Origin of the sequence: Mesorhizobium sp. CA6, from assembly GCF_020165035.1 — a bacterium.
In the GTDB taxonomy this organism is placed as follows: Bacteria; Pseudomonadota; Alphaproteobacteria; order Rhizobiales; family Rhizobiaceae; genus Mesorhizobium.
On the sequence record NZ_JAIUHI010000018.1, the window covers coordinates 55216 to 110549 of the forward strand.

Consider the following 55334-nt stretch of genomic DNA (forward strand, 5'->3'; position numbering starts at 1 on the left):
AACGACCCAGCCTGGGTGCGCAACAGCCCGGAAAAGATCTTCGTCACCGAATTCCCAGACCTGATGCCGGAGACGCTGATCACCAAGGACCCCCAGGAAGTGGCGACCTTCCGCAAGGAATTCGGCGACATCATCGTCAAGCCGCTCTACGGCAATGGCGGCGCCGGCATCTTTCATCTGCACGAGGCCGACCGCAATCTCGCCTCGCTGCTCGAAATGTTCGGCCAGTTGTTCCGCGAGCCCTATATCGTGCAGCGCTATCTCAAGGACGTGCGCAAGGGCGACAAGCGCATCATCCTTATCGACGGCGAGCCGGTGGGCGCCATCAACCGCGTGCCGGCCGAGCACGATTCCCGCTCCAACATGCATGTCGGCGGCCGCGCCGAGAAGACCGAGCTGACCGAGCGCGAGCGCGAGATCTGCGCCCGCATCGGACCGGCGCTCAGGGAGCGCGGCTTCATCCTGGTCGGGATCGACGTGATAGGCGACTACATGACCGAGATCAACGTCACCTCGCCGACCGGCGTGCGCGAAGTGCAGCGTTTTGGTGGCGCGGATATCGCCAGCCTGTTCTGGGATTGCGTTGAGGGGAAGCGGGGTAGTTTCCAGTCTAAGGCGGGTCCGATTGCGGATGAAACAAAAACATAAACTAGCAGACTGGATAGACCAGCGAGGGGGACAAGATGGCTACGGACAACGGGTACGAACTGGGTTCTGATCAGTTCGCTTTCTACTTCTTGGGAGAGAAGGGCATTGAAGCGAGCGAACTGGGAACGTTCCTGCAGCGTGCTGCTACAGTTGCTCGCAGAGGAGGCGCAGAACTTCGAGTCACAGCAATCGAACCCGGTAGTCTTGCCGTCATCATACGGGCAATAAGGCTTGCAAGTGCAGCATATGCGATACGGGAAGAGTTCAGTGCAACGCCAATCAAGACGACAGCCGCTACCGGTGCTTTAGTTACGCTCGTGATCGGTGCGCTTGTTAGGGCAATGTCGCCTGAGGCCTCTCAACCGCTCGCTAGAGTGGGCGCTGAGTTGGTGGAAAAGCAGCAAGTTGAAAGAATTGAGATCAGAACTCGGGACAAGACAATTGTTGTTATGGATCTGGACACCGCCATCCGTGTTCGAGAAATCGAGCGGGCATCAAAAGGCCCACGCCTGCTGCAAGCGACTGAGGTCCGCAGGCTTATGGAAGACGGTCGCGAGGGCAAGCTCACTGGCCGCGCGGTCGAAGTAGAAGGCGAGCTTCACTTTCGACCAGACGGGTACCGCTATCTGGTGCCAGTAAACATTGCAAGCGAAGCATTGGCAGCATTACTACCCGGCACGCATTTCAAAATCAGCGCTGATCTCCTGACGCGTAACGGACAGCCCGATACCATTATGATCCACAAAGCAACTCCCTTGGGCTGAGCTTTCTTCTGGTTTTGGATGCCAGTATAGATTTCGTAGCGGCTATTCTGGGTTGCGCAAGCCAAATGAAAATCTGGTTGGTCACGATTGCTGAGATATCGGCGAAAATTCGTCCGTCAGCTATCCTCCATAGTAGGACCTTCTAGGTCTTTCCGGGTGTCGAGCTGCCGATCTCGCGCTGCATTCCTACTCCACAATCGCCTTCTACGCCCCAACTTGTAGCGCTCTCCAAGATAGTTGGTAATCATCCTAAGGCGCTCAGCGGCTGGCGTAAGTTCAGCCAACTCCGGGTGCGCTTGAGAGACATCACCAACCTCCAACGCGCATTCGAAGAGATCGTCCCACACCTTATGGTTTCGGTCCGGCAAGCCTCTGCCATCGGCTAACACCCGCTCCAGATAGGCGCTCGGTAGGAGCTCCTCCGGTTTGGAAAGCAACTTGCTTTGGTTTCGGTTCAAGACGAGCAGTTCTTGCAGGATTGCATCGAATACCTCTAGGCTGCCGGCCGACCCTTTAACTGCAGGTGCTTTATTTATCTCCTCCAAACCTCCCTTCAGCTCCTGCTCAATTTTCGGCCAGAGGCCATCTACGGATTTCTCCACGCGCTCAACTGGGACAGCGTCATTGCCAACGCGCGCATTGATGTCTCTTAGCAATCTTTTGAAATCGCCTATCTCGGCCGCCACAGCATTGAATTGCGTGAGAGGTGGTGGGAGTTCGGATGGTTTGACGCCCACCAGGAAGGGTGCAACCTGCGCATCTCCCACTGACTTAGATAGCGCTCCAGCTTCAAACAAAATCCACGGTGCTAATAGATTCGATGGTGTCAGACAAAGTATGCCAAAACTATCTTTAGCTAGCTCCTCGGTAAGATCGGCTTGCCAACGTCCACCCTTCTTCAAATCCTCCGACGACATAAATGGTCGGACGCTCTGCAGAACGACCGGGAGCCACGTATAGAGCGTATTTGCGATGACATGGCTCTTTGCACCTGACCAACTAATAAAACGCTTGGCATTGATTCCCCCCTGATCGTTAATCAGCTTATATGATTCGAAGAGACTGAAAAGATTTCTCGATCCAAAATCTATCTCGTTAGCCGCGCCGGATTTGAATTCCATCGGACTCAGGTTCAGCCGACGTTGGTTCGCCAACGCTGCGACGCTCGCGCACCCATGTTCCCGTAATGTTCTTGCCTAAGCCGCAAATCTGTGGTTGTCTGGCGTGAGGTCTTGCGCGGCCTGATCGCAGCGCCGCGCGGGAGCCGACATCCGGGGGCTTGAAAGATGGTGGCGCGGGTTCGCACGGTGGCTTTCCAGGGCATCGAGGCTTTGCCGGTCGATGTCCAGGTGATGGTCGGGCCAGGTAAGGTCGGCATGCAGATCGTCGGTCTGCCGGACAAGGCGGTGGCCGAAAGCCGCGAGCGCGTGCAGGCCGCACTCCACGCGTCGGGCCTGTCGATGCCGTCGAAGAAGGTGACGGTGAACCTCGCGCCGGCCGATCTTCCCAAGGAAGGCAGCCATTACGACCTGCCGATCGCACTCGGGCTGATGGCGGCGCTTGGCGCCATTCCGGGCGACATGCTGGCCGGTTATGTCGTTCTTGGCGAATTGTCGCTCGACGGCACCATCGCTGGCGTGGCCGGCGCACTGCCGGCGGCCATCGGCGCCAATGCCGAAAGCAAGGGCCTGATCTGTCCCTTCGCCTGCGGGCCGGAGGCGGCCTGGGCGGGCAAGGATTTCGACATATTGGCGCCGCGCAGCCTGATCGCCATCGCCAACCATTTTCGCGGCACGCAGGTGCTATCACGGCCCGAGGCCGGCATCCAGCTTGCCGCGCGCGACCTGCCGGACCTCGCCGACATCAAGGGCCAGGAGAGCGCCAAGCGGGCGGTCGAAGTGGCTGCCGCCGGCGGCCACAACCTTCTCATGGTCGGGCCGCCCGGCTCGGGCAAGTCGATGCTGGCGCAGCGCCTGCCCTCGATCCTGCCGCCGCTGGCGCCGAAGGAGCTGCTCGAAGTGTCGATGATCGCTTCCGTCGCCGGCGAGCTCGGCGAAGGCAAGCTGACCGACCGGCGGCCGTTCCGCGCCCCGCATCATTCGGCCTCGATGGCGGCGATGGTGGGCGGCGGGCTGCGCGCACGTCCGGGCGAGGTCTCGCTCGCCCATCACGGCGTGCTGTTCCTCGACGAGTTACCGGAATTCACGCCGCAGACATTGGATGCGCTGCGCCAGCCGCTGGAAACCGGCGACTGCATGATCGCGCGCGCCAACCACCGCGTCACCTATCCGGCGCGCATCCAGCTGGTGGCGGCGATGAATCCGTGCCGCTGCGGCATGTCGGGCGAGCCCGGCTATCGCTGCCTGCGCGGCGACCGCTGCCGCACCGAGTACCAGGCGCGCATTTCCGGCCCGCTGCTCGACCGCATCGACCTCAGGATCGAGGTGCCGGCGGTCTCGGCAAGCGACTTGATCCGGCCGGACAAGGCCGAGACGAGCGCTTCGGTGGGGCAGCGCGTGGCGCGTGCGCGCGCCATGCAGCGCGAAAGGCTGGAAAGATTGGGTGCGGGCGCCACCACCAACGCGCACTGCCCGCCCTCGATCATCGAGGAGATCGCCAAGCCCGATAGCGCCGGGCTGACGCTGCTCAAGGACGCCAGCGAAAAGCTCGGCTTTTCGGCGCGGGCCTATCACCGCGTGCTGAAGGTGGCGCGCACGCTGGCCGACCTCGACGCCAGCGAAACCGTCGGCCGCATCCATCTCGCCGAGGCGATCTCCTATAGGATGAGCGCGGAGCGCATGGCGCAGGCGGCGTGAAGCGGGCGTATCGGGCTTTCATCCCTCTTCAATCTTGCGCCGGGATCAGCTTCTGCAGCGTCGGTGCCAGGATCATGGCGAAGCTCGATCCATCGCCATAGGCCCGCGCGGAAATCATCGCCCCGTGCACAGTCGCCATGAAGGCTTCCGCCTCCACGCGCGGCGCGGCGGCGATCGTCAATGTGCTTTGCGCGGCGCCGCGCTCGATAACGCCGGTCAGCCACCCCGAGAGAAACCGGAAATAGGCCCGGACCTCCGCGGCCACCTCAGGCGGAAGGGCCGGAAGCTCGCTGGCAAGCAGCGCGCAGACGCAGATCGGCCTGCTCGCATCCTCGATGCACTGCGCCCAGAAGTCGGCATAGGTGCGCAGCAACTGAGGCGGCGCAGGCACACTGCGCTCTAGCTCCGTCATGCCCGTCACGGCATCCTCGAGGTAGCGCCTGACCAGGCTTTGCACCAGGTCGACCTTGCTCGGGAAATGATGATGGATGCTGGCTTTGCGGATACCGACCACGTCGGCGATATCGGCGTAGCTGAACCCGTTATAGCCGCCGGCGACGATGAAGCTTCGCGCGGCGGCCAGTATGTCATCGGCGGTGTTCGAGGGCTTGTCCATGGACATGCCTAACCTCCGGCGGAGGAAATCTCAACGCACGGCCTGCGGCGACTTGCGAAGGATATCGCTGACCGACAGCCACACGGCGGACACGAGGAAGTAGAAGGCACCGAAAGCTGCATAGGGCGCGACATTGGCGATGCCGATGGCCTCGGCGCCGCCCGCCATCTTGACAAAAAAGAGGCCGGCCAGCGCTGATTGCGCGCCACTCAGGATCATCGCCCATTGGGCGCCGTTACTCTTCCAGCGACGCGCCGCGGTGAGAAGCTGAAACGCGCCGGAGACGACCGCCCAGACCCCATAGACCGCGAGCACCGCGTTCATGCTGCGGCCAAGCGCGATAGCGACCGCGATTGCGGTGACGATGCTGACGGCGAAATTGAGGAGCTGCGACTTGTTGCGGCCCAAGCCGCCACTGCGCTGCGCGTCGACATAGTTCGCGAGCGCGTCCCAGGCGGGGTAGGCCACCAGCATTACGGCGGCGAGCGGCGGAACCGACTTCGCGACGGTGACGGCTATCGCGACCCAGGCCGCCGACACGGCAAACCGCAGAAAATAGTAGCTTTTGAGCCAGCCGTTTGAGGACTGGGCATGGTTCATTCGTGCAGGCATGACGGTTCCTTTCATTCATTGCCTACCAACTAGTAGGTAGATTGAAAATCGTCAATCCCTTGCCGGCCGGTCGCCGATCACCTCGATATCTCGTTTACGTGATCGGCGCCCGCTTGCGCCGCGCTACTGCTCGCGCGCCTTCAGCTCCAGTCGCCGCTTATGCAGCACCGGCTCCGTATAGCCGTTGGGCTGGACGGTCCCCTTGAACACCAGATCACAGGCTGCCTGGAAGGCGATGGAATTGTCGAAGTCCGGCGCCATCGGCCGGTAGAGCGGGTCGCCGACATTCTGGCGGTCGACGATCGCCGCCATGCGCTGCAGCGAGTCCCGCACCTGGATTTCCGAGCACACCTTGTGGCGCAGCCAGTTGGCGATGTGCTGCGAGGAGATGCGCAGCGTGGCGCGGTCCTCCATCAGGCCGACATCGTTGATATCGGGCGCTTTCGAGCAGCCGACACCCTGGTCGATCCAGCGCACGACATAGCCCAGAATCCCTTGCGCATTGTTGTCGAGCTCACGCTGGATCTCGTCCGGCGTCCAGTTCGGCCGCGTTGCTACCGGCACCGACAGGATGTCGTCGAGCTTCGCCTTCGGCCGGCTCTTCAGCGCCGCCTGCACGGCGTGCACGTCGACCTTGTGATAGTGCGTGGCGTGCAGCGTCGCCGCTGTCGGCGACGGCACCCAGGCGGTGTTGGCGCCGGCCTTGGGATGCGCGATCTTCTCAACCAGCATCGCCGCCATCAGATCCGGCATTGCCCACATGCCCTTGCCGATCTGGGCGTGGCCGGCGAGCCCGCATTCCAGCCCCGTATCGACGTTCCAGGCCTCATAGGCGGAAATCCAGGCGGCCTGCTTCATGTCGCCCTTGCGGATCATCGGGCCGGCTTCCATCGAGGTGTGAATCTCGTCGCCGGTGCGGTCGAGGAAGCCGGTGTTGATGAACACCACGCGCTCCTTCGCCGCGCGGATCGCTTCCTTGAGGTTGACGGTGGTGCGCCGCTCCTCATCCATGATGCCCATTTTGATGGTGTTCTTCGCCATGCCGAGCAGCGCTTCGACACGGTCGAAAATCTCGACGGCGAAGGCGACCTCTTCCGGCCCGTGCATCTTGGGCTTCACCACATACATCGAGCCCGCGCGGGAATTCATCCGCCGTCCGTTCGGGCCGACATCGTGCAATGCGATCAGCGCGGTGAGCGCCGCATCCATGATGCCTTCCGGCACCTCGTTGCCGTCGCGGTCGAGGATCGCCGGATTGGTCATCAGGTGGCCGACATTGCGCACCAGCATCAGCGAGCGGCCGGGCAGCGTAAGCGTGCCGCCGCCCCGCGAGGTGTAGGTGCGGTCCGGGTTGAGCTTGCGGACGAAGGTCTTGCCGCCCTTGGCGATCTCTTCCGTGAGATCGCCCTTCATCAGGCCGAGCCAGTTGCGGTAGACGACGACCTTATCCTCGGCATCGACGGCGGCGACCGAATCCTCGCAGTCCTGGATGGTGGTCAACGCGGCTTCTAGGAGGACGTCGGCGATGCCGGCCGGATCGGTCCTGCCGATCTGGTTGGCGCGATCGATCACGATCTCGATATGCAAACCGTTCTTGACCAGGAGCACGGCTTCCGGTGTGGCGGCATCGCCGCGATAGCCGACGAACTGCCTTGGATCGGCAAGCGTCGTGGCGCCGGCGCCCTCGCCCGCTTTCAGCGCGCCATTCGCCACCGACAGCCCGTTGACACCGGCCCATTTGCCGGTGGTCAGCGGTACCGACTGGTCGAGGAAATCCTTCGCCCAGGCGATCACCTTGGCGCCGCGCGCCGGATTGAAGCCCTTGCCCTTCTCGGCGCCGCCGGTCTCGGCAATGGCATCGGTGCCGTAGAGCGCGTCATAGAGCGAGCCCCAGCGCGCATTGGCGGCGTTGAGCGCATAGCGCGCATTCATCACCGGCACGACGAGCTGCGGCCCGGCAACGACGGCGATCTCGGGGTCGACATGCTCGGTCGAGACGCTGAAGTCCGGCCCTTCCGGCACCAGATAGCCGATCTCCTTGAGGAAATTCTTGTAGGCCTCCATGTCGATCGGCGCGCCGTTTTCGCGATACCAGCCATCGAGCTTCTCCTGCATGGCGTCGCGTTTGGCCAGCAGCGCGCGGTTCTTCGGCGCGAGGTCGTGGACGATGGCCGAAAAGCCGGTCCAGAATTTTTCCGGGTCGATGCCGGTGCCGACTACCGCCTCCTCGGCGACGAAATCATGGAGCTCCCGGGCAATCTGCAACCCGGCGATCTCGATGCGGTCGGTCATCTGCACGTCTCCAGATAGGTGGCTTGTCGGGCGTTTGGCATGTTTGGGGTTGCGGGGTCAATTCAGCTTAGGGTGTAGAGGGGCGCGGCCTTTTCCTTCTCCCCTTGTGGGAGAAGGTGGATCGGCGCGCAGCGCCGAGACGGATGAGGGGTGTTCCAGCGGAGTGAGACGGCGGCTTTCCCTGGAGCACCCCTCATCCGTCGCCTTCGGCGACACCTTCCCCCACAAGGGGGGGGGAAGGGGAAGCCGCACTCACACCGCAATCCGCGGCCGTCCCGACGCCACGGCCACCACATGCGCCTCGATGAACATGCGCTGGCCCTCGATGGTCGAGACCTTGAACTCGGTGGAAACGTGGATCTCGGCGCTGTCGGTGCCCGCGTCCTTGGCGCGATCGGCGGCGAGCGCCCGCACATCGGCTTGCGCTGCCTCGATCGCCTTGCCCTCCTCGGTGAAGTCGCGCACCGTCTGCCCTGACGCCAGCCGGAAAAGGCCCTCCTTGGGCTGGCTGACGCGGGCTTCGGCCGAGACGCGCACCTGGCCGACCACGGCGCCGAGCGCGTTGGCGACATCGGTGTCTTCCGGCACGATGCAGCCATTGCCGACCAGCGGCGGCAGGCCGGCATAATGCAGCGGCGCCGATGCGCCGAGGCCGATGACCGGGCGGTCGAGCGCGACGGTGAAGCGGGCGATGCCGGGATGCGCGTCGACGGCGCGCTGCACCAGCGCATGCGCGACGGTGGCGGCGCCGTCCAGCCCGTCCTCGGCAAAGGCGGTTTCCAAAATATATTCGGCCGACCAGCGGGTCAGCGTGACGAGCACGCGATCGGAAATCTCCTCCGGCGTCGCCGCGATGGTCTGGCCGCGGCCGTCGCGGCGGCGGGCGAACAACTCGGCGCCGAGCCGAGCGGTGGCGGCGTGCCAATTGGCCTGTTTTCCCAGCACATGGGCGGCGTCGGAGGGCGTGAAGCCCGAGATATGCACCAGCCCGCGCGCGACCAGCCGGTTCAGCGTGGCGTTCTGCGCGTTGGAAGCGAGCAGCCGGTCGAGCGCCAGCGGGGTGGCGCCGATCGTCTCGTAAAGCTTCGCCTCCGGCCCGGTGAGACCGGCGGCGAGCCGGTCCGGCACGCCTGTGCGCAGGGCAAAGCGCCCGTCCATGCGGCCGGGGTTCGGCGCGCGGAGCTGTCTTTCCAGTTCGACAGTCACGGCCTCGCCATGCACCATGCCGGACAGCGCCAGCGGCACCAGGCGGCGCGGCCCAAGCAGGATTTTTGGGTCGAGCGCGCCGTCTTCCAGCGTCACTTCGGAGTCGCCGCCAAGGCCGAAGGTGCGCATGGCGACGGCCTCGACCATGGTGCGGAAGCCGCCGACAGTGGCGCCTTCCGGATCAAGCCGTGGCCGGCCGCCATCGAGCACGGCGACATCGGTGGTGGTGCCGCCGATATCCGAGACCATGGCGTCGTCCAGTCCGGTCATGTGGCGCGCGCCGACCAGGCTGGCGGCCGGGCCGGACAATATGGTCTCGATCGGCCGCTGGCGGGCAAACGCCGCCGACACCAGCGCGCCGTCGCCGCGCACCACCATCAGCGGCGCTGCGATGCCGCGCTTGGCGAGAAAGCCTTCGGTCGCCGCCACCAGCCGGTCGATCATCGAGATCAGGCGCGCGTTGAGCAAGGTGGTGAGCGCGCGGCGCGGGCCGCCGAGCTTGGCGGAAAGCTCGTGGCTGGCTGTGACCGGCAGGCCGGTGATGTCGCGGATGAGGTCGCGGGCCGCCAGCTCATGCGCCGGATTGCGGGTGGCGAAATAGGCGCAGACGGCAAAGCCCGATACCGAACGCCCAAGCTCCGGCAGCGCCGCCTCGAGCCCGGAAAGGTCGAGTTTGGCCGCATTGCCGTGCACGTCATGGCCGCCGGGGCAGAACACCACCGGGTCGGTGCCAAGCGCCGTCTTCAGCCCGTCGCGGGCGAGGTCCGCCTCGGAAAAGCCGATCATCACCAGCGCCACGCGCCCGCCCTGGCCCTCGACCAGCGCGTTGGTGGCCAAGGTCGTCGACATCGAGACCAGTTTTATCGAAGCAGGATCGGTCCTGGATTGTTCCAGCACCGCGTCGACCGCGCCGGAAATACCGACCGCGAGGTCATGGCGCGTGGTCAGCGACTTCGCCTTGGCCAACACCTTACCCTTCGGGCCGCCTTCCTCCGACCACAGCACCGCATCGGTGTAGGTGCCGCCGGTGTCGATGCCGAGGAAGAGAGGGGGAGGCTTGGCGGTCATTTTGCAGGCGGTCCGGGCGAGAGGGCTTTGTTGCGAAGCCCTTAGCCGATACGGACTGGAGGATAAAGGCGGGAGAGGTGGGCCAGGGGGGAGGCGCCGGGGTTTATTGGAAACGTCGACGCGAGGCCCCCCTCTCTGGCCTGCCGGCCATCTCCCCCTCAAGGGGGGAGATCAGATGTCGCCGGCGCTTTCGCCAATCGCCAACGTCGCAAAGGGGCGCCGGCGTCCAAGCTGCCAATCTCCCCCCTTGAGGGGGAGATGCCCGGCAGGGCAGAGAGGGGGGGCCTCGCGCCGGCCTGCGCAGCAGTCTTTCAAGCGCCGGCGTTTCCTATTTCGCCGTGACGGTGCCCGTCATCGAGCTGTGGATCGCGCAATGGAACGGATGCGCGCCGGCGGCCGATATCTTGACCTTGGCGCGCTTGCCCTTGGCGAGTTGGCCGGTGTCGAAGGAACCGTCATCCGCGGTGGCGGTGTGCGTCTTGGAATCGGCGTTGGTGAAGGTCACGGTGTCGCCGGCGGCGACACTGATCTTGGCCGGGTGAAATTTCATGTCCTTGATCTCAACCGCGTGGTTTGCGGCGAAGGCGGGCATTGCGACGGCAAGCAAGGCAAGGGTGAGCATGGTGCGCATGGTGGGTTCCTCCTGAGAGTCCTCCCCCTAAGCTAACGCCGGCGCGGCGTTTGTCATGCCACGAAGCCCACTCTTTTATGCGACCCGTCGCAAAACGGCTTGTTGGCCGAATGCCCGCAGCGGCAGAGGAACACCTTGGTGGTCCGCGCGATGGTATGCCCGGTGCCGGTGACGATCTCCGCATTACCTTCGACCTTGAGTGGGCCGTTGACGGTAGGCGTGACCGTCAGTGGGCCGTCCCGCGCCTCCAGCACCTGCGCTTCCTTCAGCGGCGGCTCGCCTGTGGCGGTGAAGCCGGCCTTGATGTGACTGTTGTCGCAGAACGGCTTGTTCTGCGACAGGCCGCAGCGGCAGAGCGTGGCGCGGAACAAGGTTTCCTCGCCGAGCACGATCTCGGCATGCACGGCCAGCGGCCCGTTCTCGCGCAACCGCACGGTGTTGACCAGCGGCGGCTTCTCCTGCGGCCCGCCATCTTTTCTGGTGTAGGTGATGGCGCCCGACGGGCAGTTTTCCGCCAGCGCCACGACCTGCTCGACGCTTGCCGCGTCAGGGTGGATCCACTCGCCCGGCGCGTTGGGCACGAAGACATGCGGGTTGCCGAGCACACAATTGCGCGAATGGATGCAGCGCTTGCCGCTGAAGGAAACGTCGATCTTCTCGCCTTCGACCGTGCCTGCCATGTGGGTGGGTCTCCTGTTGGGTTGAGGCGAGGCTAGGGCGGCGGTGAGAGGGGCGTCAAGAATGAACTCCCCTTCTCCCCTTGTGGGAGAAGGTGGCTCGGCGCGCAGCGCCGAGACGGATGAGGGGTGTTCCAGCTTGGCGAAGACGCCCGGTGGCATCACCGCCAGGGCTGCAAACTCTTATCTTTCACATACGCAATAATGGTATCGCAGACCGCATCCAGCTCTTTCAGCACATCATCGTTCCAGAACCGCAGCACGCGAAAGCCCCTTGCCTTTAGTTCGGCGTCGCGCTCCTGGTCGCGATCCGATTCCGCGTGCTGGCTGCCGTCGATTTCGACGATGAGTCTGGCCTTGGCGCAGACGAAATCCGCCACGAAGCGGCCAATCGGCACTTGCCGCCTAAATTTGATGTTGTCCAGCCTCCGACCGCGCAATTCCTGCCATAGACGGTCCTCCGCGTCGGTCGACTCACGGCGCATCGACCGAGCGAAATTCCTTTTGGCCGGGGTTACGGGTTGGTGGGGGCATGGCAGAAGACTGGCCGATGTAGGTGACCGCTCAAATATCCGGCGTCTCACTCCGCTGGAGCACCCCTCATCCGTCTCGGCGCTGCGCGCCGATCCACCTTCTCCCACAAGGGGAGAAGGAGAGGGCGCCCCGCTCACTCCTCCAGGTCGATCTCCTCGGTCTGGCCGCCGCTGCAGGTGTAGCAGCAGTCCTCGCAGGTTTCCTTGTTGTTGGGGCCGACGCCCCAATAGGTCTGCTCGTCGCCGTCGACCCAGGCGCCGTAGCAGATCTTCTCGCCCTCGTTGCAGGAGATCGGCAATTGCTTGGTCTCGCCGTCGTCAAGATAGAAATCCTTGCCCTCGCCCGGCCAGACATAGTCGCGGTCCTGGCTGTAGAGCTCGACACGCATGGCATTGGGATGATTGTTCTTGATCTGGAAGGTGACGTCGCCGGCACGAGCGGCGGGCGCGATGAGGACGGCAAGCGAAAGCGCGACGGCGGCGCGGCGCGCGAAGGTGAAAGACATGAAAACCCCCGGGTCGAATCGGCCCCCACGGCCGATGGTTGGATGATGACATGGCGGGCGCGTATGCCAAGGGGCGGCGGCGAAAAATGGCTGACAGAATTTGGGGGAATGGCGCGACTTCCCCTTCTCCCCTTGTGGGAGAAGGTGGCTCGGCGCGCAGCGCCGAGACGGATGAGGGGTGCTCCAGCTTGGCAAGGTCGCGTGCGCCCCGCTACCGCCAGGGCTGCAGACTCTCGTCCCGCACATACGCAATAATGGTATCGCAGACCGCATCCAGCTCTTTCAGCACATCATCGTTCCAGAACCGCAGCACGCGAAAGCCTCTCGCCTTCAATGCGGCGTCGCGCTCCGGATCACGGAGCGACTCCGCATGCTGGCTGCCGTCGATCTCGACGATGAGCTTGGCCTCGGCGCAGAGGAAATCCGCGACGAACCTGCTTATCGGCACCTGCCGCTTGAACTTGATATTGTCGAGTCGCCGGCCGCGCAATTCGTGCCACAAGCGGTCTTCCGCCTCTGTCGGCTCGCGGCGCATCGACCGGGCGAAATTGCGTTTGGCCGGGGTTACGGGTTGGTGCGGCATGGCGCGAGACTAGCCAATCCTGGCGCCAACTCAATCATCGGGCGCCTCACTCCGCTGGAGCACCCCTCATCCGTCTCGGCGCTGCGCGCCGAGCCACCTTCTCCCACAGGGGGAGAAGGGGAAGGCGCCCCGCTACTCCGCCAGATCCACCGTCTCGGTGGAATGTTCGGTGCAGATGAAGCAGCAGGTGTCGCAGGGCTGGTCGTTGTCGGGGCCGACGCCCGCGGTGACGGAATCGTCGCCGTTCACCCAGGCGCCCCAGCAGATGTGCTCGCCCGGCTCGCAGGAGATCGGCACGGACTTTCGCGCCTTCGGGCGGATGAGGAACACCTTGTCGTCGCCCGGCCAGACTTTTTGGCTGTCGCGGCTGAACAGCTCGACCGCGACCCCGTCCGAGCGCTGGTTGCGCACGAAGACCGACATGTCGGCGGCCAAGGCCGGGGTGCTGAGGAGAAGGAAGGCGAGCAGAGCGCGAATCATGGCGAGGTCCCCGAGAGGGAGTAGAGCACGGGTTGAGACGGGGCGCGACCTCCCCTTCCCCCCTTGTGGGGGAAGGTGGCTCGGCGCGCAGCGCCGAGACGGATGAGGGGTGCTCCAGGGAAAGCCGACGTCTCACTCCGCTGGAACACCCCTCATCCGGCCGCTTCGCGGCCACCTTGTCCCACAAGGGGAGAAGGGGGAGCCCTACCTCCTCACCACCACATGCGGCGCGAATGTCTTCACCGCATCCACCATCTCCTCTCCCCGCACGTCGAGCGAGGAGATCTCCATATGCACGATGTTCCGGCCGAAGGGCATGATCCCGAAGGCGTTGGCGGAGGAATAGCGGATTGCGTCGGGCGGCTCCTCGGTGAGCTCGAAATTGAGCATCGCCGCGCCCTTACCGCCGGCGGCGAGCCGCACGCTCCGCACCTTGCTCCATGGCACCAGCACGTCGCCGGCGCGAGCATCGCGGAAACCTTGGCTGTCCAGCGTCACCTTGACCGAACTGTCGAAAACGCCGCGCGCGATGAATATGCCGAGCCCCAGGCAAGCAGAAGCGAGCAGCGCGATCCACAGCACATGCCCGCTATTCGCCCCCCAAGTCACGCCCTGCAGCGCGCCGAAACCGAAAATGCCGCCAAGCAGGAACGGTCCGACGGCGGGCAAGATCTTTCCCGACGGGCTGTTGCGGATTTCGAGCGGCGCGGCCATCGCCTTCGCGCTCAACGCTCCGGCTTCAGCAAAGTCCAGATCCAGCCGATGAAGGTCAGCACCAGGAACGGATAGCCGAGCGCCGGCAGCGGCGCCGAAGTGGGCAAGAGCGGCGCGCCCCACAGGATCATGAGAACCGAGACGGAGAACAGCACGGCGGCGATGGACGCCGTGAGCCGCATCCACAGCGCAAAAGTGGCTTGCGCGCTGACCATGACCAGCCCCGCCGCCCACAGCGCAATGCCGCCGGCATAGGAAGGCACGCTGGCCTGCAGGCCCGCCGCATTGCCGGCCAGGAGCAGGCTCTCGCCGGCGAGGAAAGTCAGGAAGCCCGCCGCGACGAGATCATTGCCGAGCCGCTGGTATTTCATCGTGAGCAGCGCGGTGGCGACGACGATGCCGACGCCGTCGATGGTCCAGACCGTTTCGCGCAGCGCGTCGCTGGCAACGAACGTGCCCGCTAACCCAAAAGCGCCGCCGATGGCGAGGCCGATCGCCGCGACGAGATCGAGAGTGGAGCGCATGTGATGTCTCCCCAAGCTGGGGAGAGGATACGCTAGCGTGCGGAGTTGTTGAAGAGTGAGATCAATTGCAGCAAGATGGCAAATGATCGACGGACCTGTTCCGGCGAGGGCCAAGCCTCAATTCGGATTTTAGGCAAATGGATTTAGGTTCGTCCGCCTGCCTTCTCATATGCGTTTGTTAACTGACGAGCCAACATACCTGATAGCAACTCTTCCATCTGAGAAAGGTCTATCCGACCGTCTTTAAAAGCTGCATCTGCGGCATCCAATGCGTCAAAATAAGGGTTCCTATTTTCTACAATTTGTTCCGGAATGGTTGGTGTCCCCGGAAAAACACTTTCAGCCTTTATGCACAAAACGACATAAGACAGTATACGTGACGTTCGACCGTTTCCGTCGGCAAAAGGGTGAACCCAATTGAGCCTCCACATAATGTAAGCGGCTAAGTGTATGGCTGTTGCTGCCTGCCAGTTCGCATTGACGTAATCGCAAAGTTCCTCGATTAACTCTGGGACAAGGTGAGCATCCGCCGGCTTGTGCTTACTCCCAACTATCTCTACACCCGCGGGGCGAAAATTGCCTGCGTATGCACTTATTCCTGCTAATGCCTCCCGTTGCAGGGCGAGGATCAAAGACGGCCGAAGCTTAAAGCTGCCGCGCTCCAGGGCTTGATGAACCGTTTGGATGCCATAGTCATATTGCCTGAGGCCATTCCTGGCCTCCGCCTCTGCTTTCAACTGCGGGTCTGATATCAACTCCGCTTCGAATGCTTTGCTATGACGTTGGGTCGAGTCAGCCACCACCAACAACCTGCAAACTTACCTAAGACTTCACGGTTTTGTCCAAAATCTCGGCTTGCCTATCCACCATTTCCCGAGTTATTCTATCGTTTTCGAACTTTGTGTTTCCATAGGCAAAGCTTCGCCGTTGTTGTTCCTTTTCGATTTTGGATTGGTCGAGCGTCTTAGTAGCCTCAATAAGCTTTTTCAGGGCCTCAGTCATAATTACCTCCTGCGTTCGTCGTCCGCTTCGCAAACGCAAATCAACCATAGCAAGCATGCGCGAAGCTCGCCTGATTTGCCAATGAATTGTTATGAGCGTCGCGTATCGCTGCGATCAGGCTCCGAAACTCGGTTCTGCGCTTTTAAGCGATAGCCCGGCAATCATTCCGAGAAAGTAGCGGCTCACCGAGCGGAACATACCAGGAACCGGTAATCCCCTCAATCCCCCATCTTCAGCGCCTGGATAAACGCCTCCTGCGGGATATCCACTTTCCCGAACTGCCTCATCCGCTTCTTGCCTTCTTTCTGCTTGTCGAGCAGCTTGCGCTTGCGGGTCACGTCGCCGCCGTAGCATTTGGCGGTGACGTCCTTGCGCAGCGCCGAGATGGTCTCGCGGGCGATGACCTTGCCGCCTATTGCCGCCTGGATCGGGATCTTGAACAGATGGTGCGGGATCAGCTCCTTCAGCTTCTCGCACATGGCGCGGCCACGCTTTTCCGCCGCCGTGCGATGCACCAGCATCGACAGCGCGTCGACCGGCTCCTCATTGACCAGGATCGACATCTTGACCAGGTCGCCCTCGCGATAGTCGGTCAGGTGATAGTCGAAGGAAGCGTAGCCCTTGGAGATTGACTTCAGCCGGTCGTAGAAATCGAACACCACCTCGTTGAGCGGCAGGTCGTACGTGAGCATGGCGCGTTTGCCGACATAGGAAAGATCGGCCTGGATGCCGCGCCTGTCCTGGCAGAGTTTCAGGATGCCGCCGAGATAATCATCGGGGGTGAGGATGGTGGCGCGGATCCACGGCTCCTCGATCGAGGCGATCTTGACCACGTCGGGCATGTCGGCCGGGTTGTGCAGTTCCTTCACCGAGCCGTCATTGAGATTCAGGCGGTAGACGACGGAGGGCGCCGTGGCGATGAGGTCGAGGTTGAACTCGCGCTCCAGCCGCTCCTGGATGATCTCCAGATGCAGCAGGCCGAGGAAGCCGCAGCGATAGCCGAAGCCGAGCGCGGCGCTGGTTTCCATCTCATAGGAGAAGCTTGCGTCATTGAGGCGCAATTTGCCGACGGCGGCGCGCAGGTCCTCGAAATCGGCGGCGTCGACCGGGAACAGGCCGCAGAACACCACCGGCTGCGCCGGCTTGAAGCCCGGCAGCGCCTTTTGCGTCGGGCGGCGGTCCTCGGTGATGGTGTCGCCGACGCGGGTGTCGGCCACTTCCTTGATCGAGCCGGTGAAGAAGCCGAACTCGCCGGGGCCGAGCTCGTCGACATTGACGCGGGCCGGCTTGAACACGCCCGTCCTCTCGACGAGGTATTTCGCGCCGGTGCCCATCATGCGGATGGTCTGGCCCTTCTTCATCACGCCGTCGATGATGCGCACCAGAACGATGACGCCGAGATAGGCGTCGTACCAGCTGTCGACCAGCATGGCCTTGAGTGGTGCCGCGATATCGCCCTCGCGCGGCGGCGGCAGCTGATGGACGATCGCCTCCAGCACGTCGGGCACGCCCAGCCCGGTCTTGGCCGAGATCAGCACGGCGTTGGAAGCGTCGAGGCCGATCACCTCCTCGACCTGCTCGCGGATGCGCTCGGGCTCGGCCGCCGGCAGGTCGACCTTGTTCAGCACCACGACGATCTCGTGATTGTTGTCGATGGCCTGGTAGACATTGGCCAAAGTCTGCGCCTCGACGCCCTGGGAGGCGTCCACCACCAGCAGCGAGCCCTCGCAGGCGGCCAAGGAGCGCGATACCTCATAGGCGAAGTCGACATGTCCGGGCGTGTCGATGAGGTTCAGCACATAATCCTCGCCGTTCTTGGCGCGGTAGTTCAGCCGAACGGTCTGGGCCTTGATGGTGATGCCGCGCTCGCGCTCGATATCCATCGAGTCCAGCACCTGCTCCTTCATGTCGCGCTCCTCCAGCGTGCCGGTGAGCTGGATCAGCCGGTCGGCAAGCGTGGATTTGCCATGGTCGATATGGGCGACGATGGAGAAATTGCGGATGTGGTCGAGGGGCGTCGTCATGCGGCGGGCTTTAGCAGGGGCAGGGTTGAGGGGCAAGCGGAACGCCTTTTTCCCTTCGCCCCTTGTGGGGTGAGAAGCGGTCCACGTCAGTGGGCGAAAAGCCAATTGCTTGGCTTTTCGAGCCTCGAACGCCCTGAGCCTGCGAAGGGCCGGGTGGTGGATCGGCGCGCAGCGCCGAGACGGCTTCCAGCGTCGCGATCCTTCACACCCCCCTCTGGCCTGCCGGCCATCTCCCCCGCAAGGGGGGAGATCAGATGTCGCGATCGCTTTCGCCAATCGCCGACGTTGCAGGAAGAGCGTCAACGACGAAGCTGCCAATCTCCCCCCTTGCGGGGGAGATGCCCGGCAGGGCAGAGGGGGGTGCTGTCCCGCCGACGTTCCCCACTGAAGCGCCCCAATCACAAACCGGTGAAGCTGTAACGAACCTCTCCACCCCGGCGAAATGAAGCATGACCCCGCAACGGAGACTGCTTCCCATGATCGGACCGACAACAAGGATGGCCCTGCTCGCCGGCGCGATGCTCGCGGCCACGATGGACGCGGCGACCGCGCAGCCGCTCACCGTGGTCGAGCTGTTCACCAGCCAAGGCTGCTCGTCCTGCCCGCCGGCCAACGCCAACCTGATCAAGGTCAAGGACCAGCCGGGCGTGCTGGCGCTGTCGTTCAACGTCACCTATTGGGATTATCTCGGCTGGAAGGACACGTTCGGCCGCAAGGAATTCACGGAACGCCAGGTGACCTACGAGCCGTCGCTAGGCCGTGACGGGCCGTTCACGCCGCAAGTGGTGGTGAACGGCAGAAGCGACGGCGTGGGCGCCGCGCCGGGCGAGATCCAGAGCCTGATCGCCAAAGGCGGCCGCACGCAGGGCCCGGAGCTTTCGCTTGGGCAGGGCAAGGTCAGCATCGGAGCCGGCAAGGCGCCGGGCGGCGGCGCCGACATCTGGCTGGTGCGCTACACAAGAGGCGTCGTCGAAGTGCCGGTGGCGCGCGGCGAGAACACCGGCCGCACGCTGCCGCACGCCAATGTCGTGCATTCGCTGACAAGGCTCGGCAGCTGGAACGGTACGGCGACGACGCTGCCGCTGCCGGCAGCCACCGGCGGCTTGAGCACCGTGGTGCTGGTGCAGGCGCCGCGCGGCGGACCGATCCTGGCCGCGGCCGCCAACTGACCTTTTTCCCCTTCGCGCGGGGCCGCATGCGCGGCAACGCTTCACCAGGGCCCGCATGCGCGCGCCAAACCCAAGGAGACTACCATGACCAAGTTCCTCACGCTGCCGGCGCTGGCCTTCGCGCTTTCCGCGTCCGTCTTCGTCGCCGGCGCCCGCGCCGACGACACGGCCAATGCGATGAAGCCCGCCAACGCGATGGCGACCGACGCCATGAAGCCGGCGACGGACGCCATGAAGCCCGCCGATGCCATGAAACCCGACGCGATGAGCACCGAGGCGATGAAGCCGGCCACGGATGCGATGAAGCCGGCGGATGCGATGAAGCCCGCCACCGACGCAATGAAGCCTTCGACGGATGCCATGAAGCCAGCGGACACCACCGCTCAGTAAGGTGAGCTGGCGATCCGCCTGCGTCGCCGGCCTGCGAGGCAATCGCACAGGGCAGCGCAGCCCCCGCTCCGTCTCGGCGCTACGCGCCGATCCACCTCTCCCCCGCTTTGCGGGGGCGAGGAAATGCCAGCTGCCGAAGGCGAGGAAACGCCAATCACCGAGGGCGCGGCTTTTGCAAGCCTGGGTTCCTCGCCCCCGCCAAAGGCGGGGGAGAGGTGGCTCGGCAAAGCCGAGACGGAGAGGGGGAGCGCCGTCGGCGGTTACACACCGCCGCACATCAAAGTGAGAACCGCTTCGCGGCTGTGTTCGTATATAATGGAACAACAACAAGGAGACCCAACATGACCGGCATTGAAAAGAAAGCCGCGCAGCGGCCATTCCTTGCCAAAGGTGCGCTGGCGGCGCTGGTGCTCAGCGCGGCCGCGGCCGTATTCTGGCAGACACCGGCCCGCTCGGCCGAGGACGCGGTGGTGATCCCGCCGCCAGCGATTGACGAGAAGGCGGCGAGCGGCACCGAGAAGGCGATCTTCGCCGGCGGCTGCTTCTGGGGCGTGCAGGGCGTGTTCCAGCACGTCAAGGGCGTCAGCAAGGCGGTGTCCGGCTATACCGGCGGCAGCGCCGAAAACGCCGTCTATGAAGTCGTCGGCACCGGCCGCACGGGGCACGCCGAATCCGTCGAGATCACCTACGACCCGTCGAAGGTCACCTACGGCCAGCTGCTGCAGGTCTATTTCTCGGTCGCGCACAATCCGACGCAGCTCAACTACCAGGGGCCGGACCGGGGCACGCAATACCGCTCGACGATCTTCGCAGAGAACGACGAGCAGAAGAAGGTCGCGGAGAGCTACATCGCCCAGCTCGACAAGGCCAAGGTGTTCGGCAAGCCGATCGTCACCACGCTGGAGACCGGCAAGACCTTCTACCCGGCCGAGGATTACCATCAGGACTTCCTGACGCTGAACCCGACCTATCCCTATATCGTCTACAACGACCTGCCCAAGATCGAGAATCTGAAGGCGCTGTTCCCCAAGCTCTACAGCGAGAAGCCGGTGCTGGTGCTGGCCTCCAGCAAGAGCTGAGCGACACCCGCTCGTCGGCTTCCACGGGCGGAGCAAGGAGCGAAGCGACGCAGCGCAGACCCGAGGATCCATTCCGTGACCTATGAGCGCCGCAACGGTGCGGAATTCTGCACCGCTGCATCCTTCGATTAAGATCACGGAATGGATTCCAGGGTCTGCGCGACGCCGCTTCGCGGCTGCTCCGCCCTGGAATGACGAAGCTGGGATTTTCGATCGTCAGGTATGTCCGCGTGGGCAGGCGGCATGCCTTGGCGATTGGCCGAAACGCCCATCGCGATCGTCATCCACGGGCGGAGCAAGGAGCGCAGCGACGCGCGCAGACCCGAGGATCCATTCCGTGACTTCCGAGCGCCGCTCACGGTGCCGAATTCTGCCCGGCTGCATCCTTCGATCAAGGTCACGGCATGGATTCCAGGGTCTGCGCGACGCCGCTTCGCGGCTGCTCCGCCCTGGAATGACGAGGTTGCGGCGGATGGTTCGCAAAACCGTCCGCCCTTTGTTTTGCTGGCAAACAGAACACAATGTGAAGCAGTTCATAGAATTATACTTGACGCTGCAAAACATTGACATCCGATCTTCTGCCGCCACATAATCATCGTCGTCACTCTTTCGAAAATTCTGTTTGAGCTGATCCGGGGCCGTGCTTCCGGGGCGGATTCTTGTTGGCTGCGTTGATGGACCGGACATGCCGGCCGCGCTTCGGGAACGACGACGGATGGGGAGGAACGACAGATGGCCATCGACATAAAAGTCTCCGTCTACACCAATGGCGACGACGCCTTCGTCGCCTGGGCGCCGAGCGACTTCATCGCGGGATGCCGGGGTTTTCTGCTCGAGCGCGGCCGCAAGGCCGGCGCGAGCGAGAGGATCGAGCCGGTGGAGAACCGCGTCGGCTTCACCAAGGACAAGCCGAAATCGGGCGACCACAGGCCGTCGGACGTCTGGCCGTTCCAGCGCTTCAACTGGACCGACCATGCGGCCGATGTCGGCAATGTCGTGCGCTACCGGGTGACAGCGATGATGAGCGCCGGGCCCGGCAAGCCGCTGACCAAGGGCGTGTCGAGCGACTGGACGGACTGGGCGACACTCGCCACCGACGCCGGCGGCGGCTTTTCCTGCTACTTCAACCGCGGCCTGGTGCTGTCGCAATTCGTCGCCCGCTACATGGCCAAGAACAAGCTGTCGCCCGCGGCCTTCAAGAAGAGCCTGCAGACCAATGGCGACGCAAAATTCCGGGCTTTCCTCGAAGGCGATCTCGGACTGCGCATGGTCGGGCTGACGCAGGTCGCCGGCGACGAGCTGCATGCCGCACTCTACGAGCTCGGCGACGCGACGCTGGAGACAGCGCTGATCGGGCTCGGGCCGCGGCTCCATCTCATCCTCGCCAACGGCTCCGACAAAAGCGGCGACGGCAACAAGGAGGCGCGCAAGAACCTCAACGACCACGGCATCGCGACCGTCGACCGAATGTTGAAATCGAAAGGCCTGGGCCACAACAAATTCGTCGTCGTGTCCAAGGACGGCGAGCCGAAGATGGCGTGGACGGGCAGCACCAACTGGAGCACCACCGGCCTGTGCACGCAGGTCAACAACGGCTTGCTGATCGAGGACGCGGCGGTCGCGGCGCATTTCCGCAAGCATTGGGACCTGTTGAAGGACGCCTCGCCGCCGAAGACCGACCCGGCCAATTTCACGCCGGCGCTGATGGCGGACAACGATGCGCCCAAGACCTTCACGATCGGGACCGCCAAGGCGACGGTGTGGTTCACCCGCACCTCCGACGGGGCCGACATGGCGGCGCTGCGCGACGTCATCGCCTCGGCCAAACAGGCGGTGCTTTTCCTGATGTTCACGCCGGGCAAGCAGGGGCTGCACACGCTGGCCGGCCAGCGCGCCAGGGAAAAGGGCATGTATGTGCGCGGCGTGGTCTCGACGCTGAGCGCGGAGGAGGGCGGCACCGATCAGAACTTCCTCGACATCGACCTGGTGAGCAGCGACCGGAAATTCACGCCCGACCGCTATGCGGTGGCGCAGCCGCAGGGCCTCGACGCGCCGCTCGGGCCATGGATCGCCGAGGTCAACCGGCGGAGCTTCCTGTCGCAGATCGGCCACGCCATCGTGCACTCGAAGATCCTGGTGACCGACCCGCATTCGAACGACTGCGTGGTGGTGACCGGCAGCCACAATTTCTCGGCGCCGGCCAGCGAGAAGAACGACGAGAACCTGGTGATCGTGCGCGGCCACAGGAAGCTCGCCGCCGCCTATGCCACCTACGCGATGTCGGTCTACAGCCACTACCGCTATCGCTCCTACATCCGCGAGATGCGGGCCCAAGGCAGGACGCCGTGGAGCTATCTCGCCGACGACGATCAGTGGCTGAAGACCGAGCTCAGGACCAAGGCGCAGGAGATCGCGTTCTGGACGCAGGGTTAGTTGTCGACGCAGGGCAACCGCTGGAGATTGGCTGAAGCCGCCCGAACCTCGTCATTCCAGGGCGGAGCAGCCGCGAAGCGGCGTCGCGCAGACCCTGGAATCCATTCCGTAACCTTGATCAAACGTGCAGCGGAGCAGAATTCTGCACCGCAGCAGCGCTCATGCGTCACGGAATGGATCCTCGGGTCTGCGCTGCGTCGCTTCGCTCCTTGCTCCGCCCGTGGATGACGACGAGTGGGCGTTTTAGCCAATCTCAAAGCGCTCCCTGTCCAGAACTGTCAGCAACGGCGTCGATTCACCGTTGCACCGGGCGGCATCCGACCTATATGAGATCACCTTTTCCAGCCGGCCGTATTTCAGCATGTCATCCATCATCTCGATCTCCGGTGTCACGAAAACCTATGCCACCGGCTTCAAGGCGCTGAAGGAAATCAATCTCGACATCGAGCGCGGCGAGATCTTCGCGCTGCTCGGGCCGAACGGCGCCGGCAAGACGACGCTGATCTCGATCGTCTGCGGCATCGTCAACCGCTCTTCAGGCACCGTCACGGTGGACGGCCACGACATCGGCCGGGACTACCGCGCCGCGCGCAGCCTGATCGGGCTGGTGCCGCAGGAGCTCACCATCGACGCCTTCGAGACGGTCTGGGCGACGGTGAACTACAGCCGCGGCCTGTTCGGCAAGGCGCCCAACGCGGCCTTCGTCGAAAAGGTGCTGCGCGACCTTTCGCTGTGGGACAAGAAGGATTCCAAAGCGATCACGCTGTCCGGCGGCATGAAGCGCCGGCTGATGATCGCCAAGGCGCTGTCGCACGAACCGCGTGTGCTGTTCCTCGACGAGCCGACGGCAGGCGTCGACGTCGAGTTGCGTCAGGACATGTGGGCGATGGTGCGGCGCCTGCGCGAGGACGGCGTCACCATCATCCTCACCACGCATTACATCGAAGAGGCCGAGGCGATGGCCGACCGCGTCGGCGTCATCAACAAGGGCGAGATTATCCTGGTCGAGGGCAAGGCCGAGCTGATGCGCAAGCTTGGCCGCAAGCAGATGAATCTGGAGCTGCGCGCGCCGCTTGCCGCCGTTCCGGACGGCCTGTCGCACTATTCACTGGAGCTGTCGGACGACGGCAACCAGCTCACCTACACCTACGACAACCAGAGCGACCGTCCGGGCGTCGCCTCGCTGATCCGCGATCTCGAGGCGGCCGGCGTCCAGTTCCGCGACCTCGACACCAAGAACAGCTCGCTCGAGGAGATCTTCGTCAATCTTCTGAGGCAAGAGCCATGAACCTGCGCGCGGCCCCCAATTTTCGTGCGGTATGGGCGATCTACCGGGTGGAGATGGCGCGCGCCTTCCGCACGGTTCTGCAGAGCATCATCTCGCCGGTCATCTCGACATCGCTCTATTTCGTCGTTTTCGGCTCGGCCATCGGCTCGCGCATCACCGAGATCGACGGCATCGCCTACGGCGCCTTCATCGTGCCGGGGTTGATGATGCTGTCGCTCTTGACGCAGTCGATCTCCAACGCCTCCTTCGCCATCTATTTCCCGAAATTCGTCGGCTCGATCTACGAGCTCCTGTCGGCGCCGGTCTCCTATCTGGAGATCATCATCGCTTATGTCGGGGGTGCTGCGACCAAGTCGGTCATGCTCGGCCTGATCATCCTGGCCACCGCAGCGCTTTTCGTGCCGCTCAGGATCGAGCATCCGTTCTGGATGATCGCCTTCCTGGTGCTGACCGCGGTGACCTTCAGCCTGTTCGGCTTCATCATCGGCATCTGGGCAAAGACCTTCGAGCAGCTGCAGCTGGTGCCGCTTTTGATCGTCACGCCGCTCACCTTCCTCGGCGGCAGCTTCTATTCGATCCACATGCTGCCCGGCATCTGGAAGACGATCACGCTGTTCAATCCGGTCGTCTATCTGATCAGCGGGTTCCGCTGGAGTTTTTATGGCAAGGCCGACGTCTCGGTCGGCGTCAGCCTCGGCATGACGGTGATGTTCCTGGCCATCTGCATCGCGATCGTGGCGTGGATTTTTAAAACCGGCTACCGGCTGCGGAACTGACGGAACTTGTTCCTTGCCCCACGAAGTGGCACACATTTCCAAGCGACTGGTCTTGGCGATAGCGTGCATGGCAGCTTGGCGCATGCATTGTCTCATGTAGCGCTGGTCGACCCCCACTCCGTCTCGGCTTCGCCGAGCCACCTCTCCCCCGATCGACGGGGTAGAGGAAAGGCGCCAAACTTTTTGCCGTCAATGCTCGTCCAGCAACGCTCCCTTCCTTTCCCTCCGGAGGGAAGGAAAGATGGCGCTGCGAAGCAGCGACGGATTGGGGGAACCACCTGGCAGTCAAGCCTCAGGTCGATCAGTCACGCAGTCACAGAAGATGTGTGCATAGCGTAGACCAAGCGGGGAGAGGAAGCGCCTGCTCTAAACCGCCTTGATCAGCCGCAGCAGGCCCAGCATTTCCACGAAAGTCCCTTTGCGGAACGCGATATAGGTCGGCTCCTCGATGCCATGGAAGCGGCGCTTGAAGGCCGCCTGGCCCTGCAGGTTGAAGCGCGAGCGGTTGACCCAGGGCGAGTTGTAGGCGCGCTGGAAGGTGCCGCGCCAGAAGCTCGATTCGGCGAAGCCGCTCGGCTCGATGTCGAGCAGCGGCGAGAGGCCGAGCGTCACCTGTGAGACGCCCTCCTCGCGAAAGCGGTCGACGGCGAATTTGGTCAGGCCGATCTCGGCATGTGGCGTCGCATCGACCTGTTTGCGCTTGAAGGAGGTGGTGTAGCCGATGACCTTGCCGTCGCGAAACAACGGGTCGAAATCGAGGATGGCGAGAAGCCGGCCTTCAGGTCCGTGCAGGAGGAAGCGCCGCATGTCGGAGCCGATCTCTTCGGAAAAACGGCGGTTGAGAAAACCCATTTCCCAGCGCTTGATGATGCGCTCTTTGCGCCAGTCGGCGGAAAGCTGCTTGATCTCGTCCTGCAGCCCGTCGCCCTTGTCCTCGGTGAGGGTAAAGCCCTTCTTCGTCAGCCAGCGCTCGGAATAGCGCACGGTCTCGTTGCGCTTGCCGGAAAAATCATGCGCAGGCAGCGGCAGCCTGGTGTCGATGCCGAGGCGATTGACCTGGTAGCCGAGGCCGGCGAGCACCTTGGCCGTGTCGGCGCCGACCTGGACGAACCAGGGGCTGCCTGCGGTCTCGACGAAGCGCTTGATATAGGCCGGACGGTCGGCCGGGTCTGCCACCGGATCGCCAAGCGCGAAATGATGGCTCATCTTGGTGCCAAAGGCGATGTAGCCGTCGCCATCGCTGAAATAGGACAGTTTCTGCTGCACCGCCGTCGAATAGGCGAGCGAGAAATCGCCGTAACGGCGCACCAGCGCCAGGCGTTCGTCGTCCGTCAGGTCGCGTCGCGGGACCTTGGGCGCCACGGCATCGAGAAGCCTGTCGAAATAGATGCGCAGGGGCGCCATGAGCTCCGCGTGCCAAGAATGGATGACCTGCCGCCCTCAGGTCGCGAATCGCTGGCGACCGCTGCGGGCCGCGTGCGTCAACGCGATATAGGATGCAATTGACCGCGAATGAAGGGCAAACGTCCGAAGGCGGTGCTGTCGCTCATCGGCTGCCGCAACGGACATGCGAAAGATCGGCTTGATATTTTCCATACATTGTTATATATCAAGTTATCAATATGCGACGAGGCTGCTATGGAAGACGTTCTCCGATCCCTCGGCTTTCTGTGCCTCGGCAGCCGGATGAAGCGTATAGGCGAGCAGTTGCAGGCCGACACGCAGCGCGTGCTCGACCGCCTGGACATGCGCATCCAGTCGAGCCAGTACCCGCTGCTCGCCGCGCTCGACAGGCTGGGCCCGCTGCCGGTCGGCGAGCTGGCCCAATCCTTGGGCATCGCCCAGCCCGGCGTGACGCGCAGTGTGGCGCTGCTTGCCGAACTGGGGCTGGTCGAGGTCAACCCTTCGCAAGACGACCAGCGGCGCAGGATCGTTTCGCTGAGCCGCAACGGCCGGCGGCTGGTCGACCAGGCGAAGCGGGAGATCTGGCCGAGCATCGAGAATGCCGTGGCGGATTTGTGCGCCGATCTTTCCGGGCCGCTGCTCGGCCAGCTTGCGGCGATCGAGGATCGTCTTGCCGCAACACCGCTCCATCGCCGCGTCGAAAACGCCAAGCTGGCCGCATCATGAAACATGTTCTCGACCGCCCCATCTGGAGCGCGCTTGCCACGCGGCACCAGGCTTTCGCCGAAGGCGGCGACCTTGCCAGGCGATATCGTCCGTCGATCGTGCCTTTCGCTGCCACTGCCGCCAACGATGCGGACAGCCTGCAAGCTCTGGCCGGGCTTCTCCCGTCGGGCGAAACAGCCATCCTGGTTCAGGCGGATGAGATCGCCCTGCCGCCGGAAATCTCCGTGATCTCGGCAGCGCCGCTGGTGCAGATGATCGCCGAAGCGCCGATGCCATCGGCGTCCGATGAGCGCATCCGGCAGCTGACAAAAAGGGACGCGGCGGAAATGCTGGCGCTCGCGTCTCTTACCAGGCCCGGCCCTTTCACGCTGGAGGCGCTGAGCCTCGGCGATTTCTGGGGCATCAGGATCGACGGCCGGCTGGCGGCGATGGCCGGCGAGCGCATGAAGCAGCCCGGCTACAGCGAGCTCAGCGGCGTGTGCACACATCCGGATTTCCGCGGCGGCGGCCTTGCCCGCCTGCTGTCGGTGTTCGTCGCCGGCCGGATCGCGGCACGCGGCGAGGTTCCATACCTGCACGCCTATGACAGCAACGCTGCGGCGATCAGGCTTTACGAGTCCATCGGCTTCCGCTTGAGAAGCAAGATGAACATGGCCATGGTCCAACGCGCGGAGTGACGAAAGGGAGGATTTGATCGAAATCCTCCCTCTCGACGTCTCAGCTACAAGAGGTCACACCGCGATCTTGCCGCCGCCCTGCTTCGTAATCGCAACGACGGACGGCCGCACCGGCATGTCCGGCTTGAAGTCCGGCCAGCGGGTCGACGGGTCCTCGTAATAGGACGGGCGGCCGAACCCTTCCCAGTCCTCGCCACCGTCGCCCGGGTGCTGGACGGCGACGAAAGCCGTCTGGTCGTCGGGCGCGAACAGCGGACCGCACATTTCGGCGCCGATCGGCACGCGGAAGAACAGTTTCGACGTTGCCCGCGCGGCACCCTCGGTATCGACGGCCCAGAGGCCGTCGGTGCGGCCGGTGGCCTTCGGGCCCTGGCCGTCGGTGGCGACCCACAGGCGCCCGGCGGAATCGACGGCGCAATTGTCCGGCATGCCGAACCAGCCATGGGCGGTGGTCGCGGTCGAGAAAGTGGCGCCGACATCGGCAACGGACGGATCGCCGCATTTCAACAGCACTTCCCATTTGCCCTTGGTGGCGGCGAAATCGCCGCCGTCCTCGACGATCTCGATGATGTGGCCGAAAGCGTTCTCGGCGCGCGGATTGGCGGCGTCGACCTGCTCGGCCTTGCGCTTGGAATTGTTGGTCAGCATGACATAGACCTTGCCGTTGCCGGCATTGGGCTGGATGTCCTCCGGCCGGTCCATCTTGGTGGCGCCGAGCAGGTCGGCGGCGCGGCGCGTCTCGATGAGAACGTCGGCCTGGGAAGCAAAACCGTTCTCCGCCGTCAGCGGGCCTTGACCGAAAACGATCGGCATCCATTCGACCGAGCCGTCCTCGGCGAATTTGGCGACATGCAGCGTGCCGTCGTCGAGCAGGTTCATGTTGGCGGCGCGGTCATTGGGGTTGAACGTGCCGGCGGTGACGAATTTGTAGATATAGTCGAAGCGCTCGTCGTCGCCGAGATAGAAAACGACGCGGCCGTCCTTGGCGACGATCGACTCGGCACCCTCATGCTTGAAGCGGCCCATGGCGGTGCGCTTTCTAGGCACCGAGTTCGGATCGTTGACGTCGACCTCGACGATCCAGCCGAAGCGATTGGGCTCGTTCGGCTCCTTGGCAAGGTTGAAGCGGTCGTAATGCGCGCCCCACTCATAAGCGCCTTCCGGAATGCCGAGGCGCTTGTAATTAGCGGCTTCCTTGTGACCCTCCGGCAATTCGCCCGAGAAATAGCCGTGGATGTTCTCCTCGGCCATCACATAGGTGCCCCAGGGCGTGACGCCGCCGGCGCAATTGTTGAGCGTGCCGAAGACCTTGGTGCCGGACGGGTCCGCATTGGTCCTGACGCGGTCATGGCCGGCGACCGGGCCGGACAGCGCCATCTCGGTGGTCGACATGATGCGGCGGTTGAGCTTGCCGTCGCGCACCACTTGCCATTTGCCGCCTTGCTTGCGGATCTCGACGATGGTGCCGCCATGCGCGGCCATCTCGACATCGACCTGCTCCTTCGAGAGCGGCGCCACCTCGGCCTTCTTCTTGCCGTCCTTCTCGACGACCGAGACGATGCCGGGGAACATCAGATGCGGGTTGGTGTATTCGTGGTTGACGACCAAAAGGCCGTGCTCGGCCGAGCCGTCGATCGGAATATAGCCGACATAGTCGTTGTTGTAGCCGAACTGTCTTGCCTGGGCTTCGGCCGACTGCTTCAGCGGATCGAAGTCGGGGGAATCGGCAAACAGCGGATCGCCCCAGCGCAACAGCACGTCGGCGTCATAGCCGGGCGCGACATGGTGCTTGTCGTCGATGCCGGCTTCGAGCTCGTCGAACTTGAAGGCCGAAGCCTCAGCGGCGCGCGCCTCGTCGGCCGCAATCAGCGCCAGCGGGCTGACGGTGGCGGCGATGGCCGACACGGCCAGCGAACCCATGAGAAAGCCGCGGCGCGAGAAACGCGCGGCGATGATCTCGCCCATGGTGCTGTTGTCGGTCGGGTTGACCGGCGGGCCGTCATTTTCCTCGAGCTGGCTGGTCCGGAAACGGGTCTCAGGGGTCACGGTCATGAGTTTGTCCTCTGGCTTCTGAGTGGCTGGGGATTTTGACCTTTCGACCCCTAAAGCGCGCCCATCACATTTTCGTGACACTGCCGTGATAGAACCGCAATAGTTGTTTGCCGGCTCGCGGCGGCTTTTGCGACACCCGGCTTCAGTCCCTTGAGCGCCCGCGCTTCGCTGCGGTCAGCTTGACGGCATCGCCCGCTTCGGAAACAAGGGCTGGCCGGCGTGGCGACGGCGCTTCAAAAAAGGGACGGCAAGGTGAGTTTCTGGGGACTGGCGCAGCTCGGCATTTCGACCGTGATATTCCTGCTGGCGGCGACGGCGGCCAAGCAATGGGGGATGGCGCCGAGCTTGGCCAAGCTCCTTTTGACGCTGGCGCTCTACTCGGCCGGCAATCTGATCATGCTGAGACTGGTGCGCGAGTTCGGCATGTCGGTATCGTTCAGCCTATCGGCGGTGATCCAGCTCGTCGCGGTCAATGTCGTGGCGCTCGCCTTCTTCGGCGAACGGCTCAATGCCTTGCAGGCGATCGGCATGGTGCTGGCGATCGCCGCGGTCGCGCTGATCACGCTCGGGCCCTATATGCAGCGGCTGTAGCTGGACCTGAGGGCTCGAATGAAATCGACCGCCAACGCGCTCCTCAACAGGTTGGAATTCCCGGTGCTGCTGGCTGGGCTGGTGATCGCCGGCGGGCTGTGGGGCCTGGTGGAACTCATGGAGGTGGCGCGCGCCACGACGCCGCATACCTTCGATACGGAGATCCTGCTCGCCTTCCGCCGCGCCGGGCAGCCGGATAGCCCGATCGGCCCGCTTTGGCTGGAGGGCGCGGTGCGCGACATCACCGCGCTGGGCAGCACGGCCGTGCTGGCGCTGATCACGACGGCGACGATCGCCTATCTGCTCCTGATCCGCAGGCCCTCGACAGCCCTGTTCATGTTCGCGGCCGTCGCCGGCGGGCAAGCGCTCTCCAGCCTGCTCAAGCTCGAGGTCGACCGGCCGCGGCCCGATCTCGTCTCGCATCTCGTCACCGAGACCTCGCTCTCATTCCCCAGCGGGCATGCCATGCTGTCGGCCGTGACCTATCTGACGCTAGGCTCGCTGGCGGCCCGCTTCCTGCCGGACCGGACGACCAAGGTCTTCGTGCTCGGCTTTGCTGTGCTCACCACCGTGCTGGTCGGCGCCAGCCGCGTCTATCTCGGAGTGCATTGGCCCTCCGACGTGCTTGCAGGCTGGTGCGCAGGTTTTGCCTGGGCCATGCTGTGCTGGCTTGCGGCGCGGCTGCTGCAGCGACGCAAAGTCGTCAAGGATAGCGAATAACCGATGTCCCATCTACATAAATGACGCTTGAAACATCACTATGCTTGTATTATCCATTGATATCGCAGACTCAGACAAAGGTTCTGGCCGATGATCACTGCTGCGCAGATGCGCGCCGCAAGGGCGTTGGCCGGTATCGACCAGCGAACGCTTGCCGAGCGCGCCGGCGTTTCGCTTCCGACGATACAGCGTATGGAAGCGAGCGAGGGCGTCGTGCGAGGCGTCGTTGACACGCTGATGAAGGTCATCCATGCCCTCGATGAGGTCGGGGTGGAATTGATCGGCGAGAACCAGACCAGCGAACGCGGCGGCAGGGGCGTGCGCCTCAAGGCCACCGTGGCGCAGAACCCGCAGGGCTGAGCCGCAACCGTGTCCGTCTCGGGAACCGTTGCCGGTTTTCGGGCAGCGATGCGGCGTCGCAACGGTTTTATCGCGACGGCGACCGCCGACGTCCAGCCGACGATCCCGCCGCCCTGTGGAGCGGAAGCAGTTCATGGATCAGGCGCGGCGGGCAATTCACCACCAAGCACGGCCGACCTTCGCCGAGCTGTTCACACCAAAGCTGGTGACGGTGCTGCGCGAGGGCTACCACCTCAAGCAGCTGAGGGCGGATGTGATCGCCGGCCTGACAGTCGCCATCGTGGCGTTGCCGCTGTCGATGGCGATCGCGATCGCCTCGCATGTGGAGCCCGAGCGCGGACTGTTTACGGCGATCATCGGCGGTTTCATCGTCGGCACGCTTGGCGGCAGCCGTTTCCAGATCGGCGGGCCCGCCGGCGCCTTCATCGTGGTCGTGGCCTCGACGGTCGACCGGCACGGTGTCGACGGACTGATCCTGGCAATGCTCATGGCCGGCGTCTTCCTGCTCGCGGCCGGCTATCTCAGGCTCGGCGCCTATGTGAAGTTCATTCCCTATCCGGTGACGGTGGGTTTCACTGCGGGCATCGCCATCATCATCCTGTCCAGCCAGTTGCACGACCTGTTCGGCCTGACGCTGCCAGGCAAGGAGCCAGGCGACCTGCTGCCGCGGCTTATCGCGCTCGGCAAGGCGGCCCGAACGGCAAATCCGGCGGCCATTGCGCTCGCCGCGCTGACGATAGGGATCATCGTGGCCATGAAGCGCTGGCGCCCTTCGTGGCCGGGCCTCCTGATCGCGGTGACTGCGGCCTCGCTGGCGACGACGCTTCTCGGTCTTCCCGTAGAGACGATCGGAACGCAATTCGGCGGCATTCCGCGGATGTTACCGGATCCGGCTCTTCCGGCGCTGGATGCGCAGAAGCTCGTCTCCGTGGTGCCCGACGCAATTTCCTTCGCTCTGCTCGGAGCAATCGAATCGCTGCTTTCCGCCGTGGTCGCGGACGGTATGACCGGACGACGGCACCGCTCCAACTGCGAACTGGTGGCACAGGGCATCGCCAATATCGGCTCGGCGCTGTTCGGCGGGATCTGCGTGACTGGACTGATCGCGCGCACGGCGACCAACATCCGCGCGGGCGCGCATGGACCGTTGTCGGGAATATTCCATTCCGCCTTCCTGCTGCTGTTCATGCTGGTGGCTGCGCCGCTTGCCAGCTACATCCCGCTGGCGGCGCTCGCCGGGGTGCTGGCCACGGTGGCCTGGAACATGGTGGAGAAGCCCGCCTTCCTGGCGCTGATCCGATCGTCCTGGGGCGACGCCCTGGTGCTTCTGGTCACTTTCGGACTTGTCATCTTCCGCGACCTCACCACCGGCATCGTGATCGGCTTTGCGCTGGGCGCTCTGCTGTTCATCGGGCGGATGGCGCGTTCGGTCGAGGTGGAGGCGCATGTCCCGCCGGTGATGGAGGACCGCGCCGACGACGCAAATGGCGGGCGCGTTGCCTATGACCTCGCCGCCGCCACCGATCCTGATACTGTCATCTATCGCATATCGGGGGCGTTCTTCTTCGGCGCTGCGGCAACGATCGCGACCGTGCTGGACCGTATCGCCGACCAGCGCAGGAACTTCATCCTCGATTGCTCGGCGGTGCCCTTCCTCGATTCGACCGCGGCAAACGTCATCGAAAGCACCGCGAACAACGCAAGGCGCGCCGGAGGACGCTTCATCATCGCGGGCGCCTCGTCGCAAGTCAGGCGCACCCTGATAAGCCATGGCGTCAAGCGGCCGCTGGTGACCTATGCAGCCTCGATCCGTGACGCGCGGGCGCAACTGGGCGGAAAAGCGGAGACGGCGTAGGCGCCCTGCTCAAACCGTCGCTTCGATCGGCTCGGCAAGCTTGGGGCTGGCTCGTGCGGCGATCAGGCAGCCGGCGACGATGAGACATGCGCCCGCCAGCGTGGTCCAGGCCACCTTCTCACCGAAGAAGAACCAGCCAAGCGCGATCGCCCAGATGAAGGCCGAGTATTCTGTCGGGATGAGATATTGCGCTTCGGCACGGGCGTAGGACCAACTCATCAGGAATTGGCCGGCGAGCGACAGCATTGTCACGCCTGCCAAGGGGAGCCAAAGTTCTCTCGGCAGAGCGACGGCAAGCCAAGGCGCTGCGCAACCAAGGATGATCCCGACGAAGATATTCTGGAACAGCATGATCTCGACCGGCTTGGCCAGAAGCGCCTGTCGCCGGGCGAGGATCAGATTGTAGCCGTAGAAGACCGTCGATACGAGCACGGCGACCGTGCCCAAAAGCGCATCCTGCGAATGGCCTGCCTGCCCGAACTGGCCGGCCAGTATGATCAAGACGCCCGCGATGCCGGCCAGCGACGCCCACACCGCCTGCCGCCTTATGCGCTCGCCCAGCAGCAATGCGGCGAGGAAAAGCGCAAACAACGGCGCGACGAAGCTCAGGCCTATGGCCTCGGCGAGCGGCAGCCTGGCGAGACCCCAGAAGAACGAGACTAGGACGATGCCGACAATGACCGCGCGCAGCGCATGCAGACCGAGCACCGGGAGGGTCGGTTTCGAGCGTGGCCCCGTCGACCAGGCCGCGCCCGCGACCACGATCGCGACCATGCTGCGCCATAGCACCGTATTGTAGACGCCGACCGCGATGACCAGCGACTTCATCGCCGCATCCATGCCCGACAGCAGGAAGATCGCCAGCGCGCAGGCGAGCACCGGGATCGTCGGTGAAACGGCGCCGTTCAGGCTGGATGTGTTCACGGCTTTGCTCACATGAGGGTTGCCGCCGAATAGTCCGGAGCGGGTGGCGAAACCAGATGGCAGCCGCACCGACATGGCGGTCCAATATCGAGCGGCGAGGCGAAAAGCTCGCCTCATCGCTGAGTGCCGAGATGCGAAACGCTGTCCCGCCGGCGTTGCAATGCTTCTCCGCCGCGACATGCTCAATCCAGGGACAGCGCCGCGACCTTGCCCTCGCCCATCAACGGCACATAGATGGCCGCCTTGCCGTCCGTGCCGATATCGGCGCTGCCCGGCTTGAACTGCGCTACCACCGTCGGCGCGCCGCCGGGCTTGTAGCTGTAGAGCGTGCCGGTCATGTAGGCGGTGGCGTAGATGGTGTCGCCAATGGCGATGACGCCGTCGAGATCGGCGAATTTTTGGGCCCCGGGCAGCGGCGTGATCTTCTTCGTGGCAAGGTCGACCGACAGCAGGCCGCCGGGCTCGGCGGTGCTGAAATCGGTCCTGTTGATGCCCTTGCCCCAGGACGCGGCGATCAGCCTGCCGCCATCGGCGAACACGCCATTCGGCGAGGCGAGCAGCGCATCCTTGACGAACAGCTCCGGCCTGTCGCCGTCGATGCGGTAGATCGTGTCGGCCAGCATGTCGCTGACATAGACCTTGCCGGCACTGTCGGCGGTCATGTCGTTGAGAAAAACGGCGCCGGGCACATCGATGGTCTCGACCAGTCTGCCGCTGGCGAGATCGACGACGCGCACCTTGGTGATGTCGGCGGCGTAGAGCTTGCCGCCGGCGATCGCCATGCCCTTGGGCGCGTCCATGCCGTCCACCCAGCGGCGAGAGATGACCTTGCCGTCCATCGACAAGAGCGACAAATAGCCATTGCCGTCCGCCGCGCCCGGATTGCCGACGATGTTGGAGACGATGATCCGGTTGTGGGCGGCATCGACCAGCGCGGATTCCGGCTGCTCGAAGCCGGTGGCCCGCCAGAGCTCGCCGGCCTGCACGGCGGACACAGCGCCGATGGCGGCGAAGACGGTTGAAGCGATGAGGTGTTTCATGGGTGCTCTCCGGTGATGACGGCAGAGAGCTAGGCTTTCCGATACTTTCCGGGAAGCCGGAACAGGACTAGTATCGCAATTCAATACCAATTCGCACGAATGAGGCGCAGTCCATGAACGGTCCGATCTTCGAGGCGCTGAAACGGACGCTGAAGGCCAAGGGCCTGACCTACCGGACGCTGGCCGAGCGCATGGGCGTTTCCGAGCCGACGGTGAAGCGCATCTTCCATGAGAAGAACTGCAAGCTCGACCGGCTGATGGAGATCTGCGCCGCGGCCGATGTCGAGCTGGAGAACGTTCTCGGCGCGATGAACCGCGGGCCGGGTCCGGCCAACCGCATCGCGCCGGAGATCGAGCGCCGGCTGGCGGCGCGGCCGGCCCTGCTCTTCGTCTTCGTCATGCTGTCGGAGAAGTTCACGCCCGAAGGCATCATGCGCTCGCAAGGCCTGAGCGAAGCTTCGATGTTCCTCTACCTGCGCGACCTCGAGGAGCTCGGGCTGGTGGCGCTGGGGCGCGGCCTGTCGGCAAGGCTGCTGGTCGACGCGCCGATCCAGTGGGATTTCGAGGGGCCGCTGAAGCCGCATTTCGAGATGACCAACAAGAACTTCATCGGCTGGGCGATCGGCCATATGGAGCAGGCCGCGACCTTCATCAGCTTTTCCAGACGCATGCGGCCGCAAACGGCGGAAATGCTGCGCCGCGAGGCCGACGAGCTCGCCGAACGTGCCAGGCTGCTTGCCCATCACGACCAGCACACCACGCCCGAGGACCAGCTCACCGGCTACAAATGGACCTTCGCCTTCGGCGCGACGCCGTTTCCGGCGATCATGCCGATCGGGTCGCATCCGAGGGATGCGGGCGCCAGGGCGGCGAAGGAGAAACGAGCGCTGCCGGCGTAGCGCCGCCCCTTCTCCCCTTGTGGGAGAAGGTGGATCGGCGCGCAGCGCCGAGACGGATGAGGGGTGTTCCAGCTTGGCCGCAGCGCTCGTCCAAAGCCGCAATCGCCGACGCCTTGTTCCCTGGAGCACCCCTAATCCGGCCGCTTCGCGGCCACCTTCTCCCACAAGGGGAGAAGGAGACACGCCGCGCTAAGCCGCCTTTGCTTCTTCCTGCGGTCCGGCGAGATCGTCCCGCGCCTTGCGGGCCAATCTCCTGGCCGAGCGCTTGGGGCTGTCGCCGAACAGCTCGGCAGCATCGGCAAGGCAGGCCTTGGCCAGGCTCTTTTCGGCACGTTTCAGAAGCTTGCGCAGAAGCTTCGTCTCGTCGGCGGGGCCGAGCGGCTCGCCTTCGGCGTCGAGCAGGGCGCAGATGACGAAGACGTCGTGCAATTCGCCGAGCTGCTCGCCGAGCCTGTCGACCGCCTTGCGGCGCGCCTTGATCGGCGTCGGCCACAGGCGGCCGAGCAGCGACAGATGCATGGCGTGGGTCTTTGCCGCCTTGCGCAGGTCGTGAAAATCGTCGGCCGCGCCGCGTGATTCCGCCTTGTCCAGCGCCTTCTTCGCCCGCCGCAAGGTGGCGCGGGCGCCCTCGGCCAATATATCGGCCGCCTGCTCCGGCTGGTCGGGCAAAGTCAGCCTGTCGATGCGTTCCAGGCCTTCCCGGCATGCGGCGATCGCCGCATTGATGGCCGCGTCGAGGCGCGGACCGGCGTGGAGCTCGTGCTGGCGCAGCACCAGCCGCTCGCGCACGGGGTCGAGACCGCCGCCTGCCGATTGTTCCGGAAAGGCATCGGCCAAGCGGTCGACGGTCTCGATCAAGGCGGTCGCCTCGCGCGGGCCGGCCAGCAGCGCCGACACCTGCTTATAACATTCATTCTCGGTCTGGCAGAACGGTTCGTCCCCGGAACGAACCAGGCGTAGCAAGGCGCGCACGCTTTTCAGCCGTTTGCGGCATTTGTGAAGTCCCTGCTCCGGTTTCTCGCGCGCCATCTCGAGATGAGCGACTGCCTTGCCGATCTCGTCGGCCAATATGCGCCTGACCTCGCCGGTCAGAGGCAAGCGCGGATCGATGCGGAAACTCATGCGGCGATCTCCGGAATCCCCCCGAGGGCCAGCGACGCGTTGTAGAACCTCGACTCGCCGGTGACCTCGCGACCGAGCCAGTCGGGCAGCATTTCGTCAGATACGTCCTCCGGCGTCTCCAGCTCCGCGATCACCAGCCCCGCGAGCTTTCCGCCGAAAACATCGACTTCATAGAGATAGCCGCGGTGTCTAACATGGTGGCGTGTCTTCTCGATGACACGTCCGATGGCGAACGCCATCAATTCCTCGGCCTCGGCAAGCGGGATCGAATATTCGAATTCGTCACGCTCGCGCGCCCTGTCGCCAAACTTCAGCGTCAGCTTGGCTGAGCCCCCGTCGCTGATGCGCACCCGCACCGTGCGGCCGGGCTGCGCGGCGACATAGAATTGACGAATGCGGATTTCCGCCTCGACCTCACCGCGCCAGGCGGGACTGGAGACCAGGAATTTGCGCTCGACTTCCTTGCTCATGGCCGGGCACTAAAGCCTGTGAGGGCCGGGAAGGCAAGCCGAGTCGAGGCCAAATTTGACTTTAATCAATCGATTGATTAAAATGTAGGTATGAACAAACGATCAATCGCAAGAAGGCCGCAGCGCGAGGTCGGCACCGCCGATCAAACGCGCGCGGCGCTTGTCCACGCGGCGCTCAGGCTGTTCGGGCGGCAAGGTTTCGACGGCACTTCGACGCGGGAGATCGCGGCCGAGGCCAAGGCCAATATCGGCTCAATCGCCTATCACTTCGGCGGCAAGGAAGGCCTGCGCGCCGCCGCCGCCGACTTCATCGTCGACACCATCCAGGGGATTGCCGGCCAGGCACTGGGCGGCGTGCAAGCAGCGGCTCCCCTGGACCCGGAAGCAGCCCGGGCGCAGCTTTTCGCGGCGCTCGAGCGGATGGTGGGTTTCGTCGTGGCCAGTCCGCAGGCCGGCGAGATCGTACAATTCGTACTTCGCGAGCTCTCGCATCCGACCGCCGCGCTCGACCGCATCTATGCCGGCGTGTTCGAGCCGACGCACCGGCGGCTGTGCCAGGTCTGGGAACAGGCGACCGGCGAGCCGGCCGAGAGCGAAGCGACCAAGCTCACCGTTTTCACCATGATTGGCCAGGTCATCTATTTCCGTATCGGCCGCGAGGCGGTGATGCGCCGGATGGGCTGGCACGACATCGGCAATGAAGAGGCCGCCAAGGTGGTGACGGTCGCAACCGACAACCTCAGGGCAATGCTGGCCGCGCGGGGGGCCGCCGGCAAGAAGGGCAAATCATGAGCTTTCTTTGTTCGCTGCCGCTCGCGGCCCAATTGTTTGGCGCGTGCGCGCCGGCCGCACCTTTGGCCGTCGGCTATGTCGAAGGCGAATATGTGCTGATGGCGCCGATCGAAGTGGCCCAGGTGGCGACGGTGTCGGTTCGGCGCGGCGACCGCGTCGAGAACGGCACGGCGGTGGCGACGCTGGAAGACGCCGACGCCAAGATCGAGGTTGCGCAGGCTAAAGCCGCGCTTGCGCAGGCACAGGCGCAGCTTGCCGACCTTCAGGTCGGCAAGCGCCCCGAGGAAATCGCCGTGCTCAAGGCCGAGGTCGACATGGCCAAAGCCCAGGCGGCCGACGCCAAGCGCAAATACGACCGCGCCAGCGACCTCTACAAACGAGGCACCGGCACCCAGGCCGATTACGACACCGCCTCGGCTTCGCTGGAGACCGCCAATGCCCAGGTCGGCCAGGCGGAAGCCAATCTCGCCGTCGGCAATCTGCCGGCGCGGGCCGAGACCATCAAGGCCGCCGACAACCAGGTCAAGCAGGCGCGGTCGACCCTGGAGCAGGCCGAGTGGCGGCTGTCGAAGCGGGTGCTGGCGGCGCCCTCGCCTGGCCGCGTCAACGACGTCATCCGCAATCCAGGCGACACAGCCGGGCCGACCGCGCCGGTGATCTCGATGCTGCCGGACGGCGCCGTGAAGCTCAGCGTCTATGTCCCCGAAAGCGCGTTCTCGGCGGTCAAGGTCGGCACCGAGCTCAACGTCCGTTGCGACGGCTGCGGGACAGGGCTGAAGGCACGCGTCAGCTATGTCTCGCCCGACCCCGAATTCACGCCGCCGGTGATCTACTCGCTGGAGAACCGGCAGAAGCTGGTCTATCTCGTCGAGGCGCGGCCGGAGGGCGATGCGGGACCACTGCAGCCCGGTCAGATCGTCGATGTCGATCTTGCGGATCTCGGGCAATGAACGCCATCGACGTTCGCGGCCTGGTCAAGCGCTTCGGCGACAAGACCGTCGTCGACCATGTGACGATGACGGTCGCCGAAGGCGAGATCGTCGGCTTCCTCGGGCCGAACGGCTCGGGCAAGACGACGACCATCCGCATCATGTGCGGGCTTTTGACGCCGGACGAAGGCGACGGCACGGTGCTGGGCTTCGACATCCGCACCGACGCGCTCAAGATCAAGCGCGAAGTCGGCTACATGACGCAGAAATTCTCATTCTACGAGGATCTGACGATCGGCGAGAACCTCGAATTCGTGGCGCGGCTCTACCGGCTGAGGCCGGTCGAGGAGTATGTCTCGCGCACGCTTCAGGATCTCGGCCTGGCCAGCCGCCGCAACCAGTTGGCCGGCACGCTTTCCGGCGGCTGGAAGCAGCGGCTGGCGCTGGCCGCCTGCATCATGCACGAGCCGAAGCTGCTTCTGCTCGACGAGCCGACGGCCGGCGTCGATCCGAAGGCGCGACGCGAGTTCTGGGACGAGATCCATCGCCTCGCCGGCGGCGGGCTGACCGTGCTCGTCTCCACCCACTACATGGACGAGGCCGAGCGCTGCCACCGCATCAGCTACATCTCCTACGGCAAGATGCTCGCCACCGGCACCGTGGACGAGGTGGTGAAGAATGCCGGACTGACCACTTTCGTCTTGCAGGGGCCGCGGCTCGACCAGGTGGCCGAGGCGCTGCAAGGCAGGCCCGGCGTCGACCAGGTGGCGCCGTTCGGCGCGACGCTGCATGTCGTCGGCTCCGACAAGGCGGCGCTCGAAAAGGCGCTGGCCGACGTCGAGAAGGAACACAAGGGCGTCACCGTGAAGCCAGGCGAGACCAGCCTCGAGGATGTGTTCATCCAGTTCATGGCCGGCTCGAAGGACAATATGGCATGAAAGCGGTCTTCTCCTTCGCCAGGCTGGGCGCGCTGCTGACCAAGGAATTCATCCAGATGCGGCGCGACCGCATCACCTTCGCCATGATGCTGGGAGTGCCGCTGATCCAGCTGGTGCTGTTCGGCTATGCGATCAACAACGACCCTAAGAGCCTGCCGGCCGCGCTTGTGGCGACCAGCAGCGACCCCTATACGAGGGCGATGGTCTCGGCGCTGCAGACCACCGGCTACTACCGCTTCGACCATGTCGCGCAAAGTGCGGCGGAAGCCGAGTTCCTGATGGCGCGTGGCGACGTCTCCTTCGTCGTCACCATCCCCGCCGATTTCGCCCGCCGCGTCGAGCGCGGCGACAACCCGCAGATCCTGATCGAGGCCGACGCCACCGACCCGGCGGTCGCCAGCGGCGCGATCTCGACGCTGAGCACCGTGGCCGGCCAGGCGCTACTCAGGGCACAGGGCACTGAGGAAACGGCCAAGGAGGCGGCGCGCGGCCAGCTCGATGTCGTCGTGCACCGGCGCTACAATCCCGAAGGCATCTCGCAATACAACATCGTGCCCGGCCTGCTCGGCGTCATCCTGCAGATGACGATGGTGATGATGACTTCGATCGCGCTGACGCGCGAGACCGAGCGCGGCACGATGGAAAACCTGCTGGCCATGCCGTCGAGCCCGCTCGAGATCATGATGGGCAAGGTGCTGCCCTACCTGGTGGTGGGCGCGGTGCAGGTGGTGGTGGTGCTGGCCGCAGCGAAGCTTCTGTTTGCCATTCCCTTCATGGGGTCGCTGTCGCTGCTGCTGTCCACAGTGCTGGTGTTCGTGCTGTCGCTGGTGCTGCTCGGCTACACGATCTCGACGATTGCGCGCACGCAGATGCAGGCGCTGCAGCTCACCTTCTTCTTCTTCCTGCCCTCGATCATGCTGTCGGGCTTCATGTTCCCCTATCGCGGCATGCCGGGCTGGGCGCAGACCTTTGGCGAGATCTTCCCGCTGACGCATTTTTTGCGCATCACCCGCGCCGTCATGCTGAAAGGGGCAGAGCTGCCGGCGGTGGCTACGGAAGTCGGTTGGCTGGTCGTGTTCGTGGCATTGTTTGCCGGCGTAGCGCTGGTGCGGTTCAGGCGCACGCTGGATTGAGATCACGGAAATCTTGCGCACAAAAGCCTAAGGCTGGCGGGACAGCGCCCCCCTCTGGCCTGCCGGCCATCTCCCCCACAAGGGGGGAGATCGGACGCCTCGCCGACCGTCGCCAACCTCAAACGTTGCAGAGATGGGCGAGGCGCCGAAACTGCCAATCTCCCCCCTTGTGGGGGAGATGGCCGGCAGGACAGAGGGGGGCGCGAAGGATCACAACGATTCTCGCGTGCAGGCCGCGCCTCTAAGCCGCCGCCATGATCTCCGCATAGGTGCCGAAATCGACATTGCCGCCGGAGAGCACTACGGCGACGCTTTTGCCGGCAAGGTCGATCTCGCCGGATGACAGCGCGGCAAACGCGACGCAGCCGCCGGGCTCGACCACCAGCTTGAGATGGGCCATGGCGTCGCGCATCGCCTGGGCGGCCGCCTTGTCGGAGACGGCGATGGCGCCGGCGAGATTCCGTCGGTTGATCTCGAAGGTGATGGCGCCCGGCTCGGCGGTGAGCAGCGCATCGCAGATCGAGCTATGGCCGGGTTCGTTCGAGACCCGCTCGCCCTTGGCCAGTGAGCGGCGCGTGTCGTCGAAATGCTCGGGCTCGACGGCCCAGACTTGCGTGCTCGGCGAAGCGTCCTTGACGGCGACGGAGATGCCGCTCGACAGGCCGCCGCCGCCGCAAGGAACGACGACGGCGTCGAGGGCCACGCCAAGCGCTTTCGCCTGCTTGATCAGTTCCAGGCCGATCGTGCCCTGGCCGGCGATGATCGCCGGATCGTCGAAGGGTGGCACCAGCGCCATGCCCTTTTCGATATAGGGGCGAACGACCGTCATGCGGTCGTCCTTGTAGCGATCGAACGGCACCACTTCGGCGCCCATCTTGCGGACATTGCCGATCTTGAGCGCCGGCGCATCGGCCGGCATGGCGATCACCGCCTTGACGCCGAACATGGCGGCCGAGGCCGCTACCCCTTGCGCGTGGTTGCCGGACGAGAAGGCGACGACGCCGCGGCCGCGCTCTTCCTCGCTCAGGGTAGACAGCTTGTTATAGGCGCCGCGAATCTTGAAGGAGCCGGTTCGCTGCAGCGTCTCGGGCTTGAACAGAATGCGGCCGCCATAGCGCTTGTTGAGCTCGGGCGATTCGATGAGCGGCGTTTCGACGATCAGGCCGGAAAGCCGCTCGGCGGCGGCGCGGATGTCGGAGATGCCGGGCAGGGTGAGCATGATGGGCCTCGCGGGATGAGCACCGTCATGGTGCACGCAAACCGAGGCGTCGCGCCAACGAAAAAATGTGATGGAGACAAGGTTTTGGAAGATGCGCCAGCGGCTGTCACCTTCGTCATTCCAGGGCGGAGCAAGGAGCGGAGCGACGCGCGCAGACCCTGGAATCCATGCCGTGACGTCCGTGACGCGCGAAATCGGACCAGAATTGGGTCGCCTTTCACAGCGAATTTGGAACGATTGTTCTGCACCGCCGCATTCTACGGCAGAAGTCATGGCATGGATCCTCGGGTCAAGCCCGAGGATGACGAAAGGCGCAGGTTCACCCCAGCAGCGTCTTCGTCCTTTTGCTGCCGCCCAGCTTGCGCCAGGAGTTGAAGCGGTGGGTGGCGGCGGCGAAGGATATCTTCATCTGCTGCGAAACCGTGTAGCGCGACTTGCCTTCGTCGAACATGCGGTAGCAGCACTCGGCGCCTTCCTCGGTCAGCTTGCCGTCCGGCGTCTTGTTGTGCGGGTTGGCCGGGTCGAATTTATCGAGCTGTTCCTCGACAAGACCTTTCAGGCGCTGCAGGTCGGCCTCGATGCTGGCGATGAGATCGAGAACCGGCTTGGCGTCAAATGCTTGCGGGGGCTTCTTGTCCGTCATGCCGGGCGTCCTTCAATTTCGGTGGCGGTCAGTTATATAGGCAAACATTCGGCAATAATGAAGGGTTTGATCTCCGCGGGATCAGCATTCGCGCGCCCGCAGCCGGCGCCGTTGGCAATTGACCTTCAACTGCCAAAATCATAGTTTAGAACAATTCTAAACTAGAGTGATCCCATCATGCTTTCCCGTGTTTTCGGCTTCGGCCGCCGTTCCTTCGATTCGCTTTCGGAGCAGGAGATCCTGGCGCTGGCGATCTCCTCCGAGGAGGATGACGGACGCATCTACCGCGCTTATGCCGATGGCCTGGCGCAGGACTTTCCGCAATCGGCAAAAGTTTTCGAGGCGATGGCCGAGGAAGAGGACGGCCATCGCGATTCGCTCATCGAGCTTCACCGCAAGCGCTTCGGCGAGCGCATCCCGCTGATCCGGCGCGAGCATGTGAAAGGCTATTTCGAGCGCAAGCCGGACTGGCTGGTGAGGCCGCTCGGCATCGAGCATGTGCGGCAGCAGGCCGAGGAAATGGAGCGGCAGGCCTATCGCTTCTATGTCGAGGCGGCCAAGCGCACCACCGACGCCTCGACGCGCAAGCTGCTCAACGACCTCGCCGCGGCCGAGCAGGGTCATGAAAGCTCGGCGCATGAATTGGAACAGCAGCATGTGCCGGGAACCGTCAAGGTGGAGGAGGCGACGGCCGAGCAGCGCCAGTTCATCCTCACCTATGTGCAGCCCGGGCTGGCCGGGCTGATGGACGGCTCTGTGTCGACGCTTGCGCCGATCTTCGCCGCGGCGTTCGCCACGCACGACACCTGGCAGACGCTTCTGGTCGGCCTCGCCGCCTCGATCGGCGCCGGCATCTCGATGGGTTTCACCGAGGTCGCCTCCGACGACGGCAAACTGTCGGGGCGCGGCTCGCCGATCAAGCGCGGGCTGACGGTCGGCCTGATGACTTCGCTGGGCGGCCTCGGTCACGCGCTGCCCTATCTGATCCCGTATTTCTGGACGGCCACTGCCGTGGCGGCGGTGGTGGTGTTCTTCGAACTCTGGGCGATTGCTTTCGTTCAGAACCGCTACATGCAGACTCCCTTCTGGCGCGCCGCCTTCCAGGTGGTGCTGGGCGGCGCGCTGGTGTTCGGGGCGGGCGTGCTGATCGGCAATGCGTAGCCTTCTCCTTCTCCCCTTGTGGGAGAAGGTGGATCGGCGCGTAGCGCCGAGACGGATGAGGGGTGCTCCAGCGGAGTGAGACGCCGGCAAACGTGCCGTCTCCTCCGGCGTCGCCAAGCGGGAACACCCCTCATCCGTCGCCTTCGGCGACACCTTCTCCCACAAGGGGAGAAGGGAAAGGCGCGCTTCAGCCATTCACCTCGCGGCTATCCTGCGGCGCCTCGGCCCTTTCCTCCATCCCATAGTCGCGCATGACATGGGCGATGCGCAGACGGTAGTCGGCAAAGAAGCCGCCGCGCCCCGCCTTTTGCGCCTGCCGGTGCTCTTCGGTGTTGCGCCAGGCTTTCACCGCTTCCTCGTCGCGCCAGAAGGACAGCGACAGAACCCGCCTGGGGTCGGTCAGGCTCTGGAAGCGCTCGACCGAGATGAAGCCGTCTATGCTCTCAAGCAGCGGCTTAAGCTCGGCGGCGATGCCGAGATAGGCATCGCGCTTGCCTTCCGCCGGCTCCACCTCGAAGATGACAGCGATCATGTCTCGACCCCTTCCTTGACAACCACGTCGGTGCGAAAGACCTGTCTCGGCCCATGCGGCCCGGACACCAGCTTCAGGAAGAGGCGATCTTCCTTCAAGATGAATTTCTCGCGCCGCGCGAATTCATAATTCGCCTTGCCCGCCGGGTCGGCGGCAAGCCGGGCGCGATAGCCTTCATAGGCCGCGAGGCTCTCGATGTTGTAGGCGGCATAGGCCGTGGTGGCCGAGCCTTCATGCGGGGCGTAATAGCCGATCAGGTCGGCGCCGCAGCGCGGAATGGCCTGGCCCCAGGCCCGCGCATATTGCTCAAAGGCCGCCTTGCCGAACGGGTCGATCTCGTAGCGGATGAAGCAGGTGATGGTCATGTCGGTCTCCTCGTCCGTTGAGTTTTGACGACGACGGTTCGACCGCGGTCGAAACATCGCTTGCGCCTTTGTGCTAGGCATTCTCCTGTCAGGAGAGTTTGCCGCGCTGCTTGAGCCGACCGCAGAATAGTGCTTCCCTGACAGGAATGCTTCGATGAGGATCGAACCATGCGTGAAGGACCCGACATCGCCCGCATCGCCAGCCTGGTCGGCGACCCGGCCCGCGCCAACATGCTCAACGCTCTCATGGGCGGTACGGCGCTGACCGCGTCGGAACTGGCGCTGGAAGCGGGTGTGTCGCTGCCCACCGCTTCCTCGCATCTGTCGAAGCTGATGGATGGCGGCTTGCTGACTTTGGCCAGCCAGGGCCGACACCGCTATTACGGTCTCGCCGGCGCGCAGGTGGCCGGCATGATCGAGGCGATCATCGGCGTCGCCGAAGCGGTCGGCCCGAAGCGTGTGCGGCCGGGACCGCGCGACGCGGCCATGCGCGTGGCGAGGGTCTGCTACGATCACCTGGCCGGCGAGCAGGCGGTGGCGATGCTCGACCGGCTGCTCGACAGGAAGCTTTTGCTGCGCGACGACAACCAAATCAGGCTCTCGCCGTCCGGGGCCGCGCATTTTTCCGCGCTCGGCATCGAAACCGGTGCCAAGGCGCGGCGGCCGGTTTGCCGCGCCTGCCTCGACTGGAGCGTGCGGCGATCGCACCTCGCCGGCACGCTTGGTGCGGCCATCCTCGACAAGATCATCGCCGAGAAATGGGCGCGGCGCGAGAAGGACAGCCGCGCCGTGGTGTTCTCGCCGACGGGCAGGCAGGAGTTTGAGCGGGTGTTTCTGGCGTAGGGTCACGCGCAAGCGATACCTTCGCAATGTCGGCGCGAGGCGCCCCCCTCTGGCCTGCCGGCCATCTCCCCCTCAAGGGGGGAGATTGGCAGTTCTGGCTCTCCGCCATTCTTGCAACGTTGGAGATTGGCGAAACCGGCTGAGCGATTAATCTCCCCCCTAGAGGGGGAGATGGCCGGCAGGCCAGAGGGGGGCGCGAAGGATCGCGGCTTTGCCGGCTCTGCCGTCCACGCAAACCTACCCCCGCTTCAGCACCTTCCCCAGCTTGAAGAACTCCTTCCACGGATCGGCCTTCTTCAGCTGTGCCAGCGTGGAAGCGTCCCCAAGCGGGAACGCATTCGGCGCCAGGCCCTTCTTTATCTCCGGCCAGGTCGCCGGCATCGATATCGTCGCACCCTTCTTGGCGCGTGAGGAATAGGGCGCGACCGTGGTCGAGCCCCTGCCGTTGCGCAGATAGTCGACGAAGATCTTGCCGGTGCGCGCCTTCTTCGACAGCGTCGCCGTGTAGCGGTCGGGCGCGGCCTGCTCGAGCGCGCGGGCGAAATCATGGGCGAAATCCTTGACCTCGTCCCACTCCGCCGAGGGTTTCAGCGGCACCAGCACGTGATAGCCCTTGCCGCCTGAGGTCTTGACCAGGTTCGGCAGCGACAGCTCGTTGAGCTGCTCGTGGATGTCGAGCGCCGCCTCGCGTACGCGGCCGACATCGACGCCTTCATCGGGATCGAGATCGAAGATGATCTGGTCCGGCTTTTCCAACTTATCGATCGTCGAGCCCCAGATGTGCACCTCGACCACGCCGTACTGGACAAGCGCCGCCAGCCCGTCGAAATCCTTGATGAACAGTATCTCCTCGCCATCGGTCGGATCTTTCATCCTGGCGATCTTGTCGCTCATGCCGGGCGAGGCGTGTTTCTGGAAGAAGCGCTGGCCGTGGATGCCGTCCGGTGCCCGCACCAGGCTCAGCGGCCGGTTGACGACGAATTCTGCCATGCGCGGCCAGACCAGCGCGTAATGATCGAGCAGGTCCCGCTTGGAAACCTTTTCGTCGGGCCATAGCAGCTTGTCGGGATGCGAGAGCTTGATCGAGGTCTTCGCCGTTCCGGCCGAGGGTTTCGGTGCGGTCTTTGCACCCGGCTTCGCCCCGGTTTCGGCCTTCTTCGGCTGTTCCTGCACGACTTCCTCCGCCGGCTTGTCCTCGCGCAACCCCTGGAACGAGGCGTGCCGGATTATACGGTCGGAAGTCCAGCTGCGGAACTCCACCTCGCCGACAAGTTCCGGCTTGACGAAGGTGAGGCCCTTGCCCTTGGGCACGGCGGCCGAGAACGGCGAGGCCGTCGCCTTGAGGCCGTCGAGCTTCTTCTTCAAATCCGTCATCACCTTGCCGGAAAAGCCGGTGCCGACACGGCCGGCATAGTGCAGCTTGCCGCCTTCGTTGAAGCCGACCAGCAGCGAGCGCAGGCCGCGCCCGGTCTTGTCCGAGGGCAGATAGCCGCCGATGACGAATTCCTGGCGCAGCGTGCATTTGGATTTGATCCAGGAGAGCCCCCGCCCACTGCGGTAGGGCGCGTCGGCGCGTTTCGATACCACGCCTTCCAGGCCCATCCGGCAGACATGCTGCAGCATGACCTTGCCCGGCTCGTGGAAATGGTCGCTGAAGCGCAGCGCCGAATGTTCGGGCTGCTGGCCCAGCAGCTCTGCCAGCGCCTGCTTGCGTTCGACCAACGGTTCGCGGCGCAGGTCCTTGCCGTCGAGCCGCATCAGGTCGAAGACATAGTAGACGAAGCGGTCGGCGCGTCGGGCCGACAGGTCCGCCTGCAGCAAGGGGAAGGACGAGATGCCGCTGTCGGCCAAAACCACGATCTCGCCGTCGATGATGGCGTCGCGGCATTTCAGCCTGGCAAGCGCAGCGGTGACAGGACCATCGAATTTGTCCGTCCAGTCGAGACCGGCGCGAGTGAGCAGCCTGACCTCGCTGCCGGCGATCTGCGCCTGCATGCGGTAGCCGTCGAATTTGACTTCATGCAGCCAGTCCTCGCCGGCGGGCGCATCCTTTTCCAGCGTCGCCAGCTGCGGCTCGATGAATTCGAGACGCTTGCCAGGCCCGGCCTTGGTCTTGGCGGCAGCCGGCCTGTTGGATTGCCAGACTTTCGGTGTCTGCCCCCTGGCGGTCTTGCCTTCGCCCACCTCCTCGATGGTCAGGCCCGACTTCACCGATTTCGGTTCCTCCTCGAGAACATCCTCGCCGGGCCGGGCGGCGGCATCGTCGGATTTGATCAGCAGCCAGTTGTCGCGCTTCTCGCCCGGGCGGGGCCGCAGCCTGACCAGATGCCAGCGGCCGTTGAGCTTGTGGCCCTCGAGCTCGAAGTCGATATGGCCCTTCTTCATGCTCTTGGCCGGATCGCCATCCGGCGTCCACTTGCCTTCGTCCCAGACGATCACCGAGCCGCCGCCATATTGGCCTTTCGGAATGGTGCCTTCGAAGGACGCGTAGTCGATCGGGTGATCCTCGACATGCACGGCCAGCCGCTTCTCATGCGGATCGAGGCTCGGGCCGCGCGTCACCGCCCAGCTCCACAAGACGCCGTCATGCTCAAGCCGGAAATCATAATGGAGCCGCGTGGCGGCATGCTTCTGGACGACGAAGATGCCGCCGCCTTGCTTTTGCCTGCCGACCTTGCCGGCCGGCTCGGCGGTCTTCTTGAAGTCGCGCTTGGCGTGATACTGCTCGAGGCCGGCCATGCCGCCATCCTCCTATGCGGATTTGCGTTTTGGCGCGGCCTTGCTCTTGCTTTTCCCGGCCGCCGCTTTCGATGTGGCCTTGCCGGCTTTGCCGCCGCCTTCCGCGTTCAGGCTCTTCTTCAACGCATCGAACAGGTTGACCACATTGGACGGCTTTGGCTGCGCCTTGGCCTTGGGCGCCTTCTTGCCCGCCTTCTTGGCGCGGATCAGCTCAAGCAGCGCCTCCTCGTAGCGGTCGTCGAATTTCGACGGGTCGAACTTCGTCTTCTTGCCGTCGATGATGTGCTGGGCCAGGTCGATCATCTCCTTGTCGGTCTTCGCCGCTGCGATGTCCTCGAACACCGTCGCCGGCCGGCGCACCGTGTCGTCGTAGCGCAAGGTGGTCAGCACCATGCCCTTGCCGAGCGGCTCGATCGCCACCGGCCGCTCGCGCCGATAAAGCACGATGCGCGCAAGCCCCGCCATCTTCCTGGCCGCCATCGCGTCGCGGATGACGGCGAAGGCTTCTTGCGACACCTCGTCCGCCGGGGAAACATAGTAGGGCGTGTCGAGGTAGATCTGCTCGATCGAGGATTTCTCGACGAAGCCGTCGAGGCTCATCGTGTGCGAGGATTCGATCTGCACCGCCTCGATCTCGTCCTCCTCGATATGGACGAAGTCGCCGTCGCTCACCTCATAGCCCTTGACCTCGTCGCCCTCTTCAAGCGGCTTGCCGGTGCCCGCATCGACATAGATGCGCTTGACGGTGTTGCCGGTCTTGCGGTTGAGGATGCGGAAAGAGACCTTCTCGGCCTGGGTCACGACGTTGGTGAGCTCGATGGCGCATGTGACCAGCGACAGTTTGAGATAGCCCTTCCAAGCCGGGCGTGGTGCCATTGCGAACTCCTGCGCGATGCGGTTTCAATCGCAACGGACAGGGGTTCGCTTGGGTTCCGGGAGGGCTGGCCACGCAGCCTGCTATTCGGCGGCCTGCAGGTTGACCTTGCTTTCCGCGATTTCGGTGAGCTTGCGGTCCGTCGCCTCTTCTTCCTTGAGGTTCTTGGCCAGCACGTTGGCGCAGTCGCTGCGGCCGAGCTGCTTGGCCCAGGCGATCAGCGTGCCGTAGCGCGTTATCTCATAGTGCTCGACGGCCTGGGCGGAGGCGATCAGCGCGGCGTCCAGAACCTCCTTGTCGTCGACATCGCCGCTGACTTCGTCGGCCTCCGCGAGGATGCCGTCGATGGCCGGGCAATTGACGGTCTTGGCCTTGACGCCGTGCAGCTCGAACACCTGCTCGACCCGCTCGATGTGACCCTTGGTCTGCGCGAGATGCTTCTCGAAGCCGCCCTTCAATTGCGGATCGGTCGCCTTATCGATCATTTTCGGCAGCGATTTCTCGATCTGCTTCTCGGCATAATAGATGTCGCGCAGCGTGTGGATGAAGAGGTCGTCCAGCGTCTTGATGTCTTTCGAAAAGAAGCCCATGGCGGTTGCCTTTCCATGTTTCGCATTGTCGGGAAGTTGCGCGGCAGAGGGCCGCCAACACGGCCGGTTCGCCCCCGGCCTTGCGGTGTCAACGTCGTGTTCCGGGACAGGTTCCTGCCCGCCCAGACGCGCGAAAGGAAATTTCCTGTCGCCGGGCAAACGTGAAACAGATGCGCGCGCAAGCGACATCGGAACGAAACATATGTGATGCAAAAGTCACACGGAGCGGAATCGCGACGAAAGGCGCCGAAAGACCCCGAATCAGCCGCAATCCCGCCACGAAGCAACGTGTTTCGGACCAGAAATTAACATCACGTTCACCGACTATTCACGCCTCGACGCTATGCTCTCGAACAATTCGGACGGGACATCCGAAAGCGGGACAGGGACCAGGTAAAATGAACTTCTGGAATCACATCGCCGGCTATGCCGCAGCCATTCGCGAATTCGTCGCGCCGACCTATCGGCCGGAGCGCTATTACATGCGCGGCCCAGGGCCGGCCTGCGCGCGCCGCGGCAACTCGCTGGGCGTCGGCGTGAACTGATCATGACCCGCGAACGAGCCCACCATGGCCGCATCTGCCGGCCGGCCGCCGACCAGCGCGCCACCACCTATCGCGCCGAGCGGTTGACGCTCGCCGGCAACTGGCGTGCGACAACGCCGCGACTTTGACGCCGCCGCCGGCTGCCTTAGTGTCTCCCCTAGCTTAGTGTCCCCTTGGTACAGCGTAAGGGGGTCACAAGCAGCCGGGGCCGCCATGACCGACCTGCCCGAACGTCCCATCTTGCCGCGCCGGGCCTATGACGCCCGCCAGCCGCTGATCGTGTTCGACGGCGTCTGCGTGTTCTGCTCGGGCTTCGTTCAGCTCATCCTCAAGCTCGACCGGAAAAGACGTTTCCGCTTCGCCACCGCGCAGTCGCCGCTCGGCGAGGCGCTGTTTCGCGAGCACGGCCTGCCGACCGACGACTACGACAGCAACCTCGCCATCATCGGCGGCGCGGCCTTCACCAAGCTCGACAGTTTCGTCGCCGTCATGGACGCGCTCGGCTGGCCATGGCGCTCCGCGAAGGCGCTGCTCATCCTGCCGCGGCCGCTGCGCGACTGGCTCTATGACCGCGTCGCCAAGAACCGCTACGCGCTGTTCGGCCGGAAAGACAGTTGCGAGATACCCTCGGCCGAGTTGCGGGAGCGATTGATCGGCTGACGGCGGTTACGGCAGGCTTGGGGGCAAGGCATGAAGCTTCTCATCGTCGGCGGCTACGGCACCTTCGGCGGACGCATCGTCCGATTGCTGGAGAACGAGCCACGCCTCGAGCTCATCATCGCCGGCCGGTCGCTCGCCAGGGCCGAGGCTTACTGCAAAGGACGGGGCGCGACCGAGGCCAGGCTTGTGCCGACGGCATTCGACCGCGACGGCGACCTTGCCGCGCAACTCGCCGGCATGCTGCCCGACATCGTGGTCGACGCCAGCGGTCCGTTCCAGGCCTATGGCGAGGGGCGCTACCGGCTGGTCCAAGCCTGTATCGGTGCGCGCATCCACTATCTCGACCTTGCCGACGGTTCGGACTTCGTCGCCGGGGTATCAGCCTTCGACGCGGCGGCTAAGGCGGCCGGCGTGATGGTGCTCTCCGGCGTGTCGAGCTTTCCTGTGCTGACGGCGGCGGTCGTGCGGCGCCTTTCGGCCGGCATGGTGCGTGTCGACGGCATCCGCGGCGGCATTGCGCCATCGCCCTTCGCCGGCGTCGGCGAGAACGTCATCCGCGCCATTGCAAGCTATGCCGGCCGGCCGGTGCAGATGCTGCGGGACGGCAGACCGGGCGAAGGTTATCCGCTCACCGAGCAGATGCGCTATACGATCGCACCGCCCGGGCGCGTGCCGTTGAGAAACACGCTGTTCTCGCTGGTCGACGTGCCGGATTTGCGCGCGCTGCAGGCGTTGTGGCCGGAAACGAAGATGATCTGGATGGGCGCCGGCCCGGTGCCCGAGCTGCTGCACCGGGCGCTGATCGGCCTGGCTTGGCTGGTCCGCGCTGGCCTGGTGCGGTCGCTGTCGCCGCTGGCGCCGCTGATGCATTGGGCGACCAACCGGCTGTCATGGGGCGAGCATCGCGGCGGTATGTTCGTGGAGGTCGACGGCGCAGATACAGAGGGCAGACCAAACAAGCGGTCCTGGCACCTGTTGGCCGAGGGCGATGACGGGCCGCTGATCCCGTCCATGGCGGTCGCGGCGATCGTCCGCAAGGCGCTCGACGGCCGCATGCCCCCACCAGGCGCGCGGGCGGCCGTGCGCGACGTCGAGCTGGAGGACTATGAAACGCCGTTCGCCGGCAAGACGATTTGCACCGGCTTCAGGGACGAGACCGGCAAGGGGAAGGCGCTCTATCCCGATCTGCTCGGCGATGGGTGGAAAAGCCTTCCGGCTGAAATCCGCGCCATGCATGATGAAGCGGCGATGGCGGACGGACGCGCCAGCGTGGAGCGCGGTAGCGGTATTCTTAGCCGGCTTGCCGCCCGCATGGCCGGCTTCCCACCTGGCGCGGCCGATGTCCCCGTCAAGGTGCGTTTCGCTGCCGACGGGCACGGTGAGACCTGGACGCGGACTTTCCCAACGTACGGTTTTTCGAGCCGGCAGTTTGCCGGGCGTGGCCGATCGGAGCGGCTGCTTTGCGAGCGCTTCGGCCCGCTCACCTTCGCCATGGCGTTGGTGGCGGGCAAGAACCGCCTGTCGCTCGTGCTGCGCCGCTGGAGCTTTCTCGGCCTGCCGCTGCCGATGTGGCTTTGTCCGCGCTCGACCGCGTACGAAACCGTCGAGGACGGCCGCTTCCGCTTCCATGTCGAGATATCGCACCCGGTCGCCGGACTGATCGTGCGCTACCGCGGCTGGCTCGAACCGTCGCACGGTTCGAGCACGGTGGGTTCGCCGGCCGTCTCGCCCAGTTCGCGGCAGCCGGTGGCCGTGCACAGCGTCCAACCCTTCCGGGTGGCGCCGGACGCCGCGAGCACCAGGCGCGGTTGGGGTCCGATCCGCGGCGCATAGACCCACCAGCCGCTGCGCAGCACCGAGCCCTCCGGCGGCTCCATGCCGGCGCCGGAGCCCTTGACCCGCGCCTCAACGGCCTGCAGCCCGGCCGGCGACACTTTCCAATCCTCCTGCCAGCGCGTCCGTTCCACCGAATGCGTCCAGGACAGCGTGAAGGCGGCAACGGCAAGCGTCACCGTCTTGCCGGCGGCGAGGATGCACAGGCTCATGCGGTCCCGGCCGTGGATAGCCGGCGGGCGCGCCACCAGTGCCAGCCGATCCAGACAAACGCCAGCGCCCAGCCGGTCTCGTCAGTAAGCGGCAACGCGGCCACCAGCAGCAGGCCGGCGCAGAACGCGACGAGACGCTCCCACCAGGCCATGCGGCGGGCGAGGAAGCCGACGGCGGCGGCGCCCCAGAGCACGATGCCCATGCAGGCTTTGACGACGATATGGCCGACCTCGACGGGATAGCCGAACGACGCCGCGATGGGACCGGCGTCCTGCAGCATCAAGGCCGGCGTGTAGACGGCCATGAACGGCACGACGAAGCCGGCAATGGCGAGCTTGGTCGCCTGGATGCCAATCTTGAGGCCGCTTTCCTTGGCCATGGGTGCTGCGGCAAAGGCGGCGAGCGCCACCGGCGGGGTCAGGTCGGCCATGATGCCGAAATAGAAGACGAACATGTGGCTGACCACCAGCGGCACGCCGAGCGACAGCAGCGCCGGGCCAGCAAGCGAGGAGGTGATGATGTAGTTCGGGATGGTCGGAATGCCCATGCCGAGAACCAGGCAGGTGAGCATGGTCAACACCAGCGACAGGAACAGATTGTTCTCGCCGATGGAGATGATCCAACCGATGAAGGTGGAAGCGATGCCGGTGAGCGTCAGCGTGCCGATGACGATGCCGACAATGGCGCAGGCGATGCCGACGGGGAGGGCGTTCTTCGCCCCTTCGGCAAGCGAATCGACGCAAATGCGCAGCGTCTCGCGCCCGCCCTTGAAGGCGAGGCAGGCGATAACGAGCGCTGCGATGACGAGGCTCAGCACATTGACGCCGAAGCGCATGAAGGATGCCGCCGCAAGACCGAGCGCCAGCCAGAAGACGAAGCGAAAGGCAAGCGGTCCGATCAACGCCGCCAGTGGCGTGCCGAGGATGAGCACGACGGTCAGCGCAAGGCCCATCGTGCCGGCGAAGATCGGCGTGTAGCCGGCAAACAGCAGATAAACCAGCACCGCGAGTGGCAGCACGAGCGGCCAGTGCTTCCTGACCGCTTCCCAGGGATTGGGCAACTCTGCCTTGGCCATGCCGTGCAGGCCGGCCTTGCCGGCCTCCAGATGCACCTGCCAGAAGCAGGCGCCGAAATAGAGCAGCGCCGGGATGATCGCCGCCTTGACCACCTCGGCGTAAGGGATGTTCAGGGTCTCGGCCATGATGAAGGCGACGGCTCCCATCACCGGTGGCATGATCTGGCCGCCCATCGAGGAGGTCGCCTCGACCGCGCCGGCGAAGGCGGAGCGGAAACCGAAGCGCTTCATCAGCGGGATGGTGAACTGGCCGCTGGCGACGACATTGGCGACGCCCGAACCGGAGATGGTGCCCATCAGCGCCGAGGACAGCACGCAGACCTGGGCCGGGCCGCCGCGCCACGAACCGACGAGGCCAAGCGCGAAATCGTTGAACAGCGCTATCATGCCGGCCCGTTCGAGGAAGGCGGCAAAGACGACGAAGATGAAGATGTAGGCGGCCGAAACATAGACCGGCGTGCCGTATATGCCTTCTGTGCCATAGGCGAAGGTGTCGACAAGCTGCGCGAAATCATAGCCGCGATGGATGAAGGGCGGCGGCAAATGATTGCCGACGAAGCAATAGGCGAGGAAGATGAA

Annotated in this window: 56 protein-coding genes and 1 pseudogene (2 of these 57 only partly in view); 26 read left to right on the plus strand and 31 right to left on the minus strand. The window is 64.4% G+C overall.

Annotated elements, in window-relative coordinates; genetic code table 11:
- On the plus strand, positions 1–648 hold the 3' portion of the coding sequence (gshB, locus tag LB526_RS24215) for a glutathione synthase (protein ID WP_224630056.1). The gene continues 339 nt to the left of window position 1, outside the view; the window shows 648 of its 987 coding nt (coding positions 340–987); its start codon lies beyond the left edge, outside the window; its stop codon occupies positions 646–648.
- Between the two features lie 35 nt (positions 649–683).
- A complete protein-coding gene (locus tag LB526_RS24220) occupies positions 684–1412 on the plus strand; it encodes a hypothetical protein (protein WP_224630057.1) in 729 nt (242 codons plus the stop codon).
- Positions 1413–1528: 116 nt separating this feature from the next.
- On the opposite strand, the gene LB526_RS24225 is transcribed toward LB526_RS24220, so the two are convergent.
- Positions 1529–2533: a TIR domain-containing protein gene (locus LB526_RS24225; protein WP_224630058.1), complete on the minus strand. Its 1005-nt coding sequence runs from the start codon at positions 2531–2533 to the stop codon at positions 1529–1531.
- A 165-nt stretch (positions 2534–2698) separates the two neighbouring features.
- Between LB526_RS24225 and LB526_RS24230 the strand changes: the two genes are divergently transcribed.
- Positions 2699–4228: a YifB family Mg chelatase-like AAA ATPase gene (locus tag LB526_RS24230; protein WP_224630059.1), complete on the plus strand. Its 1530-nt coding sequence runs from the start codon at positions 2699–2701 to the stop codon at positions 4226–4228.
- 28 nt (positions 4229–4256) lie between these two features.
- On the opposite strand, the gene LB526_RS24235 is transcribed toward LB526_RS24230, so the two are convergent.
- The 15 genes from LB526_RS24235 to lepA all read right to left on the minus strand — a co-directional run bounded on the left by LB526_RS24235 (position 4257) and on the right by lepA (position 17696).
- The gene (locus LB526_RS24235; RefSeq protein ID WP_224532198.1) at positions 4257–4844 is read right to left on the minus strand and encodes a TetR/AcrR family transcriptional regulator; all 588 of its coding nucleotides are present in this window, start codon (positions 4842–4844) and stop codon (positions 4257–4259) included.
- Positions 4845–4874: 30 nt separating this feature from the next.
- Positions 4875–5456, minus strand: coding sequence for a DUF308 domain-containing protein (locus LB526_RS24240; RefSeq protein ID WP_224532199.1), 582 nt, complete (start codon positions 5454–5456; stop codon positions 4875–4877).
- A 123-nt stretch (positions 5457–5579) separates the two neighbouring features.
- Positions 5580–7748, minus strand: coding sequence for a malate synthase G (locus tag LB526_RS24245; protein WP_224630060.1), 2169 nt, complete (start codon positions 7746–7748; stop codon positions 5580–5582).
- Positions 7749–8000: 252 nt separating this feature from the next.
- Positions 8001–10022 (minus strand): hydantoinase/oxoprolinase family protein, encoded by a 2022-nt coding sequence (locus LB526_RS24250; RefSeq protein ID WP_224630061.1) that lies wholly within the window; start codon positions 10020–10022, stop codon positions 8001–8003.
- 328 nt (positions 10023–10350) lie between these two features.
- Positions 10351–10653, minus strand: a complete 303-nt coding sequence (locus LB526_RS24255) for a cupredoxin family copper-binding protein (protein ID WP_224532826.1) — start codon at positions 10651–10653, stop codon at positions 10351–10353.
- Positions 10654–10706: 53 nt separating this feature from the next.
- Positions 10707–11333, minus strand: coding sequence for a CDGSH iron-sulfur domain-containing protein (locus tag LB526_RS24260; RefSeq protein WP_224517082.1), 627 nt, complete (start codon positions 11331–11333; stop codon positions 10707–10709).
- A 158-nt stretch (positions 11334–11491) separates the two neighbouring features.
- Entirely contained in the window at positions 11492–11815 is a 324-nt protein-coding gene (locus tag LB526_RS24265) for an endonuclease domain-containing protein (RefSeq protein WP_411968071.1), read from the minus strand.
- 182 nt (positions 11816–11997) lie between these two features.
- On the minus strand, positions 11998–12369 hold the full coding sequence (locus LB526_RS24270; RefSeq protein ID WP_224630063.1) for a hypothetical protein: 372 nt from the start codon (positions 12367–12369) through the stop codon (positions 11998–12000).
- Positions 12370–12580: 211 nt separating this feature from the next.
- A complete protein-coding gene (locus LB526_RS24275) occupies positions 12581–12952 on the minus strand; it encodes an endonuclease domain-containing protein (RefSeq protein ID WP_224630064.1) in 372 nt (123 codons plus the stop codon).
- 132 nt (positions 12953–13084) lie between these two features.
- Positions 13085–13432, minus strand: coding sequence for a hypothetical protein (locus LB526_RS24280; protein ID WP_140633290.1), 348 nt, complete (start codon positions 13430–13432; stop codon positions 13085–13087).
- Positions 13433–13636: 204 nt separating this feature from the next.
- On the minus strand, positions 13637–14161 hold the full coding sequence (locus LB526_RS24285) for a hypothetical protein (protein WP_224630065.1): 525 nt from the start codon (positions 14159–14161) through the stop codon (positions 13637–13639).
- Positions 14158–14670, minus strand: coding sequence for a hypothetical protein (locus tag LB526_RS24290; RefSeq protein ID WP_224630066.1), 513 nt, complete (start codon positions 14668–14670; stop codon positions 14158–14160). Before LB526_RS24290 ends, LB526_RS24285 begins: the two co-directional genes overlap by 4 nt.
- Before the next feature lie 143 nt (positions 14671–14813).
- A complete protein-coding gene (locus tag LB526_RS24295) occupies positions 14814–15470 on the minus strand; it encodes a Fic family protein (protein WP_224606580.1) in 657 nt (218 codons plus the stop codon).
- Positions 15471–15492: 22 nt separating this feature from the next.
- Positions 15493–15672: a hypothetical protein gene (locus LB526_RS24300; RefSeq protein ID WP_224606577.1), complete on the minus strand. Its 180-nt coding sequence runs from the start codon at positions 15670–15672 to the stop codon at positions 15493–15495.
- Between the two features lie 218 nt (positions 15673–15890).
- On the minus strand, positions 15891–17696 hold the full coding sequence (lepA, locus tag LB526_RS24305; RefSeq protein ID WP_095769428.1) for a translation elongation factor 4: 1806 nt from the start codon (positions 17694–17696) through the stop codon (positions 15891–15893).
- 476 nt (positions 17697–18172) lie between these two features.
- On the opposite strand from lepA, the gene LB526_RS24310 reads away from it, so the two are divergent.
- The 6 genes from LB526_RS24310 (at position 18173) to LB526_RS24335 (ending at position 24831) form a co-directional block, all read left to right on the plus strand.
- The gene (locus LB526_RS24310; protein WP_224630067.1) at positions 18173–18865 is read left to right on the plus strand and encodes a DUF1223 domain-containing protein; all 693 of its coding nucleotides are present in this window, start codon (positions 18173–18175) and stop codon (positions 18863–18865) included.
- 84 nt (positions 18866–18949) lie between these two features.
- Positions 18950–19255, plus strand: coding sequence for a hypothetical protein (locus tag LB526_RS24315; protein ID WP_224630068.1), 306 nt, complete (start codon positions 18950–18952; stop codon positions 19253–19255).
- Between the two features lie 341 nt (positions 19256–19596).
- Positions 19597–20334: a peptide-methionine (S)-S-oxide reductase MsrA gene (gene msrA, locus LB526_RS24320; RefSeq protein ID WP_224630069.1), complete on the plus strand. Its 738-nt coding sequence runs from the start codon at positions 19597–19599 to the stop codon at positions 20332–20334.
- A gap of 732 nt (positions 20335–21066) precedes the next feature.
- Positions 21067–22767: a phospholipase D-like domain-containing protein gene (locus LB526_RS24325; RefSeq protein ID WP_224630070.1), complete on the plus strand. Its 1701-nt coding sequence runs from the start codon at positions 21067–21069 to the stop codon at positions 22765–22767.
- A gap of 361 nt (positions 22768–23128) precedes the next feature.
- Positions 23129–24055 carry an ABC transporter ATP-binding protein gene (locus LB526_RS24330; protein ID WP_095770129.1) on the plus strand — a complete coding sequence of 309 codons (927 nt, stop codon included), beginning with the start codon at positions 23129–23131 and terminating at the stop codon, positions 24053–24055.
- Positions 24052–24831: an ABC transporter permease gene (locus LB526_RS24335; protein WP_140546692.1), complete on the plus strand. Its 780-nt coding sequence runs from the start codon at positions 24052–24054 to the stop codon at positions 24829–24831. Before LB526_RS24330 ends, LB526_RS24335 begins: the two co-directional genes overlap by 4 nt.
- Before the next feature lie 366 nt (positions 24832–25197).
- On the opposite strand, the gene LB526_RS24340 is transcribed toward LB526_RS24335, so the two are convergent.
- On the minus strand, positions 25198–26235 hold the full coding sequence (locus LB526_RS24340) for a phosphatidylglycerol lysyltransferase domain-containing protein (RefSeq protein WP_224630071.1): 1038 nt from the start codon (positions 26233–26235) through the stop codon (positions 25198–25200).
- 234 nt (positions 26236–26469) lie between these two features.
- Here LB526_RS24340 and LB526_RS24345 point away from each other — a divergent pair, with 234 nt between their 5' ends.
- Complete coding sequence (locus LB526_RS24345; protein ID WP_224630072.1) at positions 26470–26961, plus strand: MarR family winged helix-turn-helix transcriptional regulator; 492 nt, start codon at positions 26470–26472, stop codon at positions 26959–26961.
- Positions 26958–27638 (plus strand): GNAT family N-acetyltransferase, encoded by a 681-nt coding sequence (locus LB526_RS24350; protein WP_224630073.1) that lies wholly within the window; start codon positions 26958–26960, stop codon positions 27636–27638. Before LB526_RS24345 ends, LB526_RS24350 begins: the two co-directional genes overlap by 4 nt.
- Before the next feature lie 54 nt (positions 27639–27692).
- Here LB526_RS24350 and LB526_RS24355 read toward each other — a convergent pair whose 3' ends face one another.
- Positions 27693–29690 carry a PhoX family protein gene (locus LB526_RS24355; RefSeq protein ID WP_224532633.1) on the minus strand — a complete coding sequence of 666 codons (1998 nt, stop codon included), beginning with the start codon at positions 29688–29690 and terminating at the stop codon, positions 27693–27695.
- A gap of 252 nt (positions 29691–29942) precedes the next feature.
- Between LB526_RS24355 and LB526_RS24360 the strand changes: the two genes are divergently transcribed.
- From LB526_RS24360 to LB526_RS24375, 4 genes are all read left to right on the plus strand, one after another.
- Positions 29943–30281 (plus strand): hypothetical protein, encoded by a 339-nt coding sequence (locus tag LB526_RS24360; protein WP_140847158.1) that lies wholly within the window; start codon positions 29943–29945, stop codon positions 30279–30281.
- An 18-nt stretch (positions 30282–30299) separates the two neighbouring features.
- Entirely contained in the window at positions 30300–31001 is a 702-nt protein-coding gene (locus tag LB526_RS24365) for a phosphatase PAP2 family protein (protein WP_224532635.1), read from the plus strand.
- 90 nt (positions 31002–31091) lie between these two features.
- Positions 31092–31361, plus strand: a complete 270-nt coding sequence (locus LB526_RS24370; RefSeq protein ID WP_095770123.1) for a helix-turn-helix domain-containing protein — start codon at positions 31092–31094, stop codon at positions 31359–31361.
- A gap of 133 nt (positions 31362–31494) precedes the next feature.
- Positions 31495–33216, plus strand: a complete 1722-nt coding sequence (locus LB526_RS24375; RefSeq protein ID WP_224630074.1) for a SulP family inorganic anion transporter — start codon at positions 31495–31497, stop codon at positions 33214–33216.
- A 9-nt stretch (positions 33217–33225) separates the two neighbouring features.
- On the opposite strand, the gene LB526_RS24380 is transcribed toward LB526_RS24375, so the two are convergent.
- Together LB526_RS24380 and LB526_RS24385 are read right to left on the minus strand one after the other, a co-directional pair.
- Positions 33226–34152 (minus strand): DMT family transporter, encoded by a 927-nt coding sequence (locus LB526_RS24380; protein ID WP_224630075.1) that lies wholly within the window; start codon positions 34150–34152, stop codon positions 33226–33228.
- Between the two features lie 170 nt (positions 34153–34322).
- Complete coding sequence (locus LB526_RS24385; RefSeq protein ID WP_224630076.1) at positions 34323–35180, minus strand: ATP/GTP-binding protein; 858 nt, start codon at positions 35178–35180, stop codon at positions 34323–34325.
- Positions 35181–35293: 113 nt separating this feature from the next.
- Here LB526_RS24385 and LB526_RS24390 point away from each other — a divergent pair, with 113 nt between their 5' ends.
- The gene (locus LB526_RS24390; protein ID WP_224630077.1) at positions 35294–36079 is read left to right on the plus strand and encodes a helix-turn-helix domain-containing protein; all 786 of its coding nucleotides are present in this window, start codon (positions 35294–35296) and stop codon (positions 36077–36079) included.
- Between the two features lie 189 nt (positions 36080–36268).
- Here LB526_RS24390 and LB526_RS24395 read toward each other — a convergent pair whose 3' ends face one another.
- On the minus strand, positions 36269–37201 hold the full coding sequence (locus LB526_RS24395; RefSeq protein WP_224630078.1) for a CHAD domain-containing protein: 933 nt from the start codon (positions 37199–37201) through the stop codon (positions 36269–36271).
- Entirely contained in the window at positions 37198–37671 is a 474-nt protein-coding gene (locus LB526_RS24400) for a CYTH domain-containing protein (RefSeq protein ID WP_224630079.1), read from the minus strand. Before LB526_RS24400 ends, LB526_RS24395 begins: the two co-directional genes overlap by 4 nt.
- Positions 37672–37761: 90 nt before the next feature.
- Here LB526_RS24400 and LB526_RS24405 point away from each other — a divergent pair, with 90 nt between their 5' ends.
- From LB526_RS24405 to LB526_RS24420, 4 genes are read left to right on the plus strand one after another with little or no spacing between them, the layout of a single operon-like run.
- Positions 37762–38463, plus strand: coding sequence for a CerR family C-terminal domain-containing protein (locus LB526_RS24405; protein ID WP_224630080.1), 702 nt, complete (start codon positions 37762–37764; stop codon positions 38461–38463).
- Positions 38460–39413: an HlyD family secretion protein gene (locus LB526_RS24410; RefSeq protein ID WP_224606536.1), complete on the plus strand. Its 954-nt coding sequence runs from the start codon at positions 38460–38462 to the stop codon at positions 39411–39413. Before LB526_RS24405 ends, LB526_RS24410 begins: the two co-directional genes overlap by 4 nt.
- The gene (locus LB526_RS24415; RefSeq protein ID WP_095770115.1) at positions 39410–40330 is read left to right on the plus strand and encodes an ABC transporter ATP-binding protein; all 921 of its coding nucleotides are present in this window, start codon (positions 39410–39412) and stop codon (positions 40328–40330) included. The genes LB526_RS24410 and LB526_RS24415 overlap by 4 nt, the downstream gene beginning before the upstream one ends.
- A complete protein-coding gene (locus tag LB526_RS24420; protein WP_224630081.1) occupies positions 40327–41463 on the plus strand; it encodes an ABC transporter permease in 1137 nt (378 codons plus the stop codon). Before LB526_RS24415 ends, LB526_RS24420 begins: the two co-directional genes overlap by 4 nt.
- A gap of 241 nt (positions 41464–41704) precedes the next feature.
- Here the strand turns inward: LB526_RS24420 and LB526_RS24425 are convergent, their stop codons facing one another.
- Together LB526_RS24425 and LB526_RS24430 are read right to left on the minus strand one after the other, a co-directional pair.
- A complete protein-coding gene (locus tag LB526_RS24425; RefSeq protein WP_224630082.1) occupies positions 41705–42682 on the minus strand; it encodes a threonine/serine dehydratase in 978 nt (325 codons plus the stop codon).
- Positions 42683–43001: 319 nt separating this feature from the next.
- Positions 43002–43325 (minus strand): hypothetical protein, encoded by a 324-nt coding sequence (locus LB526_RS24430; RefSeq protein WP_224630083.1) that lies wholly within the window; start codon positions 43323–43325, stop codon positions 43002–43004.
- Between the two features lie 177 nt (positions 43326–43502).
- Here LB526_RS24430 and mbfA point away from each other — a divergent pair, with 177 nt between their 5' ends.
- Positions 43503–44486 (plus strand): iron exporter MbfA, encoded by a 984-nt coding sequence (gene mbfA, locus LB526_RS24435; protein ID WP_224630084.1) that lies wholly within the window; start codon positions 43503–43505, stop codon positions 44484–44486.
- 187 nt (positions 44487–44673) lie between these two features.
- Here mbfA and LB526_RS24440 read toward each other — a convergent pair whose 3' ends face one another.
- Together LB526_RS24440 and LB526_RS24445 are read right to left on the minus strand one after the other, a co-directional pair.
- Positions 44674–45018, minus strand: coding sequence for an antibiotic biosynthesis monooxygenase family protein (locus LB526_RS24440; RefSeq protein WP_224607281.1), 345 nt, complete (start codon positions 45016–45018; stop codon positions 44674–44676).
- Positions 45015–45383 (minus strand): NIPSNAP family protein, encoded by a 369-nt coding sequence (locus LB526_RS24445; protein ID WP_224611682.1) that lies wholly within the window; start codon positions 45381–45383, stop codon positions 45015–45017. The genes LB526_RS24440 and LB526_RS24445 overlap by 4 nt, the downstream gene beginning before the upstream one ends.
- 168 nt (positions 45384–45551) lie before the next feature.
- On the opposite strand from LB526_RS24445, the gene LB526_RS24450 reads away from it, so the two are divergent.
- Positions 45552–46226 carry an ArsR/SmtB family transcription factor gene (locus LB526_RS24450; protein ID WP_224630085.1) on the plus strand — a complete coding sequence of 225 codons (675 nt, stop codon included), beginning with the start codon at positions 45552–45554 and terminating at the stop codon, positions 46224–46226.
- 237 nt (positions 46227–46463) lie between these two features.
- Here the strand turns inward: LB526_RS24450 and ligD are convergent, their stop codons facing one another.
- From ligD to LB526_RS24465, 3 genes are all read right to left on the minus strand, one after another.
- Complete coding sequence (ligD, locus tag LB526_RS24455; protein WP_224630086.1) at positions 46464–48965, minus strand: DNA ligase D; 2502 nt, start codon at positions 48963–48965, stop codon at positions 46464–46466.
- A gap of 12 nt (positions 48966–48977) precedes the next feature.
- On the minus strand, positions 48978–49841 hold the full coding sequence (locus LB526_RS24460) for a Ku protein (protein ID WP_224526179.1): 864 nt from the start codon (positions 49839–49841) through the stop codon (positions 48978–48980).
- Between the two features lie 81 nt (positions 49842–49922).
- A complete protein-coding gene (locus LB526_RS24465) occupies positions 49923–50429 on the minus strand; it encodes a ferritin-like domain-containing protein (protein ID WP_095770182.1) in 507 nt (168 codons plus the stop codon).
- 398 nt (positions 50430–50827) lie between these two features.
- On the opposite strand from LB526_RS24465, the gene LB526_RS24470 reads away from it, so the two are divergent.
- The 4 genes and pseudogenes from LB526_RS24470 to LB526_RS24480 all read left to right on the plus strand — a co-directional run.
- The gene (locus LB526_RS24470; protein ID WP_095770181.1) at positions 50828–50974 is read left to right on the plus strand and encodes a hypothetical protein; all 147 of its coding nucleotides are present in this window, start codon (positions 50828–50830) and stop codon (positions 50972–50974) included.
- Positions 50975–50976: 2 nt separating this feature from the next.
- Positions 50977–51102, plus strand: coding sequence for a hypothetical protein (locus LB526_RS29660; protein WP_263481806.1), 126 nt, complete (start codon positions 50977–50979; stop codon positions 51100–51102).
- 85 nt (positions 51103–51187) lie between these two features.
- The gene (locus LB526_RS24475; RefSeq protein ID WP_224630087.1) at positions 51188–51634 is read left to right on the plus strand and encodes a thiol-disulfide oxidoreductase DCC family protein; all 447 of its coding nucleotides are present in this window, start codon (positions 51188–51190) and stop codon (positions 51632–51634) included.
- Positions 51635–51664: 30 nt separating this feature from the next.
- Positions 51665–53257: pseudogene (locus LB526_RS24480) on the plus strand (DUF4166 domain-containing protein); the annotation flags it as partial.
- Between the two features lie 44 nt (positions 53258–53301).
- Here the strand turns inward: LB526_RS24480 and LB526_RS24485 are convergent.
- Both LB526_RS24485 and LB526_RS24490 read right to left on the minus strand, forming a co-directional pair.
- Positions 53302–53679 carry a DUF1850 domain-containing protein gene (locus LB526_RS24485; protein ID WP_224630088.1) on the minus strand — a complete coding sequence of 126 codons (378 nt, stop codon included), beginning with the start codon at positions 53677–53679 and terminating at the stop codon, positions 53302–53304.
- On the minus strand, positions 53676–55334 hold the 3' portion of the coding sequence (locus LB526_RS24490) for a TRAP transporter permease (RefSeq protein WP_224630089.1). It continues 468 nt past the right edge of the window; only the last 1659 of its 2127 coding nucleotides appear in the window; the start codon falls outside the window, past its right edge — the gene reads right to left on this strand; the stop codon is at positions 53676–53678. The genes LB526_RS24485 and LB526_RS24490 overlap by 4 nt, the downstream gene beginning before the upstream one ends.

Bases quoted from the DNA above. Each gene is read 5' to 3' on its own strand.
- LB526_RS24430 (WP_224630083.1), bottom strand. From the start codon at position 43,325: ATGACGGACAAGAAGCCCCCGCAAGCATTTGACGCCAAGCCGGTTCTC.
- LB526_RS24280 (WP_140633290.1), bottom strand. From the start codon at position 13,432: ATGATTCGCGCTCTGCTCGCCTTCCTTCTCCTCAGCACCCCGGCCTTG.
- LB526_RS24345 (WP_224630072.1), top strand. From the start codon at position 26,470: ATGGAAGACGTTCTCCGATCCCTCGGCTTTCTGTGCCTCGGCAGCCGG.
- LB526_RS24325 (WP_224630070.1), top strand. From the start codon at position 21,067: ATGGCCATCGACATAAAAGTCTCCGTCTACACCAATGGCGACGACGCC.
- LB526_RS24225 (WP_224630058.1), bottom strand. From the start codon at position 2,533: ATGGAATTCAAATCCGGCGCGGCTAACGAGATAGATTTTGGATCGAGA.
- LB526_RS29660 (WP_263481806.1), top strand. From the start codon at position 50,977: ATGACCCGCGAACGAGCCCACCATGGCCGCATCTGCCGGCCGGCCGCC.
- LB526_RS24450 (WP_224630085.1), top strand. From the start codon at position 45,552: ATGCGTGAAGGACCCGACATCGCCCGCATCGCCAGCCTGGTCGGCGAC.
- LB526_RS24310 (WP_224630067.1), top strand. From the start codon at position 18,173: ATGATCGGACCGACAACAAGGATGGCCCTGCTCGCCGGCGCGATGCTC.
- LB526_RS24405 (WP_224630080.1), top strand. From the start codon at position 37,762: ATGAACAAACGATCAATCGCAAGAAGGCCGCAGCGCGAGGTCGGCACC.
- LB526_RS24290 (WP_224630066.1), bottom strand. From the start codon at position 14,670: ATGCGCTCCACTCTCGATCTCGTCGCGGCGATCGGCCTCGCCATCGGC.
- LB526_RS24400 (WP_224630079.1), bottom strand. From the start codon at position 37,671: ATGAGCAAGGAAGTCGAGCGCAAATTCCTGGTCTCCAGTCCCGCCTGG.
- LB526_RS24265 (WP_411968071.1), bottom strand. From the start codon at position 11,815: ATGCGCCGTGAGTCGACCGACGCGGAGGACCGTCTATGGCAGGAATTG.
- ligD (WP_224630086.1), bottom strand. From the start codon at position 48,965: ATGGCCGGCCTCGAGCAGTATCACGCCAAGCGCGACTTCAAGAAGACC.
- LB526_RS24220 (WP_224630057.1), top strand. From the start codon at position 684: ATGGCTACGGACAACGGGTACGAACTGGGTTCTGATCAGTTCGCTTTC.
- LB526_RS24385 (WP_224630076.1), bottom strand. From the start codon at position 35,180: ATGAAACACCTCATCGCTTCAACCGTCTTCGCCGCCATCGGCGCTGTG.
- LB526_RS24440 (WP_224607281.1), bottom strand. From the start codon at position 45,018: ATGATCGCTGTCATCTTCGAGGTGGAGCCGGCGGAAGGCAAGCGCGAT.
- LB526_RS24240 (WP_224532199.1), bottom strand. From the start codon at position 5,456: ATGCCTGCACGAATGAACCATGCCCAGTCCTCAAACGGCTGGCTCAAA.
- LB526_RS24230 (WP_224630059.1), top strand. From the start codon at position 2,699: ATGGTGGCGCGGGTTCGCACGGTGGCTTTCCAGGGCATCGAGGCTTTG.
- lepA (WP_095769428.1), bottom strand. From the start codon at position 17,696: ATGACGACGCCCCTCGACCACATCCGCAATTTCTCCATCGTCGCCCAT.
- LB526_RS24425 (WP_224630082.1), bottom strand. From the start codon at position 42,682: ATGCTCACCCTGCCCGGCATCTCCGACATCCGCGCCGCCGCCGAGCGG.
- LB526_RS24420 (WP_224630081.1), top strand. From the start codon at position 40,327: ATGAAAGCGGTCTTCTCCTTCGCCAGGCTGGGCGCGCTGCTGACCAAG.
- msrA (WP_224630069.1), top strand. From the start codon at position 19,597: ATGACCGGCATTGAAAAGAAAGCCGCGCAGCGGCCATTCCTTGCCAAA.
- LB526_RS24375 (WP_224630074.1), top strand. From the start codon at position 31,495: ATGGATCAGGCGCGGCGGGCAATTCACCACCAAGCACGGCCGACCTTC.
- LB526_RS24465 (WP_095770182.1), bottom strand. From the start codon at position 50,429: ATGGGCTTCTTTTCGAAAGACATCAAGACGCTGGACGACCTCTTCATC.
- LB526_RS24460 (WP_224526179.1), bottom strand. From the start codon at position 49,841: ATGGCACCACGCCCGGCTTGGAAGGGCTATCTCAAACTGTCGCTGGTC.
- LB526_RS24300 (WP_224606577.1), bottom strand. From the start codon at position 15,672: ATGACTGAGGCCCTGAAAAAGCTTATTGAGGCTACTAAGACGCTCGAC.
- LB526_RS24365 (WP_224532635.1), top strand. From the start codon at position 30,300: ATGAAATCGACCGCCAACGCGCTCCTCAACAGGTTGGAATTCCCGGTG.
- LB526_RS24390 (WP_224630077.1), top strand. From the start codon at position 35,294: ATGAACGGTCCGATCTTCGAGGCGCTGAAACGGACGCTGAAGGCCAAG.
- LB526_RS24315 (WP_224630068.1), top strand. From the start codon at position 18,950: ATGACCAAGTTCCTCACGCTGCCGGCGCTGGCCTTCGCGCTTTCCGCG.
- LB526_RS24355 (WP_224532633.1), bottom strand. From the start codon at position 29,690: ATGACCGTGACCCCTGAGACCCGTTTCCGGACCAGCCAGCTCGAGGAA.
- LB526_RS24335 (WP_140546692.1), top strand. From the start codon at position 24,052: ATGAACCTGCGCGCGGCCCCCAATTTTCGTGCGGTATGGGCGATCTAC.
- LB526_RS24410 (WP_224606536.1), top strand. From the start codon at position 38,460: ATGAGCTTTCTTTGTTCGCTGCCGCTCGCGGCCCAATTGTTTGGCGCG.
- LB526_RS24245 (WP_224630060.1), bottom strand. From the start codon at position 7,748: ATGACCGACCGCATCGAGATCGCCGGGTTGCAGATTGCCCGGGAGCTC.
- LB526_RS24395 (WP_224630078.1), bottom strand. From the start codon at position 37,201: ATGAGTTTCCGCATCGATCCGCGCTTGCCTCTGACCGGCGAGGTCAGG.
- LB526_RS24415 (WP_095770115.1), top strand. From the start codon at position 39,410: ATGAACGCCATCGACGTTCGCGGCCTGGTCAAGCGCTTCGGCGACAAG.
- LB526_RS24470 (WP_095770181.1), top strand. From the start codon at position 50,828: ATGAACTTCTGGAATCACATCGCCGGCTATGCCGCAGCCATTCGCGAA.
- LB526_RS24340 (WP_224630071.1), bottom strand. From the start codon at position 26,235: ATGGCGCCCCTGCGCATCTATTTCGACAGGCTTCTCGATGCCGTGGCG.
- LB526_RS24260 (WP_224517082.1), bottom strand. From the start codon at position 11,333: ATGGCAGGCACGGTCGAAGGCGAGAAGATCGACGTTTCCTTCAGCGGC.
- LB526_RS24255 (WP_224532826.1), bottom strand. From the start codon at position 10,653: ATGCGCACCATGCTCACCCTTGCCTTGCTTGCCGTCGCAATGCCCGCC.
- LB526_RS24270 (WP_224630063.1), bottom strand. From the start codon at position 12,369: ATGTCTTTCACCTTCGCGCGCCGCGCCGCCGTCGCGCTTTCGCTTGCC.
- LB526_RS24235 (WP_224532198.1), bottom strand. From the start codon at position 4,844: ATGGACAAGCCCTCGAACACCGCCGATGACATACTGGCCGCCGCGCGA.
- LB526_RS24445 (WP_224611682.1), bottom strand. From the start codon at position 45,383: ATGACCATCACCTGCTTCATCCGCTACGAGATCGACCCGTTCGGCAAG.
- LB526_RS24250 (WP_224630061.1), bottom strand. From the start codon at position 10,022: ATGACCGCCAAGCCTCCCCCTCTCTTCCTCGGCATCGACACCGGCGGC.
- LB526_RS24475 (WP_224630087.1), top strand. From the start codon at position 51,188: ATGACCGACCTGCCCGAACGTCCCATCTTGCCGCGCCGGGCCTATGAC.
- LB526_RS24275 (WP_224630064.1), bottom strand. From the start codon at position 12,952: ATGCCGCACCAACCCGTAACCCCGGCCAAACGCAATTTCGCCCGGTCG.
- LB526_RS24350 (WP_224630073.1), top strand. From the start codon at position 26,958: ATGAAACATGTTCTCGACCGCCCCATCTGGAGCGCGCTTGCCACGCGG.
- mbfA (WP_224630084.1), top strand. From the start codon at position 43,503: ATGCTTTCCCGTGTTTTCGGCTTCGGCCGCCGTTCCTTCGATTCGCTT.
- LB526_RS24370 (WP_095770123.1), top strand. From the start codon at position 31,092: ATGATCACTGCTGCGCAGATGCGCGCCGCAAGGGCGTTGGCCGGTATC.
- LB526_RS24485 (WP_224630088.1), bottom strand. From the start codon at position 53,679: ATGAGCCTGTGCATCCTCGCCGCCGGCAAGACGGTGACGCTTGCCGTT.
- LB526_RS24330 (WP_095770129.1), top strand. From the start codon at position 23,129: ATGTCATCCATCATCTCGATCTCCGGTGTCACGAAAACCTATGCCACC.